The sequence below is a fragment of the Halobacillus litoralis genome, from assembly GCF_009856445.1.
Classification (GTDB): Bacteria; Bacillota; Bacilli; order Bacillales; family Halobacillaceae; genus Halobacillus; species Halobacillus litoralis.
The window spans coordinates 1-50,396 of record NZ_WMFA01000015.1; the positions used below are offsets into that span (position 1 = coordinate 1).

At 44.4% G+C, this 50,396-nt stretch carries 50 protein-coding genes, 2 tRNA genes and 3 rRNA genes; 3 read left to right on the forward strand and 52 right to left on the reverse strand.

Translation table 11 applies throughout. The annotated features are described in order from the left end of the window. From GLW00_RS19185 to spoIIE, 14 genes are all read right to left on the reverse strand, one after another. Nucleotides 1–68, reverse strand: a 16S ribosomal RNA gene (locus tag GLW00_RS19185); the annotation flags it as partial. Between the two features lie 373 nt (nucleotides 69–441). Next, nucleotides 442–1,932 carry a lysine--tRNA ligase gene (gene lysS, locus GLW00_RS19190; protein WP_160916767.1) on the reverse strand — a complete coding sequence of 497 codons (1,491 nt, stop codon included), beginning with the start codon at nucleotides 1,930–1,932 and terminating at the stop codon, nucleotides 442–444. Nucleotides 1,933–2,152: 220 nt separating this feature from the next. Then, nucleotides 2,153–2,650, reverse strand: a complete 498-nt coding sequence (gene folK / locus GLW00_RS19195) for a 2-amino-4-hydroxy-6-hydroxymethyldihydropteridine diphosphokinase (protein WP_160916769.1) — start codon at nucleotides 2,648–2,650, stop codon at nucleotides 2,153–2,155. After that, the gene (folB, locus tag GLW00_RS19200) at nucleotides 2,647–3,012 is read right to left on the reverse strand and encodes a dihydroneopterin aldolase (protein WP_160916771.1); all 366 of its coding nucleotides are present in this window, start codon (nucleotides 3,010–3,012) and stop codon (nucleotides 2,647–2,649) included. The genes folK and folB overlap by 4 nt, the downstream gene beginning before the upstream one ends. Further along, on the reverse strand, nucleotides 3,005–3,838 hold the full coding sequence (gene folP, locus GLW00_RS19205; protein ID WP_160916773.1) for a dihydropteroate synthase: 834 nt from the start codon (nucleotides 3,836–3,838) through the stop codon (nucleotides 3,005–3,007). The genes folB and folP overlap by 8 nt, the downstream gene beginning before the upstream one ends. A 124-nt stretch (nucleotides 3,839–3,962) precedes the next feature. Beyond that, nucleotides 3,963–4,889, reverse strand: a complete 927-nt coding sequence (cysK, locus tag GLW00_RS19210) for a cysteine synthase A (RefSeq protein WP_160916775.1) — start codon at nucleotides 4,887–4,889, stop codon at nucleotides 3,963–3,965. Between the two features lie 157 nt (nucleotides 4,890–5,046). Beyond that, complete coding sequence (gene hslO, locus GLW00_RS19215; RefSeq protein ID WP_160916777.1) at nucleotides 5,047–5,937, reverse strand: Hsp33 family molecular chaperone HslO; 891 nt, start codon at nucleotides 5,935–5,937, stop codon at nucleotides 5,047–5,049. 5 nt (nucleotides 5,938–5,942) lie between these two features. Continuing rightward, on the reverse strand, nucleotides 5,943–6,734 hold the full coding sequence (locus GLW00_RS19220; protein WP_160916779.1) for a type III pantothenate kinase: 792 nt from the start codon (nucleotides 6,732–6,734) through the stop codon (nucleotides 5,943–5,945). Nucleotides 6,735–6,863: 129 nt separating this feature from the next. After that, nucleotides 6,864–8,888: an ATP-dependent zinc metalloprotease FtsH gene (gene ftsH / locus GLW00_RS19225; RefSeq protein ID WP_160916780.1), complete on the reverse strand. Its 2,025-nt coding sequence runs from the start codon at nucleotides 8,886–8,888 to the stop codon at nucleotides 6,864–6,866. A gap of 117 nt (nucleotides 8,889–9,005) precedes the next feature. Beyond that, nucleotides 9,006–9,545, reverse strand: coding sequence for a hypoxanthine phosphoribosyltransferase (gene hpt, locus GLW00_RS19230; protein ID WP_115824762.1), 540 nt, complete (start codon nucleotides 9,543–9,545; stop codon nucleotides 9,006–9,008). 11 nt (nucleotides 9,546–9,556) lie between these two features. After that, nucleotides 9,557–10,951 (reverse strand): tRNA lysidine(34) synthetase TilS, encoded by a 1,395-nt coding sequence (tilS, locus tag GLW00_RS19235; RefSeq protein WP_160916782.1) that lies wholly within the window; start codon nucleotides 10,949–10,951, stop codon nucleotides 9,557–9,559. A gap of 147 nt (nucleotides 10,952–11,098) precedes the next feature. Then, the gene (gene prkT / locus GLW00_RS19240) at nucleotides 11,099–12,019 is read right to left on the reverse strand and encodes a serine/threonine protein kinase PrkT (protein ID WP_160916784.1); all 921 of its coding nucleotides are present in this window, start codon (nucleotides 12,017–12,019) and stop codon (nucleotides 11,099–11,101) included. Further along, on the reverse strand, nucleotides 12,000–12,737 hold the full coding sequence (locus tag GLW00_RS19245) for a vWA domain-containing protein (RefSeq protein WP_160916786.1): 738 nt from the start codon (nucleotides 12,735–12,737) through the stop codon (nucleotides 12,000–12,002). Before GLW00_RS19245 ends, prkT begins: the two co-directional genes overlap by 20 nt. 63 nt (nucleotides 12,738–12,800) lie before the next feature. Next, complete coding sequence (gene spoIIE, locus GLW00_RS19250) at nucleotides 12,801–15,248, reverse strand: stage II sporulation protein E (protein WP_160916788.1); 2,448 nt, start codon at nucleotides 15,246–15,248, stop codon at nucleotides 12,801–12,803. 276 nt (nucleotides 15,249–15,524) lie between these two features. Here spoIIE and GLW00_RS19255 point away from each other — a divergent pair. Both GLW00_RS19255 and GLW00_RS19260 read left to right on the forward strand, forming a co-directional pair. Further along, nucleotides 15,525–15,601 (forward strand) — tRNA-Met (locus tag GLW00_RS19255). A 21-nt stretch (nucleotides 15,602–15,622) separates the two neighbouring features. Then, nucleotides 15,623–15,694: transfer RNA gene (locus GLW00_RS19260), tRNA-Glu, on the forward strand. Nucleotides 15,695–16,424: 730 nt separating this feature from the next. Here the strand turns inward: GLW00_RS19260 and GLW00_RS19265 are convergent. The 25 genes from GLW00_RS19265 to metG all read right to left on the reverse strand — a co-directional run bounded on the left by GLW00_RS19265 (nucleotide 16,425) and on the right by metG (nucleotide 41,427). Then, nucleotides 16,425–16,811, reverse strand: coding sequence for a S1 domain-containing RNA-binding protein (locus GLW00_RS19265; RefSeq protein WP_089654586.1), 387 nt, complete (start codon nucleotides 16,809–16,811; stop codon nucleotides 16,425–16,427). A gap of 78 nt (nucleotides 16,812–16,889) precedes the next feature. Further along, on the reverse strand, nucleotides 16,890–17,273 hold the full coding sequence (locus GLW00_RS19270; RefSeq protein WP_160916790.1) for an FtsB family cell division protein: 384 nt from the start codon (nucleotides 17,271–17,273) through the stop codon (nucleotides 16,890–16,892). A gap of 15 nt (nucleotides 17,274–17,288) precedes the next feature. Then, nucleotides 17,289–17,876 (reverse strand): spore cortex biosynthesis protein YabQ, encoded by a 588-nt coding sequence (yabQ, locus tag GLW00_RS19275; RefSeq protein WP_160916792.1) that lies wholly within the window; start codon nucleotides 17,874–17,876, stop codon nucleotides 17,289–17,291. Next, complete coding sequence (gene yabP / locus GLW00_RS19280; protein ID WP_160916794.1) at nucleotides 17,873–18,178, reverse strand: sporulation protein YabP; 306 nt, start codon at nucleotides 18,176–18,178, stop codon at nucleotides 17,873–17,875. The genes yabQ and yabP overlap by 4 nt, the downstream gene beginning before the upstream one ends. 228 nt (nucleotides 18,179–18,406) lie before the next feature. Next, nucleotides 18,407–18,670, reverse strand: coding sequence for an RNA-binding S4 domain-containing protein (locus GLW00_RS19285; RefSeq protein WP_146818725.1), 264 nt, complete (start codon nucleotides 18,668–18,670; stop codon nucleotides 18,407–18,409). A 3-nt stretch (nucleotides 18,671–18,673) separates the two neighbouring features. Further along, the gene (gene yabN / locus GLW00_RS19290; RefSeq protein WP_160916796.1) at nucleotides 18,674–20,140 is read right to left on the reverse strand and encodes a bifunctional methyltransferase/pyrophosphohydrolase YabN; all 1,467 of its coding nucleotides are present in this window, start codon (nucleotides 20,138–20,140) and stop codon (nucleotides 18,674–18,676) included. Then, complete coding sequence (locus tag GLW00_RS19295) at nucleotides 20,137–21,723, reverse strand: putative polysaccharide biosynthesis protein (RefSeq protein ID WP_160916797.1); 1,587 nt, start codon at nucleotides 21,721–21,723, stop codon at nucleotides 20,137–20,139. The genes yabN and GLW00_RS19295 overlap by 4 nt, the downstream gene beginning before the upstream one ends. 93 nt (nucleotides 21,724–21,816) lie before the next feature. Then, the gene (spoVT, locus tag GLW00_RS19300) at nucleotides 21,817–22,353 is read right to left on the reverse strand and encodes a stage V sporulation protein T (protein WP_089654593.1); all 537 of its coding nucleotides are present in this window, start codon (nucleotides 22,351–22,353) and stop codon (nucleotides 21,817–21,819) included. 583 nt (nucleotides 22,354–22,936) lie between these two features. Next, nucleotides 22,937–26,473, reverse strand: coding sequence for a transcription-repair coupling factor (gene mfd / locus GLW00_RS19305; protein ID WP_160916799.1), 3,537 nt, complete (start codon nucleotides 26,471–26,473; stop codon nucleotides 22,937–22,939). 49 nt (nucleotides 26,474–26,522) lie between these two features. Then, nucleotides 26,523–26,753 (reverse strand): anti-sigma-F factor Fin, encoded by a 231-nt coding sequence (gene fin, locus GLW00_RS19310; RefSeq protein ID WP_160916801.1) that lies wholly within the window; start codon nucleotides 26,751–26,753, stop codon nucleotides 26,523–26,525. A gap of 76 nt (nucleotides 26,754–26,829) precedes the next feature. Next, nucleotides 26,830–27,393 (reverse strand): aminoacyl-tRNA hydrolase, encoded by a 564-nt coding sequence (gene pth, locus GLW00_RS19315; protein ID WP_160916803.1) that lies wholly within the window; start codon nucleotides 27,391–27,393, stop codon nucleotides 26,830–26,832. A 297-nt stretch (nucleotides 27,394–27,690) separates the two neighbouring features. Further along, nucleotides 27,691–28,344, reverse strand: coding sequence for a 50S ribosomal protein L25/general stress protein Ctc (locus GLW00_RS19320; protein ID WP_160916805.1), 654 nt, complete (start codon nucleotides 28,342–28,344; stop codon nucleotides 27,691–27,693). 79 nt (nucleotides 28,345–28,423) lie between these two features. Beyond that, a complete protein-coding gene (locus GLW00_RS19325) occupies nucleotides 28,424–29,377 on the reverse strand; it encodes a ribose-phosphate diphosphokinase (RefSeq protein WP_146818732.1) in 954 nt (317 codons plus the stop codon). Nucleotides 29,378–29,392: 15 nt separating this feature from the next. Then, nucleotides 29,393–30,772, reverse strand: a complete 1,380-nt coding sequence (glmU, locus tag GLW00_RS19330) for a bifunctional UDP-N-acetylglucosamine diphosphorylase/glucosamine-1-phosphate N-acetyltransferase GlmU (RefSeq protein WP_160916807.1) — start codon at nucleotides 30,770–30,772, stop codon at nucleotides 29,393–29,395. Nucleotides 30,773–30,929: 157 nt separating this feature from the next. Continuing rightward, nucleotides 30,930–31,229 carry a septation regulator SpoVG gene (gene spoVG / locus GLW00_RS19335; protein ID WP_075038302.1) on the reverse strand — a complete coding sequence of 100 codons (300 nt, stop codon included), beginning with the start codon at nucleotides 31,227–31,229 and terminating at the stop codon, nucleotides 30,930–30,932. A gap of 170 nt (nucleotides 31,230–31,399) precedes the next feature. Continuing rightward, complete coding sequence (gene purR / locus GLW00_RS19340) at nucleotides 31,400–32,218, reverse strand: pur operon repressor (RefSeq protein WP_160916809.1); 819 nt, start codon at nucleotides 32,216–32,218, stop codon at nucleotides 31,400–31,402. Between the two features lie 53 nt (nucleotides 32,219–32,271). Beyond that, nucleotides 32,272–33,144 carry a 4-(cytidine 5'-diphospho)-2-C-methyl-D-erythritol kinase gene (ispE, locus tag GLW00_RS19345; RefSeq protein WP_160916811.1) on the reverse strand — a complete coding sequence of 291 codons (873 nt, stop codon included), beginning with the start codon at nucleotides 33,142–33,144 and terminating at the stop codon, nucleotides 32,272–32,274. Between the two features lie 114 nt (nucleotides 33,145–33,258). Next, complete coding sequence (locus GLW00_RS19350; RefSeq protein ID WP_160916812.1) at nucleotides 33,259–33,438, reverse strand: small, acid-soluble spore protein, alpha/beta type; 180 nt, start codon at nucleotides 33,436–33,438, stop codon at nucleotides 33,259–33,261. Nucleotides 33,439–33,607: 169 nt separating this feature from the next. Continuing rightward, nucleotides 33,608–33,868: a biofilm formation stimulator Veg gene (gene veg / locus GLW00_RS19355; protein ID WP_035511778.1), complete on the reverse strand. Its 261-nt coding sequence runs from the start codon at nucleotides 33,866–33,868 to the stop codon at nucleotides 33,608–33,610. 793 nt (nucleotides 33,869–34,661) lie between these two features. Beyond that, entirely contained in the window at nucleotides 34,662–35,546 is an 885-nt protein-coding gene (gene yabG / locus GLW00_RS19360) for a sporulation peptidase YabG (protein WP_202412580.1), read from the reverse strand. 69 nt (nucleotides 35,547–35,615) lie between these two features. Further along, the gene (gene rsmA / locus GLW00_RS19365) at nucleotides 35,616–36,485 is read right to left on the reverse strand and encodes a 16S rRNA (adenine(1518)-N(6)/adenine(1519)-N(6))-dimethyltransferase RsmA (RefSeq protein ID WP_160916816.1); all 870 of its coding nucleotides are present in this window, start codon (nucleotides 36,483–36,485) and stop codon (nucleotides 35,616–35,618) included. Beyond that, nucleotides 36,475–37,038: a ribonuclease M5 gene (gene rnmV / locus GLW00_RS19370; protein WP_160916818.1), complete on the reverse strand. Its 564-nt coding sequence runs from the start codon at nucleotides 37,036–37,038 to the stop codon at nucleotides 36,475–36,477. Before rnmV ends, rsmA begins: the two co-directional genes overlap by 11 nt. Before the next feature lie 99 nt (nucleotides 37,039–37,137). Further along, nucleotides 37,138–38,406, reverse strand: a complete 1,269-nt coding sequence (locus GLW00_RS19375; protein ID WP_160916820.1) for a G5 and 3D domain-containing protein — start codon at nucleotides 38,404–38,406, stop codon at nucleotides 37,138–37,140. Between the two features lie 210 nt (nucleotides 38,407–38,616). Continuing rightward, nucleotides 38,617–39,390 carry a TatD family hydrolase gene (locus GLW00_RS19380; RefSeq protein WP_160916822.1) on the reverse strand — a complete coding sequence of 258 codons (774 nt, stop codon included), beginning with the start codon at nucleotides 39,388–39,390 and terminating at the stop codon, nucleotides 38,617–38,619. 81 nt (nucleotides 39,391–39,471) lie between these two features. Then, the gene (metG, locus tag GLW00_RS19385) at nucleotides 39,472–41,427 is read right to left on the reverse strand and encodes a methionine--tRNA ligase (RefSeq protein ID WP_160916824.1); all 1,956 of its coding nucleotides are present in this window, start codon (nucleotides 41,425–41,427) and stop codon (nucleotides 39,472–39,474) included. 415 nt (nucleotides 41,428–41,842) lie between these two features. Here metG and abrB point away from each other — a divergent pair, with 415 nt between their 5' ends. Beyond that, the gene (gene abrB, locus GLW00_RS19390) at nucleotides 41,843–42,118 is read left to right on the forward strand and encodes a transition state genes transcriptional regulator AbrB (RefSeq protein ID WP_075038313.1); all 276 of its coding nucleotides are present in this window, start codon (nucleotides 41,843–41,845) and stop codon (nucleotides 42,116–42,118) included. A 122-nt stretch (nucleotides 42,119–42,240) separates the two neighbouring features. Here the strand turns inward: abrB and rsmI are convergent, their stop codons facing one another. From rsmI to GLW00_RS19455, 13 genes are all read right to left on the reverse strand, one after another. Further along, on the reverse strand, nucleotides 42,241–43,119 hold the full coding sequence (rsmI, locus tag GLW00_RS19395; RefSeq protein ID WP_160916826.1) for a 16S rRNA (cytidine(1402)-2'-O)-methyltransferase: 879 nt from the start codon (nucleotides 43,117–43,119) through the stop codon (nucleotides 42,241–42,243). Next, nucleotides 43,088–43,387, reverse strand: coding sequence for a GIY-YIG nuclease family protein (locus GLW00_RS19400; protein WP_160916828.1), 300 nt, complete (start codon nucleotides 43,385–43,387; stop codon nucleotides 43,088–43,090). Before GLW00_RS19400 ends, rsmI begins: the two co-directional genes overlap by 32 nt. Next, on the reverse strand, nucleotides 43,377–44,120 hold the full coding sequence (locus tag GLW00_RS19405; protein ID WP_160916829.1) for a tRNA1(Val) (adenine(37)-N6)-methyltransferase: 744 nt from the start codon (nucleotides 44,118–44,120) through the stop codon (nucleotides 43,377–43,379). The genes GLW00_RS19400 and GLW00_RS19405 overlap by 11 nt, the downstream gene beginning before the upstream one ends. Nucleotides 44,121–44,378: 258 nt before the next feature. Then, nucleotides 44,379–44,723: a DNA replication initiation control protein YabA gene (gene yabA, locus GLW00_RS19410; RefSeq protein ID WP_160916831.1), complete on the reverse strand. Its 345-nt coding sequence runs from the start codon at nucleotides 44,721–44,723 to the stop codon at nucleotides 44,379–44,381. A gap of 15 nt (nucleotides 44,724–44,738) precedes the next feature. Next, nucleotides 44,739–45,566 (reverse strand): PSP1 domain-containing protein, encoded by an 828-nt coding sequence (locus GLW00_RS19415; RefSeq protein ID WP_160916833.1) that lies wholly within the window; start codon nucleotides 45,564–45,566, stop codon nucleotides 44,739–44,741. Between the two features lie 7 nt (nucleotides 45,567–45,573). After that, nucleotides 45,574–46,560, reverse strand: coding sequence for a DNA polymerase III subunit delta' (gene holB, locus GLW00_RS19420; RefSeq protein ID WP_160916835.1), 987 nt, complete (start codon nucleotides 46,558–46,560; stop codon nucleotides 45,574–45,576). A 13-nt stretch (nucleotides 46,561–46,573) separates the two neighbouring features. After that, entirely contained in the window at nucleotides 46,574–47,014 is a 441-nt protein-coding gene (locus GLW00_RS19425) for a YaaR family protein (RefSeq protein WP_160916837.1), read from the reverse strand. An 18-nt stretch (nucleotides 47,015–47,032) separates the two neighbouring features. Then, nucleotides 47,033–47,362, reverse strand: coding sequence for a cyclic di-AMP receptor DarA (gene darA, locus GLW00_RS19430; RefSeq protein WP_160916839.1), 330 nt, complete (start codon nucleotides 47,360–47,362; stop codon nucleotides 47,033–47,035). Between the two features lie 54 nt (nucleotides 47,363–47,416). Next, nucleotides 47,417–48,046, reverse strand: coding sequence for a dTMP kinase (gene tmk, locus GLW00_RS19435; protein WP_160916841.1), 630 nt, complete (start codon nucleotides 48,044–48,046; stop codon nucleotides 47,417–47,419). 2 nt (nucleotides 48,047–48,048) lie between these two features. Continuing rightward, nucleotides 48,049–49,464, reverse strand: a complete 1,416-nt coding sequence (locus tag GLW00_RS19440) for an aminotransferase class I/II-fold pyridoxal phosphate-dependent enzyme (protein ID WP_160916843.1) — start codon at nucleotides 49,462–49,464, stop codon at nucleotides 48,049–48,051. A 258-nt stretch (nucleotides 49,465–49,722) separates the two neighbouring features. After that, nucleotides 49,723–49,905 carry a sigma factor G inhibitor Gin gene (locus GLW00_RS20755; RefSeq protein WP_160916845.1) on the reverse strand — a complete coding sequence of 61 codons (183 nt, stop codon included), beginning with the start codon at nucleotides 49,903–49,905 and terminating at the stop codon, nucleotides 49,723–49,725. A gap of 167 nt (nucleotides 49,906–50,072) precedes the next feature. Beyond that, nucleotides 50,073–50,186, reverse strand: a 5S ribosomal RNA gene (gene rrf, locus GLW00_RS19450). 89 nt (nucleotides 50,187–50,275) lie between these two features. Then, a 23S ribosomal RNA gene (locus GLW00_RS19455) occupies nucleotides 50,276–50,396 on the reverse strand; the annotation flags it as partial.

Here is a 50,396-nt window from a genome sequence, read left to right on the forward strand (position 1 = left end):
CGCTCGACTTGCATGTATTAGGCACGCCGCCAGCGTTCGTCCTGAGCCAGGATCAAACTCTCCATAAAAGTTAAGTTTGACTTGCTCATTTGCACACCGAATGTGCTTTGTTTCAAATCTCTTCTATAAAGAAGAAATGTTTTGACGTACTGGTTGGTTCGTTCAGTTTTCAAAGATCAAATGTTTTGTTTGCCACTTCAAAACAGCGACTTAATTAATATATCATGTGTAGTTGTTTTCGTCAACAACTTTTAATGATTTATTTTGTTAAGCCGTTGCGGCTTGCCGCTCTCTTAATGCGACAAGTAATAATATATCACGGCATCTAAAACCACGCAATAGGTTTTTCGTAAAAAGATAATTCAGATTATTATCCTTCACAGTAAGTAAGATTTCAAATAAAACACAATCCCTCTGGAAGAATCCAGAGGGATTGAAAACTTATGATTCACGATTTCTCATTTGCGGGAACAGCAGGACGTCACGAATAGAAGGCGAGTCTGTCAGCAACATGACTAGACGATCGATTCCAATTCCCAAACCACCCGTTGGAGGCATTCCATATTCAAGTGCTTCCAGGAAGTCTTCATCCATCATATGAGCTTCATCATTTCCTTCTTCTCGTTCTTTCAACTGAGATTCGAATCGTTCTCTTTGATCAATCGGGTCATTCAACTCAGAGAAAGCATTCGCATGTTCACGACCAACGATGAACAACTCAAATCGGTCTGTGAATCTTCCATCCTCTGGATTCTTCTTCGCGAGAGGAGAGATCTCTGTTGGATGGCCATAAATAAAGGTAGGCTGGATTAACTTTTCTTCCACGCGCTGTTCGAAGAATTCATTTACAATATGACCAAATGTCATCGTATCTTTAATATCAATACCATGTTCTTTAGCAAGCTCTTTCGCTTGGTCATCTGACATCTGCTCCCAGAAGTCTACACCTGTGTGTTCTTTGATAGCATCTACCATATGGAGACGTGTCCACTCTGGTTCCAGATCAATTTCCTGTTCATTGTAGGAGACTTTCGTTGTACCGAGAACCTCTTTAGCGATATGTGCAACCATGTTTTCGGTAAGGTTCATGATGTCATGATAATCCGCATAGGCTTCATACAGTTCAATCATCGTAAACTCAGGGTTGTGACGAGTAGAGATTCCTTCGTTACGGAATACACGGCCGATTTCATATACTTTTTCCAATCCACCTACAATCAAACGCTTCAAGTGGAGCTCAATAGCAATACGCATATACAACTGCATGTCCAGCGCATTATGGTGTGTGATGAACGGGCGGGCGGAAGCTCCACCTGCAATCCCGTGCATCAATGGAGTTTCTACTTCTAAGAAACCTAAACCATCCAGATAACGGCGCATAGACTGAATAATCTTACTGCGCAGTACAAACGTATCTCTGCTATCAGGGTTCGTAATAAGGTCTAAATAACGTTGACGATAACGTTGTTCGACATCCTGCAAACCATGGAATTTTTCAGGAAGTGGACGGAGAGACTTCGTAAGCAATTGATATTCCGCTGCTTTCACGGAAAGTTCTCCTACGTTCGTTTTGAACATCACCCCGGAAACTCCTACGATATCTCCCAAGTCAGCAGATTTGAAAAGATTGTCGTAAGCTTCTTCTCCAATTTCATCTTTACGAACATACAGTTGAATTTGGCCAGTCAGGTCCTGAATATGTGCAAAACCCGCTTTTCCTTTTCCACGCTTTGTCATGATTCGTCCAGCAATGGTTGTTGGGAACTGTTTTTCCTCCAGCTCCTCTTTCGTATATTGATCGTACTTCTCTATTAAATCTTGGGCGTAATCCGTGCGGTCGAATTTGTCACCAAAAGGGTCGATGCCCTGTTCGCGGTGATTATTCATCTTATCGCGACGCACCCGCATATGTTCATTCAGTTCTTCTGTCATTGCTCTCACTCCATTCCCTGTTCTTTTTGGGTACTTACCGTTACAATAACAAAAACTGCCAGCATGGGACTGGCAGCATCTAACTATCGTTTAGTATAAAAAAGTACTATGTGCGTGTCAATGTTGAAAGGGGAACGATTCCTGCATTTACACTTCTGGTTTCAACAGCCCCTCAATACAAATGTCTTGGCAATCGTCTATTTGACCTTGGACGAGTCCACTAAATTCTTCCCCACTTGTTCATGCTTCTCACTTCTTCTGATGGAAGCAGTCCTAGAACTTCTCCCGCTGTTTGTTTTAAATGAGGGAGGAAAGCTTGAGCATCCACGTCCGCTAAAGGGACCATCACAAATGCCCGTTCATGCATATGGGGATGTGGAATCGTTAATTGCTCTGTTTTCATTTTCTCCTGATTATAAAGCAATATATCGAGGTCAATTGTTCGCGGCCCCCATTTTATTACCCGTTTCCTTCCCAGTTCCTGTTCAATACCCTGGCAGTACTCCAATAATAAGGAAGGGGACAAATCCGTTTCCACTTGAATAGCCATATTTAAAAAGTCGTTTTGCTCAGTGTAACCGACTGGGGCCGTTTCATAGACCGCTGACATTTTTCGGACAGTTATATTCTCGTGCTCCTCCAGCAGAGAGATGGCATCTTTCAGAAATACTTCCCTTGGTGATATATTCGACCCTAAGGCTATATAGGCGCTATTCATGTTTCCCGTCTCCGGTAGATCTCTATCGCCACCGATTTGTAATGCCCCGGGATCGGAGGATCGGGTTTATATACTTTTACGAGACACCCTTCTAACAGCGGAAATTTACTGAAGAGTTCATTGGCGAGCTTTTCTGCCACTGTTTCGACGAGTTTGTGGTGTTTTCCTTCCACGGCTTCTTTTGTAACCTCATAGATCGCACCATAATCAATCGATTTTGTCATGTCGTCGGATTCAGCTGCAGGCTTCAAGTCCAACTCAAGCTCAAGGTCCACATAGAACCGTTGCCCCAGTTTATTTTCTTCTGGAAAAAGACCATGATATCCCCAGAACTCCATTTGATTTACATATATCTTATCCAATTCCTTCACCCTTTCCGAGCATAGCATCCATCATTTTCGTCATACGTACAATGGGCTTCACATCATGAACCCTCACTACATCCACGCCTTGCGCGACTCCATAACAGACGGTTGCCCCTGTTCCTTCCATCCTTTCATCTTTCGGGAGGTCCAGGGCTGTACCTATGAATGATTTCCTGGATGTTCCTAGTAAAAGGGGGTAGCCGAGTTCTTTCAAATCTGCCAAGTTTCGCATGACCTCCAAGTTTTGTGCTTGCGTTTTCGCAAACCCGATGCCTGGATCGAGAATGATATGCTCGTCTTTAACTCCCGCCTCCCTGGCTGTCTTAATACTTCTTCGGAGGTCATTTTTCATGTCATCCAACAAAGACTTATAATTTCTATCTGACCGGTTATGGGTCAGGATGATCGGTACACCATACTGCGCAGCGACGTCAGCTATAGCAGGCTCTTTGATCGCTCCCCATACATCATTGATTATCGATGCCCCTGCTGCAACCGCCTTTTCAGCCACTTCTGCTTTATAAGTATCAATGGATATAGGAAGCGAAACCGCCTTCTTGACTGCCTGGATTGCAGGGATTACCCGAGCCAGTTCTTCCTCAACCGTTACAGGACGATGACCGGGCCGAGTGGATTCGCCTCCGATATCAATGATATGTGCGCCTTCTTCCTCCATCATCTTCGCTTGTTTTACAGCGTGATCGAGATCAAAATAGAGCCCTCCATCAGAAAAAGAATCAGGTGTAATATTAAGAATCCCCATCACAAGAGTTTCCTTTGTTAAATCGAACGTTTTTTCAGAAGTACTTAATTTGGTGTTCATAGGTTTCCCTCGTTTCCATCATTCTCTTCCCCTATCTTACATCATTTCAAAATTTCTATCACACGTACACAATTGGAAACATAAATAAAAAAACTGCACCCCATAGAGGTGCAGTCGTTTCATATTATTCTTCGTCAAACTGATAAAGGGGAGTAGATAGATAACGCTCACCGTTACTAGGGATGATTGCCACAACTTTCTTACCTTTGCCTAGCTTTTTGGCCACCTGCTTCGCCACATGGATTGCGGATCCGGAAGAGATTCCTCCAAGAATACCATCTTTTCTCGCGGCTTCCCTTGCGGCTTCGAATGAATCTTCCTTCGTCACCTTAATTACTTCATCATAGATTTCTGTATTCAAAATACCAGGCACAAAACCTGCCCCGATTCCCTGGATCTTATGTGGACCAGGGTCTCCACCAGATAAGACTGGTGACTCTTCCGGCTCGATTGCATAAATTTTAATGTCCGGGTACTTCTCTTTCAACACTTTACCGGCACCCGTGATGGTTCCACCTGTTCCGATACCTGCAACAAATGCATCCAGTTGATCACCCATCTGCTCGACAATTTCCGGCCCGGTCGTTTTTTCGTGAATGAGTGGATTGGCTTCATTGTTGAACTGTTGAGGCATAAAATAACCCTTCTGATCTTGAAGTTCAGCAGCCTTTTTAATGGCACCTTTCATCCCTTCACTGCCTGGAGTGAGAACGAGTTCTGCTCCATAAGCGCGCAGAAGGTTACGGCGTTCCTGACTCATCGTATCCGGCATAACAAGTATGGCTTTATAACCTTTGGCAGCTGCGATCATCGCCAAACCAATTCCCGTATTCCCGCTGGTTGGTTCTACAATGGTATCGCCCTCTTTGAGACTTCCATCTTTCTCAGCTTCTTCAATCATGGAAAGAGCAATGCGGTCTTTAACGGAACTACCCGGGTTCATGTATTCCAGTTTAAGATAAACATCTGCACTGTCTTCATCCGCGCTTCCGTTCAGTTTGACCATTGGAGTTTGACCAACTAATTCGCTTACGTTATTTACGATTCTCAATACATTCACTCCCAAAACCAAGTATTTTAATAGGATTTAAACCTAATGTACTTAATAACCGTACAATTGTCAAACATTTCAATCATGTATTCGTTACCGTTAAAGGAAAAGGCGAAACCACGGTTTCGCCTTTTATTATATCAGTTTTCGTATTCATTTATGAGGTGGGATCCGTGCCTTCAGATTTCAGTTCCTTAAGGTCTTCCACACTGAACTGGTAATCTTCGTTACAGAAGTGGCATTTCGCTTCGGCTCCCTGGTCCTCGTTAATCATTCGCTCGATTTCTTCATTCCCAAGACTGGCAATGGCCATTTCCACACGTTCCCGTGAGCAGTGGCACTGGAACTTGACTGGCATCGTGTCCAGGATACGCACATTTTCCTTTCCAAGAACTGTGTGCAAAATTTCTTCCGGGGTTTTGCCGTCGCGTACAAGTGAAGAAATCGCAGGCATTTCTGATAGTCTCTTTTCAATCTGGCTCGTCGTCTCTTCATCAGCTCCCGGCATCATTTGGACAATAAATCCACCGGCAGCAAGAATAGAGTAATCCGTATCTACAAGCACACCAGCCCCGACAGCTGAAGGCACTTGCTCAGAGTTTGCAAAATAATAGGTGAAATCTTCACTGATCTCACCGGACACAAGTGGGACTTGACCTGTAAAGTGATCTTTCATCCCCAGGTCCTTGACGATACTCAACGTCCCTGACGTCCCAACCGCTCGTGCCACATCCAGTTTTCCTTGAGCATTCGATTCAAAATCAACATGAGGGTGTTTGATATATCCACGCACTTCTCCTTTAGAGTTAGCATCGGCGATGATGGCGCCGGCAGGGCCGTCACCTTCCACCTTTACTGTGAGCTTATCATTCCCCTTGAGCATCGCACCCATCATGCCGCTGATGGTTAACGTCCGTCCTAGTGCTGCTGATGTCGTTGCCCATGTATCTTGTCTGCGTCTTGCTTCTTCGACTGTTTCTGTTGATTGAATGGCATAAGCTCTAACCTGGCCGTCGAAACCTATGGCACGCACTAAATAATCTGACATGCTATTCATTCTCCTTTAAACGCTTTTTTCTCTTTGTTCCTTTGATATATCTTATGAAGACCTTTCAACGTCAAGTAAGGATCGACATGGTCGATCGTCCTTGATTGACCGGCGATTAAATTGGCAAGACCACCGGTAGCAATCACTGTCGGTGTCTGCTCGGAAGTTTCTTTCATACGACGAACGACTTCATCGACCTGACCTACATATCCATAGTAAACGCCGGACTGCATGGCTTCCACTGTGCTTTGACCAATCACATGTTCCGGACTCTTAATTTCGATTTTTGGTAGTTTGGCTGCTTTTGCATAAAGAGCCTCCATCGAAATATTGACCCCCGGGGCAATGGCACCCCCAAGGTATTCCCCTTCAGCATTAATATAACAATAAGTGGTAGCTGTTCCAAAGTCGATGATCACTAAAGGAAGTGGATACTCATCGATGGCTCCTACCGCATTGACCACTCGATCAGCACCGATCTCATTGGGGTTTGGGTATTTCATCGGCAATCCGTGATCCACCATTCCTTCACCTATGATCATCGGCTGCTTTTTAAAATAATAACGAGACATACGATCAAGTGCAAACATGATCGGTGGTACAACGGACGAGATGATTACGCCGTCCATATCTTCAAAACGCAACCCTTCATGATCGAAGAGTGATTTAATCAACATTCCGAACTCGTCTTCTGTTTTATGACGATCGGTTTTAATCCTCCACTGATACTTTAAAGAATCATTTTCAAATACGCCTAACACAGTATTGGTATTTCCCACATCAAGGACAAAATTCATACATGAAGCCTCCCGTGTCATTTCCTTCGGCTACCATCATATCACAAGAACCTGCTGTTTCGCTCTTCTAGGACACAGAAAAAGCCACACCTCCCGTTTCAGGGTTGATGTGGCTTTGCTCATGAACCTTTAAGAACGACGATCCTCTGAATCAGATGGACCTTCATCTTTCTTTTCTTCCTTCGTTTCTTCATGAGTCTCTGTCTCTTCTGCTTGTTCATCTTCTTTGGACTGAATGGTCACACGGACATCTTCATTGTTGGAAGACGTGTTGTTCTTGATTTTCGCATTGTGTTCACGTGCGATTTCTTCAAGCTCTTCATCCGTCGGAAGACGACCTTTATCAAATAGAGAACGGATTTGAGTTGCATCAAGTGTTTCGACATCCAATAATGTCTTCGCAATTAACTCAAGCTTATCTTTATTTTCAGTGAGGATTGTTTTCGCACGGTCATAACAGTACTGAATGAAGTTCTTCACTTCCTGGTCGATTTCATAAGCAATCTGGTCACTGTAATTCTGTTCGTTCTGGATGTCACGTCCAAGGAAGACCTGACCACCAGAATTAGAGCCGAACTGTAGTGGACCGAGCTTTTCACTCATTCCATACTCTGTAACCATTTTGCGTGCGATACTGGTAGCACGCTGGAAGTCATTATGAGCTCCTGTACTTACTTCACCAAAGATGATCTCTTCAGCTACACGACCACCGAGTAATCCTGTAATCTTATCGAACAATTCTGGTTTCGTCATGAAGTAGCGATCTTCCTTAGGAAGCATGACGGCATATCCACCTGCCTGCCCACGAGGAACAATCGTAACTTTATGGACCATATCGGCATCATCCAGCACCATACCGATTACTGTGTGTCCACTTTCGTGGTGGGCAACAATATCGCGTTCTTTCTTAGAAATAACACGACTCTTCTTCGCTGGCCCTGCGATTACACGGTCAATCGCTTCATCTACGTCATCCATGTCGACTTTCTTCTTATCTCCACGCGCAGCTACTAGAGCAGCTTCGTTCAATAAGTTTTCCAAGTCGGCACCAGAGAAACCTGGTGTACGTAGTGCAATCGTCTTCAAGTCGACATTCTCAGACAACGGCTTGTTCTTCGCGTGTACAGCAAGTACCGCTTCACGGCCTTTGACATCTGGACGATCGACTGTGATTTGACGGTCGAAACGACCCGGGCGTAGAAGGGCTGGGTCCAGAATGTCCGGACGGTTGGTTGCAGCGATAATAATGATTCCTTCATTAACACCGAAACCATCCATTTCAACAAGCAACTGGTTCAATGTCTGCTCACGCTCATCATGGCCTCCGCCAAGACCAGCGCCACGTTGACGACCTACAGCATCAATTTCATCAATGAAGATGATGCCTGGCGCGTTCTTTTTCGCATTTTCAAACAAGTCACGGACACGGGATGCACCGACACCGACGAACATTTCAACGAAGTCAGAACCACTGATGGAGAAAAACGGTACTCCCGCTTCACCAGCTACCGCACGTGCAAGCAATGTTTTACCTGTACCTGGAGGTCCCACTAATAAGACACCTTTAGGAATACGGGCACCGACCGCAGAGAATTTACGAGGGTCTTTAAGGAAGTCAACGACCTCAACAAGCTCCTGCTTCTCTTCATCTGCTCCGGCAACATCTTTGAAACGCACTTTCTTCTTCTCTTCTGAATACATCTTCGCCTTACTCTTACCAAAGTTCATCACGCGACTTCCGCCGCCCTGTGCCTGGTTAAGCAAGAAGAAGAACAAAATAAAGATAATGACGAACGGGATGATGGACGTTAGAAAAGTCACCCATGCGCTGGGCTGCTCTTCTTGTTCAACAGTCAGATTACTCTGTTCTTGAGCGGTCTGTGTGATTTGAGCAATGACTTCATCATTAGCTGGAAGTTGTGCGACGAAAGTTTCGCCCTCTTCCGCTCCCTGTTCTTGACCAGTTACACGAATCACCCCATTGACAGGCTGAATCGTCATTTCCTGGATTTCACCATTATTCAATTTATTGTAGAATTCATTGACATTATATTCTGTTTGCGGATCACCTTGACCTCGGAATAGACCGACCACGCCGATAACCACGAGGAAGATAAGTAAGTAAAATATGGTATTACGAAAGATCCGGTTCATTGCCTACCTCCTCCCAAACGAGAAAAACTATAGTAAATACTACCATACCAAAAACGGCCGACACAACTAATTACCCTTGACATAGATACTTTCAAACTTCCCATCACAGGTTGATTTTCAGCCTCCATAGACCTCAGGCTTCAAGACCCCGACGTACGGAAGATTGCGATACTTTTCTTCATAGTCCAGACCATACCCGACAACAAATTCATCAGGGACTTCGAACCCGACCGTATCTGCTTTGATATCCGCGCTTCGTCCTGTCGGTTTATCAAGCAGGGTGACGATTTTAATCGACTTCGCTTTACGATATTTGAACAAGTCGACAAGGTAGGCAAGTGTTCGACCACTGTCGATAATATCTTCAATGATCAAAATGTCCCGACCCTCTACCTTCGTATCAAGGTCTTTAACAATCTTGACTTCTCCTGAAGATTCCATACCTCCGTGATAGCTGGAAACATCCATGAAATCCATTTCCAAATGAGTTTCCATGCGTTTCAGCAAATCAGTCATGAAAGGAAGGGCGCCTTTCAGTACCCCGATCGCCAAAGGGAAACGATCTTCATATTCTTTCGAAAGTTCCGCTCCCAGCTCTTTACACTTTGCCTGAATTTCTTCTTCGGAAATCAAGACCTTTTCAATTTCGTTATGCATGATTGCTCCTCCTACGTGTCTGCTTTGTTTTTATAATGTAACCGAAGCCATGGACCTGATGAAAGGCTGGTACGCTCCCCGCCTTTTTTTAAACCGACGACCCAAAGAATCTTTCCTGCTTGATCTGTAACGATCGGCCAGGTAGGGCGCAGACGGGCCGGGATCTTTTGGTCGATAAAAATATCTTTTACTTTTTTCGAGCCGTTCATCCCTCTCAGATGCATTCGATCTCCCTCCTGCCTTGTGCGAACGACAAGAGGGAGTTTTACGTGATGCGAATCACATAGATACGTATAGGCATCTTCGGTGCCGTCGCCACTGAACCAATCCGCCCTGATTTCAGATTCATCAGGTAGTTGAAGATCCTCTCCTATTTCGAGAATGTAGGAGTACTCTTTCCAATCTTGTTCTCCAGGAAAAGAAAAAGTGATTTCATCATAAGCACGGATAATTTTCAACCCTTCCGGAAAATCCAGGGAAGCATTCGGTTTTTCATCATTTAAAAGGTTCATGAACATTTCTTCATGCAAGTAAGAAATGTCTTCGTTTTGGTTCACATACAGATAGTTCAATATTAGATGAAAGGCTGTCCTTTGTAAAGCAAGCGGGAATGTTTTGAAAGTTTGTTTTGATAATTGTACGAATTTCTCCACATCTGAAGAAAAATGGACAGTTTCCAAGACTTTTTGGGCCTGCTCATTTATGTATGACCTTTCTTCTCTCGCTCTCTCACTCCACACCTGCATATGCTTATGAAATTGCGGATTGCTGCCTTTCATAAAAGGCAAAAGATGCTGCCTGATCGCATTCCGGGTGTATTCGGTATCCTCATTGGATGGATCCATCCTCACCTTTAAAGCATGATCTTGCAGGTAAGAGGCGATTTCATTTTTAGAGACCATAAGGAATGGACGAATAATCTTTCCGCAAGCAAAACGTCTTGTGGCGGGCATCCCCTGAACCGCTTCCGGGCGTGCACTACGCATAAGCTGCATTAAAATTGTTTCCGCCTGGTCGTCACCATGATGCCCCATAACAAGAGCATCCGCTTCATAGGCATACATCACCTCTTCAAAAAAAGCATACCTCAACTCCCTGGCCGCTTCCTGTGTGCCTGTTCCCTTATCTTTCTTATACGAAAGAACATCCACAGAAGTTCCGACAAATTCGACTCCCCATTCTTCGCACATGTTTTCAACAAAACGAAGATCTGCTTGAGATTCCTCTCCTCTTAATTGATGATCGACAGAAAGGGCGATCAAACGAAGGGACAGCTTTTCTTTCATGGTACACAGAAAGTGCAAAAGTGCGACAGAATCCGGCCCACCGGACACAGCAACCAACAGCGTCTGTTTCGGCTGGATCATTTGGTGTTTCGAGATAAAGGTATGAACAGCATGATCCATCAGGTGTTTTCCCCCTGTCTCTGTCTGTATATCTCTACCTATCGTATCACTATTCGTAAGTACATCAAAAGATAAGCATCCATTTCCCCATTATTTTTGTAAAGGAAACGATCCCTTCTCTGTTATCCCCCTCATAAGGAGGACGGATTAGAAAAAGAAACTCACAATCGATACCACGAAAAACACGCCGGAACCCACCGTTAACGCAGCAAGTTCACCATTCTCGACTCTTTTGTTATGCCCCCGCCTCTGACGGGTTGAATCAGGAGGGCTTTTGCGTTTCATCAGCACACCGGAAAGGTGGTCTTTCATTTGTGTCGCATTTCGTATATTCCCTTTCCAACATTGTTGAATCACCCGTTTATAGGGTTTCAGGAGAGATGAGGAAGCTAGCTTATTTTCCAATGTTTTTTGAGGATGATTCCCTTTTTCAAACCTCTTCGGGTGCCCCATTTCCAACATGATCATCGTGACGGCAAATAAATCATACGTCGGCTCTGCTTTACGGGAGCCCATGTTCCAATAGCCGCGATCATAAAATTCCGTGTACTCTTTAATAGCACGCCCTGTAGCCGTTACTCCACCCACATCGATCCAGCGGACTTTTGAACCGGATACCAACAAGTTATCCGTCTTCAAGTCACCAAATACAAACCCCGCGTTGTGAAGGTTCTCAAGGTCCGTGAGTAATTGGATAGCCAGAATGGCAATCCAGTCCTTCGTCTTTCCTTTCAAAAATTCTGTCACAGGTTTTCCTTCTACATATTCCATGACATAAAAAGGGTATGTGCGCCCTGACCGATCCACCCAATCGTCAACATCAACAAAAGAAGGCCCAAGTTTCACCCCTTGGACCTTACTGAATTTTTTGAGCATATTCACTTCCAACATCATCCGTGAACTATCTTCCCCGAGTTTGAGGGCATACGTATCCCCTTGATGGGAACGGCATAAAAAAACAGTTCCGCAGGCTCCAGCACCTACTTTTTTGATGATGGTATAAGTACGACCGCTCCATTTACCGGTTACTCGACCTCCAGGGGGTAAGTCAAAAACCTGTTTCTTCATATGGATCTTCCTCATTTCTCAACCGCTCATCGAGAGGTTTCCCTGCAAACGCATAAAGCGCCTCTTTCAAGGCAGGTCCCGTCGGCGTGTATCCTCCACTATTCAACTTGGAGAAGATCCCATGTATTTCTCCCAATTCCGGTGTCCACCCCACCATTTTCGTAATGGTTTTTTTTGGATCCGGGAATGCAAAAACACTGAATTGGTTTGAACCTGATCGCGCATTTAAGCTAAGAGACAAATCGAAAAGAGCATCCTTCACGGTCGGCAGTTTATGGTGCATGCTTGCACTTGTATCCACCAGCACAAGGACTTCAAGATCGCAGCTCTCTCCGAGTTCATCTACCACTTCCACTACTTCTCCCCGCTGCTCCGGGGGAAGTTCTTCAATGGTTTGTTTTTTGCCGAGAATCTCTTGTAATTCTTTATTAACGACCCCTTGAATCGTTTGGGTCATGGCTTGTCTCGTCACCATTTGCACGGTTTGGGACAAACTTTTCTGATATACAATTTGACTGACGCCTCCACCTGCTTCGGCAATCGCTTCTACTTCTTCAAGCCCTTGTGGCCTGCCACTTTGCCGGTCGTCAAGAACGCCAATCACATTGACCGTTATCCCCTGATTCCTCGCGAGCGCTGCGACGACGACAGGGTCTTCTCCATGGTTCGAGCATCCATCTGTCAATAAAAGAATCTGCTTTAATCGGCCTGGTTTCATGTGCATATCCCTCCTGATTCGTTGCTTCCATCATCGCCGAAAAGGAGGAATTCTATACTTTACTCAGGCCTCTTTTTTCACCGAAGGAATCGATGTCCACTCCGGCAAATAACGATCAATCCGCGCTACGATAATCGTCATATCATCTACGATCGATCCAGATTGTGTACGTATCACCTCTTCTAGTAAAAGATCAGCCATTGCTTGCGGATCTTCATCGGATATTTCCCTGATTTTACGTTTGAGCCACATGTCCACATTCCCGATTTGCTTTGGCCCGTCCAGAATACCGTCACTCATCATAATCAGGAAATCTCCTGCTTTTAATTGTTCACTCCTCATATCCACGTCGACATCCGGGATGATTCCCATCGGCAGGTTTCCGGCCTCGACGGTGAAAATTTTATCTCCTCGTTTTATATAGCTCGGCGTGCTGCCGACCTTAATGAACTTGGACGTCGCCTGGTGCAGGTCAATCACCGCTAAGTCCAACGTTGAAAAAATTTCATCATTTGTCCGTAAAGACAATATGGAATTGATCGACTGAATGGCTACAGATTCCTGGATACCTGATTGTAGAATCTGTTTCAACAGCCTCAGCGTTTCCATACTTTCCTCATGAGCACGTTCCCCGTTACCCATTCCATCACTGATTGCTAATGCATATTTCCCCCTTCCAAGCTCCATCATTGTAAAGCTGTCCCCTGAAACGAACCCTCCCCCCTTAGCGGCATGCGCCACTCCTGATTCAATCGAATAATGTTTCGCTGATCCAAATGATAAATAACACCTTCCATTTGGATATGGAGAGATTTCTTCCATCGTGACAACAATGGTTTCTCCCAGAATATCCGAAAGGACAGGTGCAATGATTTTCGCTCCTTCCCCTCTATAATTATCAATCTCTACAATTAATTCGAGATCCATATTTCCTGCATCCAAGGAATAGATTTCTAATTTTTGAATGACCATCCCCATCCGTTCAAGCGCATGGTAGATCACCTGTTCTTTATGTTCATGATGCTCCCGCTCTTTTACAATTTCTTTTGCAAAATTATTCATAACATCAGAGACGCCCTGAAGCTGCTCAGCTACAAACTTACGGCTTTCGTGCACCTGGCGCTTCAATTCTTTATTCGCATGATAAAAAGATAGCTCATGATTCATTGTGTCAATCAACTTTTGCGGTTTCACACAATGCTGATCGACATTCTTTCGCATGACACGGCTCGGTTCTCCTCTTTCATCCAACTCATGCATAAGATCGGTCATTAAGTTATGGGTGTCGTCGAATTGATTGACCCAACATTTTTCTTTCTTAAAACATGATTGGCAGGTTTTTTCCGTGACATGACTTAAAAAATAGTCTACTTCCTCTGCTTCCCCGCTATCCTCCTTCGGTGACTCTAAATGAGTAAAACTTTTCGATAAAGCCTGAAAAACGTCCGAAAACTTCCCGACCCTGACAGCCGTGACGTCTCGCACTTTTTGTAAGTATTTTTGCTGTTCCGAATGATGTTCATCCGTCCCCGGAACGTACCTGGATAATTGCTTGACCCAGGAATTTGGAGTCAACATAAATAAAGCCACTGCCCAGGCCGAAGCCCATAACGAAGATGGAAGATCAGCCCCGCTGCTCACGTAGAAACCGATCAGTAAAGTACCGACAATGAGCCCAGCGCTCACTCCGGCTTTTTTCCCTTCTTTTAGCAACCCCCCTAATAAGCCTGAAAAAGCGAGCAGGCTCATTTGATAAATGTGATCCATATTGGATAAGCTTAAAACCAGCCCGGTTACAACACCGACGGTTGATCCAATGGCTGCCCCGGCAATATAAGCCATCAAAATAACTAAATAGCGAGCAAAAATGTCGACGACGGCAACGCCCTGTACCTGCCAGCCGATCATTCCAGTTAATACAGAAGCTAATAATATGATTAAACAAACAATCTCTTCATTTGTTAATGACGGTTGATATCTTTGTGGTGTTAAAAGCGGGATGCTTTGCATAAAGATGAGTACAAGGATAAAAGCCAGTACTCCTTCTGCCACCATCAAAGTAAGTTCGTAGAGCTGCCAACGATCCAGTAAAGCGAGACTCACTGTTCTCGGAATCAAGCTTGCCATCAACGCAATCATCGGCAGCCATTTCTGGGGGTGACTTGTTTTGCGCAATGCCAGACTTAAGAGCAAAAAAGTCATCGACACCCCTGCAATAAAACCCGCGTGACCGTAGCTGTATGTAGAAGCCCCGGCGGCCATCATGATTGTGACGGGTATGACAAGCGGACGCTTTAACCACCAGATTACCGCTAAAAAAGCTACGCCAAAAGGGGCCATGGACGAAAGAATGATAGCTCGTCCTAATAATAAAGCCAGCACCATGTGGAAGACTCCTTTGTTCGCCATAAAAGAAAACGTACCGAATGAAGCCTTTTGTAACCCTCTCACGATCCCGGATCCCCGGACGGCTGATTGACGACTTTCTCGTTTTGATACAGTACCTAACATTTTCATCACTCCTTCTTTGTGAAACCTATTAAACCACACCCAGAACAAGCATTTTGTCAAAACAACAGGAGAGCAGAAACAAAAACTTCGATGGTTTTCACAGGAAGAAAGGTCGTTTCTACAAAATCTCCCCACCACCATCCCTCTCCCTTCCAAAAATCTTCCTCATTCCCTAGCGAAATAGACAGAGTTATCTGATATTTTTTTTCTTGTTGACAGTTTATTTATCATGGTGTAATATATTTTTTGTGCTTCCGAGAGAGCATTCAACTAAATGGCGGTGTAGCTCAGCTGGCTAGAGCGTACGGTTCATACCCGTGAGGTCGGGGGTTCGATCCCCTCCGCCGCTACCATTATTTTTTAAGATACATATTGGCCCGTTGGTCAAGTGGTTAAGACACCGCCCTTTCACGGCGGTAACACGGGTTCGAATCCCGTACGGGTCATCAGAAACATTCTTGTCCTAAAAAAGTCGCGTCTCTATATAGAGACGCGACTTTTTTCTTTATTTATTCTTATTAAACAATATGGCAGGTTTCTTGAAGACTCAGTTTCGAGATGTTTTCGGGTTTCGTTACCTTATTGGGCGTCGGGGATGGCTGGGAAGCTACTCGCTTTCCTGTGGGGGAGTGGCGAGCTTCCTCGGGCTACGCCCTGCGGGATCTCGCCGATCTCCTTTCTCCCACGGGAGTCTCGCAGCTTCCCAACCACCCCATTCGATAAAAGGGATAACGAACCCCTTTGCCAAGTTGGAAGGTCTCCCTCTATCCCGATTGTTGTAGCCATGAAACGCTCTGTATCAAGCTTTTAGGGTTCAATCACCCCGGCATGGGAGCTTCATCCTTATACTCTCATCAAACTGAAAAGCTGAAGGTTGGAAAGTGGTTTCGAGATAGTTATATAGCAAAGGGGCGGAGGGGAATGGCGAGACTCCTGCGGGAAAAAAGTGCTTGGTGAGACCCCACAGGACGCAGTCCGAGGAGGCTCACCGCGCTCCCGCGGAAAGCGAGCTATTCCCCGCAGCCCGATCCACCCAACAAAAGTCTCGAAACTGAGTCTTCCACTAAAGGGAGCTTTAGTGGAGGAAATGATGGCATACAAAAAAGCAGATCCGTTATGGATCTGCTTTTTATTTATGAAGACGTGCACCTTTTACTCATTGTCCTAGACAGCAAGCTATCCTCTTTTAGCACCTCGACCTCCACGTTTGGATTCCGTGTGCTTCTTCAGTGATGCTAGTCGCTCGTCACTATCCTTGATAAAACGGTTCATTTTCTGTTCGAATGATTCAGCCGGCTTACGAGGTTTCTGTGGGCGACGACCGTAGTTCTCTTTTGCTTTCTTAATGGAAAGACCAATCTTCCCATCATCTCCGACATTAATGACTTTCACATCCACCTGGTCTCCCTGGCTTAAATGCTCATTAATATCTTTTACGTAGTTATCGGCAACTTCACTAATGTGAACTAGCCCCGTCTTACCATCTGGAAGCTCGACGAACGCTCCGAAATTAGTGATACCCGTTACCTTACCCTGCAGCTTGCTGCCTACTTCAATTGACATAAAAAAAATGCTCCTCCTTAAGTTTTCGATAAAAAAATTATCCTTCTTATATATTATATATAAGCTTTGAAAAGAGTGTCAATATGACGGGTCCTCATTAGGCATTTTAAATATAATTTCTCCTTCTTTTGAGAAGAAATAGTTCGTCCGCGCAATCTGCAGCACATACTCTTCATCTTTAAGAAGTTCAATTTCCTGCTCTAAACCTTTTTCCTCTTTTTTCAAAGCGGTCATCTCTTGCTGCAACTGGTCGTATTTCTCCTGCTTATCTGCATACAAGGACTGTTGTTTCATAGAATAAAACACCATGGAGCCAGCAACGATCGACACTAACAGGGCAAACATTACGAGACGGCGGACTAATCGCTTTTTCTTACGTTGGTGTCTGTCCATATAGGCATCGTAGTGCTTCATGTATGTAGAATCCATACGTGCCACAGACTCCGTTTGTCTCTTTGCCATGAAAGTAGGCCTCCTTTACTTCTTGATTCGTTTCATCCAATTGTTCATTGTATTCTTCATTTTATCCAGAAACCCTGCTAAATCCCTTAAGTATTTTTTCATGTTTTTCGGCAGAAGTCGCCAAATGATTCGAAAAATTAGCCGGATCGGATAAAATACGACAAGAAACAATATAATAGTACCCTTTAAAAGTATCTTATAAACGCCAAGAAGTAAAGAAATTATAAGGAAAATGATGGATTTCGCGGGGATGAAAATCAAATAATAGACTGTCTTCTTCAAGAAACGGAAAACAGCCATGCTGATTCGGATCCACATTTCAAGTGTTCTTAAGTAAAGGTTCTGAAACAATGCACGATACGCAGCAAATCCACAAACAATCGCCACGAAAACATACACCCTCAACTCTCCATAATTGGCGAGGTATAATAAATAAAAGAGAAAAGCGGCTTGAAAGAGCCAAAAGCTCAACTGATAAATGATTTCAAGCCATCCCTTTTTTCTTTTTCCGAAAAAGCGTTCAAATGTATCCAACGATGCGGCGACGAACATCCCTCCCCCGATCATGGCAACGATCGTAATGAACTGAGTGGTGAGGGTCATTTGAACAGCTTGCTAAACAGACCTTTAGCTTTCTCCCCTTGATGCTCGTCCAAGTAGGTCATTTCATACATTTTTCCTTTAATGGAGACGACTCCAGAATCCAGGTCGAGGTTTTTCATTTGCAGGTTTTGACCGCGGATCACAAGATACCCCATCGATGTCTGCAGGAGGAATTCTTCACTATCGAAGCTATCCACCTCTTTCACCCCTGAGATTTCTATATTTCTTCTATTCCATACTTTCACATTATGCTCCACCGGTTGCTGACTGCGTATCCCTTGATTCTTTTCATAACCTTCCATCTCATCACAGCCCCCTTCTCTAGTACAAGCTATGAGAAAAAAGAGGAGATTAGAACTTTAGAATGGGGAAGCGCCTCGGACCGGCCCGACTAAAAGCTTTCCGGTGCCTGGCACCCTTATACACGCAGGCGATGCCTGGCACTAATGAGTTCTATGCCGGGGTCAGGCATATAAAAGAAGTATATAAATGCCAGAAAAGAACCACTGCCGTTTCCGGCAGTGGTTGTGTCAGGATTGATTGACGGGCTCTTCTTTTTTAATCTCATAAAGAGTCGTCGCTTCATTTTTCGTGACATTCTCTTTTAATGATTTCACTTCAATCGTCAGTACTTTCTGTCCGAATTGAATGGTCAGTTCATCTCCGACCGCTACGTTACTTGCTGCTTTACTTTGGGCACCATTGATGCTGATACGCCCTTGATCCGCTACTTCTTTCGCAAGTGTACGTCTTTTAATTAAACGGGAGATCTTCAAAAATTTATCCAAACGCATGTGTCATTCCGCTCCTTTATGTTTTTCTTTCGCTTTTACCCATAATTCCTCTAATGAATCTAAATCATAGTCTCTTAATTGGCGTCCTTCTGTATGAGCATCCTTTTCCATGGATGAAAGACGGGTTCTGAATTTACGGTTCGTCCGCTGCAAAGCATTTTCACTACTGATCTTGTAGTGCCTGGAAAGATTAGCAATGGCAAACAGCCAATCTCCGAATTCTTTTTCCATCTCTTCTCGGTCGTCCGAATCGCGTGCTTCCTTGAATTCCTTCCATTCTTCTTCAACTTTTTCAATGACAGGATCAACAGTATCCCAATCAAACCCTACTTTAGCTGCCTTCTTCTGCAACTCTTCCGCTTGAAGAAGGGCCGGAAAACTCTCGGGCACGGAATCAAGGATAGAATCAGGCTGCTGCCCTTTTTCCTCTGCTTTAATTGCCTCCCAGTTAGTGACCACTTCATCGGATGAATCCACTGTGATTTCACCAAAAACATGAGGGTGTCTGCGAATCATTTTTTCCGTTATGGATACTATTACGTCGTCGATTGTAAAATATCCTTCATCTTCCCCGATTTGGCTGTGCAGCATGACTTGAAGCAGCACATCCCCAAGCTCTTCAACCATATGGTCATCATCCATGCGGTTAACAGCATCAATAAACTCATAGGCTTCTTCAATCATATATTTCCTTAGTGATTCGTGCGTTTGTTTGCGATCCCAAGGACAGCCTTCCGGACTTCTCAGAATCTTGATGACTTCTCTCAGGCGGAAAAATTGGTGATTGAGATCATCTTTTTTAACAGGGGGGATATACACACTGGTTAAATTATTCACTTCGACGCGGCGGTCCAGCTCTTCAAGAAGAACCGTGGTAAGCTTTTCATGTTCACTTCCAGCGGCTGTCACTATGGTTACGGGGTAATCAGCCGGTAGATCTTCCAGCAATGTCAATTTCACTTCCGAAGCCACTAACGAATCATACACCTGACAGAGGATGATATGATTCAAAAACTGAAGCTCTTCCCGCTTCAAATCTGTAGCATCTACAAACTGAAACCCCTCGATTGGGTCGATTTCAAGCGCGGTGAACGTGGCATCAAGAAAACTTTGACCACCTTTAATATCGAGGAGGACTTCCCCTCTGTCTCTCGCTTGAATCAGTAATTGAACCGTCCGTTCAGCAAGCATAGGATGGCCAGGGACGACATAGGTTACGTCCTGTCCACCGGAAAAGGTAAGAAGACGGGAGGCGATTTCTGTGTACACATCTCCAAATTGATCATGGGATTCATAGACAGAATCAAAACTTTCAAATGTGATTCCTTCATTTTGCAGCGCTTGGATGACTGGGTGATCGAGGGTTCGTGCATAGAGATGGGATTGATTTTGGGTCAGTTCACGGTAAACCCCGAGCGGAAGCTGCTCTAAATCCGCAGCTCCAAGTCCGATGATTGTTATGGTATTCATTGGTTCATTCCTTTCGGCGAAAGCTTCCATACGACCTTACGAAAAGGTATGACATCTAATTCTTCATTTGTGAAGCTGCCCGTTCTGAGAAGAAGGACAGCATAAATCAAAGCACCAAATCCTGTAACAAACAATGTGTACAGGAATAAAGACAACCTTGTATCTAAATTAAAAACAAGGAAGGCGAGCATTTTAGCCAGCCATAGTCCGAACATCATTCCTCCAAGAGAAATCAGGATCCCTTTCCAGGGGAGGGTGGTCCATTTTCCCCAAGGAACTTCATGTCTTAAGGTTACGACATTTCCGATTAAAACAAAAGCGACAGCCATCACCGAGGCAATTGCTGCTCCTTCTAAATCCCAAAAAGGAATAAAGACCTTGTTTCCAACCCATTTAATAATCAGTCCCCCTGCGATCATCATGGCTGTTTGTTTCATATAACCTAATCCCTGCAATATGGAAGAGAGGGTAATGGAAAGAGAACTGCCAAGGATGACAAGCATCAGGATTCTTAAAGCTCCCGTTCCTTGATCATCCTGGAAAAAGGACTGGTTGATGGCCGGAAATAAGAAGATCAGCCCAGCCGTGGCTCCAACACAAAGGAAGACGGTCATCTTCACGGCGCTCACCACCGATTTTTTCACTTTCGCAGGATTCTGCTTCAACCTTGATCTCGTGACAGAAGGAATTAGAGCGAGAGCGAGCGATGATGCAAGCACCGTACCCAGTTGAATGAGAGGCTGCCCTCTATCGAACACCCCTTTCCACATACGCGCATCTTCAAGCGCTATCCCTGATTTCAGGAGGTTCGGGACCAATGTCAATGCATCAACGAGCTGTAAAGATAAGAGCAGCATGTAGTTTAAGCAAATCAGGGTGCCATGCAGGAAAATGGTCCGTTTATAGGAGATACCATGATCCCACCTTCTCCATGTCCACATGTCCCCCTTTTTCATCAACCAATAAAAAAGAAACAAAAACGCAGCTCCTGCGCCTGCCAATGAACCTAGCGACGCCCCTATTCCTATGGTGTAAACGTCCGTTCCCTTCATGATTAAAACAGCAGAACCAATGATGATTCCGACTCTGAGGACTTGTTCGATAATTTGTGATACAGCTGTAGGGCCCATATTATTCTGTCCTTGAAATGTACCTCGAACAACCGCTACAAAAGGAACAAGGAGAAAAACAGCAAACGCCGACTTTAAAGAAGTGGTTAGTTTTTCATCTCCCATTACAGAAGCAATCCACGGAGACGATAAAAATCCAGCCATAAAAATCAATCCAGATGCCATCATCACCCACAAGAAAACAGGGATATAAAACGATGGAACAGATAGAGGCGATGATTGATCATCGATGTCGGAAACGATTTTGGAAATGGCTGCTGGAAAACCATACAGGGCAAGGATCAGAGCAATGCCGAGAATGGGATACACTTGCTGATAGACATAGAAGCCAAGATCTCCTGTTAAGTTTTGAAGGGGGACACGATACCCCGCACTTATGACCTTACTGATCAATCCGGCTAGTGTTAGAATGAATGCTCCTTGTAAAACAGAGCGTGAACGTAATTTGGTCATATTGGACCCTTTCTAATATATATGTATTCAGAACATTCATTATATCATAGGAAAAGGTCAGACCCCGTACCCGCTTGGATCTGACCTTACTTGCTACTCCATTTGTTTGGCTAAAAAACTAGCGGCTGTCTGTACAGCTTTACTGACCCCGTCTTCTAATGGAGAACCTTCTTTATTGAAGGCGACGACGCAGCCGATGGGATCTCCTTGCGCAATGATAGGATAAATAAGATATGATATCACATCTTCTTCCTGACCCCGAGTCAATTCAACCGGCTCCGGATGCTTCTCAAATGACATTGTTCTCGAATCCATGACTTCTTCAATCTTAGATCCGATCGATCGGTTCATATAATCCTTTTTCGCACTTCCCGCCACCGCTATATACTCATCACGATCGCAAATCAACACAGGAGCTTCTAAAGACTCACTGAGCGCTTCTGCGTACTCTTTTGCAAAATCACCCAACTCGCTAATAGGTGAATATTTCTTAAGTATCACTTCACCTTCACGGTCTACAAAAATCTCCAAAGGATCACCTTCACGGATCCTCAGCGTACGGCGGATCTCTTTCGGGATAACAACACGTCCTAAATCATCAATACGGCGTACAATACCAGTTGCTTTCATTCTATATGCTGCCTCCTTTTCTGTGATGACTGCCTATCTATACCTGTTGAAGCGCAAGCAGAACAAGCGGGTGATTAAAGATAGTATGATACAGCAATAAAAACCTATACACCCTTTGGATGGATTTTTTCATAAAAAATGTAAACACCGGATGTGGAGGCGATCGTTTAGACACGACAAGCATAAGACAAGACACGCAATGGAGTGGTCTTTCTCCATGGAGGGGATTGACTTATGTCTCGAGTGTCTGGGAGCTGGAACTGGACGATTTGGAATGTGGAGGTGCCTTGGGCAGCTTCGACAAGCATATGCGAAGCATCTTTTGTGAGGTGCTTCTTCCTCACAAAGATGATTTGCATATGACCTCGAGAAGCTAGGCACCGGAACTGGATCTCACCGGATGTGGAGGCGACCGTTTAGACACGACAAGCATAAGACAAGACACGCAATAGAGTGGTCTTTCTCCATGGAGGGGATTGACTTATGTCTCGAGTGTCTGGGATCCGGACCTGGATTTCACCGGGTGCAGAGGAAGCGTGAATAGATAAGAAAAACCTCATCCCTGTTAAGGGATGAGGTGCAATTAGGCGGTTGATACTTCTCTCATCATCTCCGGAAGCTTGCTGATAAATTCTTCGACAAGCTCATACCGTTTGAATTCTGTCTTACGGTCCCATGTAAAGGTTACCTTCAATTGGGAATCTTCTGTCCCTAGTTGAACCATACGCCCGTATTTATTTGCAAATTCGAACAGTTTTGTTCCATCGATCTGCTGACTTTGCTCAGCTTCCATCAACATTTCGATTTTCCTTTTCTTCTCTGTCACGCTCTCAATCCTTGAACGTTTTGCTTGCAGACGAATAGAAGAAACGCGGAACAAGTTATCCACCTCTTGCGGGTAATCGCCGAACCGGTCGATCAATTCATCACGCAAGTCATGGATATCCTCGACTGTTTCAATCGCCTGGAACAATTTGTACATATCGATTTTCTGCTTTTCATCAGCGATGTATTCATCGGGAATATAAGCATCCAGCATCATATCAAGCTCCGGTTGGAACGGCTGAATACTTTCCGGCTCTTTCCCTTGTCTTTTCGCTTCTATGGCGTCTTTTAGCATCTGGGAATACATATCGAATCCGACAGAATCAATATACCCGTGCTGCTGGGCTCCTAAAAGGTTCCCCGCTCCACGAATAGACAAATCACGCATGGCGATTTTGAACCCGGAACCGAGCTCGGTAAATTCTTTTATCGCCTGCAACCGTTTCTCGGCCACTTCTGTCAGCACTTTGTCCTTTTGATAAGTGAAATACGCATAGGCCACCCGGTTCGACCTTCCGACACGTCCTCGCAATTGATAAAGCTGACTTAGTCCCATACGGTCCGCATCATAAACAATGAGGGTATTCACATTCGGAATATCGACCCCCGTTTCAATAATCGTCGTACTGACAAGCACATCAAATTCCCCTTCCAGGAAGGAAAACATGACATTCTCAAGTTCGGTCTCATTCATCTGTCCATGGGCAGAAGTGACCCTAGCCTCCGGGACAAGCTCAGCAATTTGCTGAGCCATCCGTTCGATGTTTTCCACACGATTGAAGAGGAAAAATACCTGACCGCCCCGGGCCATCTCCCGTTCCACCGCTTCCCGGAGGAAAATCGGATTATATTCAAGCACATACGTCTGAATAGGGAAACGGTTGGCCGGTGGTGTTTCAATGACAGACAAATCTCTGACACCAAGCATGGACATGTGCAAGGTTCTCGGGATCGGAGTCGCCGTCAACGTCAACACATCGACATTGTTTTTCAACTGTTTGATTTTCTCTTTGTGTTTCACTCCGAAACGTTGCTCTTCATCGACGATTAACAGCCCTAAGTCCTTGAACTGCATATCTTTGGATAAAATTCGATGGGTTCCTACCACCACATCGACAAGACCCTTCCTTAGACGATCGGTCGTTTCTTTCTGCTGCTTTTTCGTACGGAAACGGCTCATTAGTCCAATGTTAATCCCAAAGCCCTGGAAACGCTCTTGAAGAGTCTCATAGTGCTGCTGGGCAAGAATGGTTGTAGGCACCAGCAAGGCTACTTGTTTTCCATCGACAATCGCTTTAAAAGCTGCGCGAATCGCGACTTCTGTTTTTCCATAACCTACATCTCCGCAAAGCAGCCGGTCCATCGGACGCACGCGTTCCATATCCGATTTGATTTCTTCAATACAACGGATTTGATCTTCCGTTTCTTCATAAGGGAAGGCTGCGTCAAAGTCTTTCTGCATTTCTCCATCTTCACTGAAGGCAAATCCTTTGGAGGCTTCGCGTTCAGCATAAAGCTGAATTAAATCATCAGCGATATCTTCGACTGAAGATTGGACCCGGCTCTTGACCTTTTTCCACTCACTGCCGCCAAGCTTATAAACTTTCGGTTCTTTTCCTTCCGACCCCACATATTTTTGGATCAGATCAATTTGGTCAATTGGCACATACAGCTTGTCATTTCCAGAGTAATTGACCATCAGAAAATCTTTATGGTTCCCAGCCATTTTCAATGTTTCAATCCCTAGATACTTTCCAATCCCATGGCTGGCATGGACGACATAATCGCCGACCTTCAATTCCTGATAGTTCTTAATCCGCTCGGCGTTCGACATTTTCTGTTTCCGTTTCGGTTTGGCGGTTCTTTTCTTGAACAGTTCATTTTCAGTCATGACCGCAAGCTTATGCATCGGCCATTCGAACCCATGACTGATATTACCCGTGATAATGGTCGGCTTCACCAACGGAAGCTGGACGTCCCCTTCCGCAATGACCGCTTCCATATCATAGTCACGAAGGACACCTTCGATCTTGGACTTTCTGTTTTCATCGGGAGCGAGGATCACGACAGAGAAATCCTGCTTTTCCCAGCGATCCATTTCATTTTTCAATAAATTCATCTGGCCATGGAACTGCTGCATCTGACGACTCGAGATATTCACGATATTCTGCGGTTGCGTATTGGGTATGTGCCTCATAAAAACAGACAGATAAAGACGAGGATGTTCGATTTTCATCCAAGCATCCTGCCAGTCGAAAGAAAGGTTAAGTTCGCGCACGGTCTGGTTGGCTTCCAGCATACTGTTGTGCCATTCTGCTTCTTCCTGGTCGAGACGATTGGCCGTCTCCTGGATTCGGCTCATTTCATCCAGAATGACAAGACCTGTTTCAGGCAGGTAGTCTAGTAGACTGACAGGTTCTTCGTAGAAATATCCAATGTACTTATAAATTTCCTGGAAATGCTCTTTCGCCTTTAAAAGATCCAAGTCATGCTCGACTACTTGAGCGAGTGTCTCTTTCGCATCCTGTTTGGTTAGTTTCTTCAAAGAATGGCTCAAGGCGTTCTCCAGACGATCATGGGCTCTGGCAAAATCCTCGTCCTTGAGCAACAGTTCCGTAGCCGGCCCAATCTGGACAGCCTCCAATTTGTCATGGGACCGTTGTGTTTCGGAATCAAACGTCCGAATCGAGTCCACTTCTGTATCAAACAACTCAATCCGAAACGGAAACTCTGCGGTCAGTGGGTACACATCCATGATTCCCCCACGCAAAGAAAACTCCCCTGGTGTGGCCACCATCTCTGTACGGTCATACCCCATGTTCACTAAGCGTTCTAAGTACTTGTCGAGATTAATTTCTTCCCCAACACGAAAAGGGAGCTGACTTTGCTCCCAGTAAGATTTCGGTGGCATCATTCGTTTTAGTGCAGCCACAGGTGCAATTAAAATCCCTTTTTCCTGAGACAGCCACTGACTTAACGCGTCGATTCGCTGGCTCCTTAGTTCAGGACTCGCAACGGCGATTTCTGATGCAATCAGTTCATTGACCGGATACAGGTGAACCTGGTCTGCATCGGTCAATTCTTGCATATCCTCATACAATTGTTGTGCTTGAATCAGTTGATGAGTCACGATGATGACTGGTCGTTCCAAAGACTCTTGAAGCATGGAAACCATTAGACTTCGTGAAGCCCCGGACAAACCAGCCACCATTTGTTCCTTCATCCCCGATTTAAAACCTTCGACAACAGAATGAATGTCATCCTGTGGAAATAAATAATCCTTAATACCTTGCATAACGAATTCCTCCACCACCCAGATTTCCGATCCCATCAGAAATCAAGATTTACTGTATAAAAAAGTCAAGCTCATGGTAATGTGGATTGTCGTCTAATGATTCTTTGCACGAGTCACAAATGGTTCGAATGTTCATATCACCGCTCGCTGTCATATGAACCATCTGCTCCTGGTCCTGATCATTTAATATATCAAAGCCCAACTGGGACACATCCACATGTTTCGCATCTAATTCTCCGACCTGGTTTTCACAATGACGGCAAAAATAACGTATTTTCATTTCCATCCTCCTTGAAGGGTTGATGGTAGATAGTTTTACCGTCATTCGGGACTGTTATACGAACTCGATGATCCCGTCACTTCACATTGAAATCATTCATCACTTCGTTAAACGGTCGCTCTATCCAAGCTTCACAAGCTTTTACAGAATCATCAATGCTTTCTTTCACTGATATTTGTTCTTCTTTGGAGAAGCCACCTAACACATGATCAATCACGGTTTTTGAACCTTCCGGACGCCCTACACCGACGCGCAGTCGTTTGAACTCTTTTGTTCCCAGCTGATCGATGATATTGCGAATGCCATTGTGACCGCCATGGCCGCCTTTTTTCCGCAAACGAATTTTTCCTGGTGGCAGATCCAAATCATCATAAACCACTAATACATCTTCGATATCAATATCGTAGAAGTCCATCAAAGGCCGAAGGGCTTCCCCTGACAAATTCATGTACGTTTGAGGTTTCAAAAGGATTACTTTCTCTCCGTTGAAACGCTCCATTGTGAATAAACCATTGAATTTTTTCTGGTTCAAAGCCCACTGATTTCGTGAAGCCAATTCATCTATAATCATAAACCCGATATTGTGTCGGGTGTCTTCATACTTCTTCCCTGGATTTCCAAGTCCTACAATACACTTCATACATAACTTCCTTTTCTGTCTTTATACTATTGATTCATTATATCAAAAGGAAACGCGGAAAGATGTCAAAATGCGTTCCATCCTTACAAAAACTTGCGCCTAACCTGTCGTGTGTTTATACAATCCCCTTAACCCTGGTTCTTAAACCGGACAATGATGAAATTTGGGTACACCAAGAGCATAAGCCCATCAACAGTTATAATACTTGTTTAAAACCATTGATTGACTTATGACTGTAGGAAGTTGAACGATTAAAAAGGGCGCGGCTTCTTGGCCACGCCCTTCGAATGTTTCCAATTACTCTTCTTTTTCTTCAGAATCTTCTTCTGCGTCCTCTGATTTCTCATTAATGACTTCAGGTTCAGCATCAGTATCTGTTTCCGGCTCTTCTTCCGGCATTTCTTCCGGAGGAGTTACGGATACGATCGTCGTATTTTCATCTTCGGTAATCTCATAGTTTTTGGACTCTTTCAAGTCACCGACCATGATGCTGTCACCGATATTCAGTTCAGAAATGTCAACAACGATTTCCTCAGGGATATCGCGTGGCTTGGCACGAACCGCCAAATCGTAAAGTGGCTGCTGAACGACGCCGCCTTCTTTACTTCCTGCCGCTTCACCTTCTAAGTGTACAGGAACTTCGACATCCATTTCCTCAGACATGTTTACAACGTAGAAGTCTGCGTGGATTAATTCATCTTTCAATGGATCGACTTGATATTCATGGAGCATGACATCCACGGTCTCTTTTCCTTCAATATCAAGAGAGATAATCGCGTTCTTACCTTCATCACGAACGGTTTTAAGTAACTCTATGCTGTTAACAGCAACCGTGATCGGTTCTTTATCCTTCCCGTATACGACACTAGGAATGTTTCCTTCCAAGCGGATTTCACGGGTTACAGATTGCTTGAGATTTTGTCTTTGATTTGCTTTTAATGTAATAGCCAAATTAATCAACCTCCAGTAATTTACCAATCATTATTTCAGTTTCCCGTTAAAAACAAGAGTTAAACCTAATTACGTAAAATTAGTCAAATAAAATACTAATGGATTGACGTTCATGGACACGGACAATAGCTTCACTGATTAAGCCGGCTACAGAAAGCTCGGTGATTTTCTCGCTCGATTTTTCTTCACCTAGTGGAATCGTGTTGGTAACCACAAGCTCTTTAATTTTCGAATTATCGATACGCTCGATCGCAGGTCCTGAAAGAACCGGATGCGTACAGCAAGCAAACACTTCTTTGGCACCGTTCTCGACAAGAGCGTTGGCCGCCAGTGTAATCGTACCAGCTGTATCAATAATGTCATCAATTAAAATGGCCGTCTTGCCTTCGATGTTACCGACGATGTTCATGACTTCCGCAACGTTTGGACGCGGACGACGCTTATCGATGATGGCAATAGGAGCTTTCAAACGATCCGCCATTTTACGGGCACGTGTTACTCCCCCATGGTCTGGAGATACGATGACAACATCCTCAAAATTCTTCTCCTCAAAATAGTCGGATAGAATCGGAACCCCGACCAGGTGATCAATCGGCAGGTTGAAGAATCCTTGGATTTGCGGTGCGTGCAGATCAAGCATTAAGACGCGGGAAGCTCCTGCCGTTTCAAGAAGATCAGCAATCAATTTAGCTGTAATCGGCTCACGGGCACGGGCTTTTCTGTCTTGTCTAGCATAACCGTAATAAGGCATGACAATATTGATGGATCTTGCTGACGCACGTTTTAGAGCATCGATCATGATCAGGAGTTCCATGATGTGCTGGTTGACGGGCTCACATGTAGATTGAACTACATACACATCACACCCACGGATACTTTCTTCAATATTGATTTGAATCTCTCCGTCACTAAAGCTCGTGACTGTACATTTACCTAGTTCGACTCCGATGTTATCAGCAATCTCTTTCGCTAACTCAGGATTTGAGTTGAGTGAGAATACTTTCAGTTTTGAATCCTTATATCCAGTTGCCATGGATGGAACCCTCCGTTAATCTTTTTTGATCGATTTCATTTTACTTGCATAGCCTTCTTTGTTCGTCTGGCGGGAACGGGCAATCGACAAAGCTTCGGACGGGACATCCTGGTTAATCGTGGAGCCCGCAGCTACATAAGCTCCTTTTCCTACGGTGACAGGAGCAATTAAGTTTGAATTGCATCCGATGAATGCATCATCTTCAATCGTCGTCAAATGCTTGTTCTCACCATCGTAGTTCACCGTAATGGTTCCACAACCGATGTTGACACCACTTCCAACCTCAGCATCCCCGATATAGCTTAGGTGAGAAGCTTTGCTTCCATCGCCGAAGGAAGCCTTTTTCACTTCCACAAAGTTTCCGACTTTCACATCATCACCTAGAGAGGATTGCGGGCGGATGTGGGCAAAAGGTCCAATTTGGACACGGGAGCCGATCTTACTATCGGCAGCGACACTCTGCTTAATAATCGTTGCACTGCCCACATAACAGTTTGTAATGGTAGAATGAGGGCCTATTACCGCATCGTCTTCAATGCTCGTTGCACCTTCAAGAACGCTTCCAGGATAGATGACGACATCTCTTCCTATGATCACATCTGGACCGATATACGTTTGTTCAGGATCGACAAGCGTAACCCCGTTTCTCATATGTTGCTCGTTAATTCGTTGTTTCATTAGCTTTTCTGCTTTTGACAAGGCCACACGATCATTAACACCTAGAGATTCCGAAAACTCCGGTGTTTGATAGGCACTGATGGTTTCCCCTTGACCCTTCAGGATTTCAACGACGTCCGGCAGGTAATATTCACCTTGAACATTATCATTAGAGACGTTCTTAAGTGCATCAAACAGCATAGCATTATCAAAACAATACGTACCTGTATTGATTTCCTGAATCGCCTGTTCTTCATCAGACGCATCTTTTTGCTCCACGATTCGTTCAACCTGGCCATTTCCGCCACGGATGACGCGGCCGTACCCGTGTGGGTCTTCAGCATGCGCCGTAAGGACTGTAGCCTTCGCCCCTTCTGCATCATGATGATCCAGAAGTTTTTGAAGCGTCTCCCCTGTCAACAATGGCGTATCACCACAAACAACAACGGTCGTCCCTTCTTTATCAGCCAGAATGTCATCCGCCTGTAAAACAGCGTGGCCTGTTCCCAACTGTTCCTCCTGAATGACATAATGACTATCTTCACCCAGCTGATCCTGGACTTTTTCAGCACCAAAACCTACAACGGTGATCAATTCTTGCAAATCTAATGTATTCAATTGGTCGACAACGTGCTGAACCATCGGCTTTCCACATACAGGATGCAAAACCTTATAAAGTTTTGACTTCATACGTGTACCTTGGCCAGCGGCTAGAACGACTGCATATCGATTAGTCATGAACGTACCTCCATCCTAAATATCCACTTTGAATCATATCTCAATACAACATGTATTTCAACATTTAGAGGAGGAACATAAACGGAAATCCGTCCAGGGTCTTTGACCAAAAAAAGAGTCTAACCTGGTTCGGTTAGACTCTTGTTGTGCGTAAGTATTAGGAAGCGCCGGCTTCTTCGAATTCCACCTCAGCTTCTTCCTCATCACCAGCACGGTGATAAGCTTCAAGTACAGCGTCCTGGATCTTTCCACGAGTACCTGAATTAATCGGGTGTGCAATGTCACGAAACTCCCCATCCGGAGTGCGTTTGCTCGGCATCGCCACGAACAGTCCATTGTTGCCATCAATCACCCGTATGTCATGGACAACAAACTCCTGGTCCAAGGTAATAGAAGCAATTGCTCGCATTCTTCCATCAGTATTCACGCGTCGCAGTCTTACGTCAGTTACTTCCATTAGATTCACCACCTTTTATACAAAAGAACTTATGTAAGACAAATTCCACAAAACGGGAAAAAATCCTGCTAATTTTTCTAAAAAATTTTTATGATTCTGTATATTTAGGTGTTCAACCATGAAGAAAGCCCTCATACAAAAGGATGAGGGCTCTTTTCACAAAGTATATTTTATATGTTTTCTAACAGGTTCCCTGGTCGGACTTCAATGGAGGATTTGCGTTCATCCGCATTGATAATCTGTACTACAGATAAATAATCATCCACGACGCGGTCCTCTTCTTCATCTTCCGCCTCAGCAAGAACTCCGATTCCTGCTAATTCAGCATCAAATTCCATTAATAAATTCCGCATTCCATTAATGGTTCCGCCAGCTTTCATGAAATCATCAATGATACAGACTCTTGATCCTTGAGGAAGAGATCTCTTCGTTAGAACCATAGTTTGTATCTTCCTGGTCGAACCAGAAACGTAGTTAATGCTCACCGTTGACCCTTCAGAAATTTTCGGATCCCTTCTGGCAATCACTACGGGTACGTTCAAGTAGGAAGCGACAGCGTAGGCGAGGGGGATTCCTTTCGTCGCAACTGTCATGACCACATCGATGTCTTTATCGCGAAAAGCAGAAGCGAACAGCTTGCCGATGTTACGTGTCGTTTCCGGATCACCTAACAAGTCACTCATAAACAAATAGCCACCCGGCAGGAGCCGCACGGGGTCCTCCAACTTTTCACATAATTCTTCAACAAAACGATGGCTTTCTTCTTTTGAGAAAGCAGGGATATATTTCACTCCACCAGCTGCTCCAGAAACTGTTTCTAAATAGCCGATCCCCTCATGTTGGAACATTTTGTTGATTATTCCTAAATCTTCACTAATGGATGATTTCGCAGCATCGTACTTTTCTGAGAAAAAAGGGAGGGATATAAGCTCACGTGGTCGATCGAGAATATAATGAGTCATGGCGACAAGTCTTTCGCTTCTTTTCATACAAAGACACCTCTAAATCCGAATGTTTTCATTAAATATAACAAATTCGTACGTTATTTATCAAGTGGTTCTTTGTATCCGAGCATACGAACCATAAAAACTTCCGTACAAAAGCCCTTTAGACTGTTATAAATTCTCTGGGCTCGCGCATCATGTTCAACGAGCGAAAAAACGGTCGGACCACTTCCACTCATAAGCACAGCGTCAGCCCCTGCCTGCTTCATCTGCTCTTTAATTTGACCGACTTCTTCATGCATTTGTAGCGTCACACCCTCAAGTGTATTGCCGACGTTCTCACAAATGCCCGAGTAGTCTCCATCTTTCAGAGCATTCACCATGGCTTCGGTATCAGGGTGGTGAGCCGCACTTAAATCAAGATTCTTATAGACGGACTGGGTCGATACACCAAGCGTAGGTTTAGAAAGGACTACCCAACACGGAGGAGGGGCAGGAAGGTGTTGAATCTTTTCTCCCCGGCCGGTCGCAAGCGCCGTTCCTCCGTGTACACAGAAAGAAACATCCGAACCAATTTCTGAACCAAGTTCCGCCAATTCATCCATGCTCAAACCCAGCCCCCACATCCGGTTCACACCTCGAAGAACAGCTGCGGCATCACTGCTTCCTCCAGCAAGCCCGGCCGCTACAGGGATGTTCTTTTCAATAAAGATCTTAACTCCTTGAGTTACATGAAAACGATCTTTCAACAGTTGTGCCGCACGGTAAGCTAAATTACGTTCATCATTCGGGACAAAACGGCTTTCCGATTCCACTTTGATTTCATCTTCAGAGAGGAGGGTCAGTTCAATGCGATCGGCAAGATCGACAGTTGTCATGACCATCTCTACTTCATGAAACCCGTCCGCTCGTTTATGTAAAACATCAAGAGACAAATTAATTTTCGCAGGAGCTTTTTCAAGTATTTGCATGCAAGCACCTCATCTTCCATATGATTCTGAAAGCATTGTACCATATTTGTTGGGCTGGTGAGGGGCACGAGAAAGGAAAAAAGCCCCTGGAGCATCAAGCGCCAGGGGAAAAGCTTACTGTTGGTTGTTCACCATTTGTTCTTCTGCCATTTGAATTGCTCGTTTTACCATATTGCCGGCATCACGCCCAGAAATGCCGCCCCATCCGTCTTTTTCTACCTTGTCGTAAAACCCAAGTTCTTTCGCGATTTCTTCTTTCAACGAGTTGGACATCATGCTGCGCTTACGTCCCATCGTCTTCAGCTCCTTTCGCTTTCACTAAAGCTACGACAAAGTTAGTATGTGCGAAACATGCAACGGATAAGCAAGGGAGTTGTATGTAAGGATGGTAATGATTCCTTCTTTATCTTTTTGAATGATATTCCGTTTTGCAGACAAAATAAAAAAGCAGCAAACGGTTGGTTCACTGCTCAAGTGCCATAGTCTGTAGGTCGTCGAAGTTCAATTCGACTGTCTCTGTAAGTACATCTGCATAGCTGTAAGATACACGTTCAAAAGCATTTTCTTCTTGATCCAGCTCTACAATGAAAACAGCAGGATATGTCTCTGCCAGTACACCGGATCGTTCGATTGTTTTACGACGTCCGCCGTTTGCTTTCAAAGTTAGGCGTTTACCAATTTGCCCTTCAAGGGATTGCTTGATTTCTACTAACGTTTTAGCCACTGCACTCCACCTCACTGTAAATTAGTTTATCACAGACTTAGGACAAAGTCAAATAAAATTATTAATTATACCAACTGCGCATTCACAATGCAACAGAATGATATAAATAATCGGTCCTGGTTAGCTTATCCATTTCAAGGAAAAGTATGTAAGCTTTTTTTATTTCCTTAAAATCCGTACATATTCCTCTTCCGCTAACGCTCCCTTTAGTTGAAGACTCAGTTTCGAGATGTTTCTGGGTTCGTTGCCTGGGTTGAGGTCAGGGGTGGCTGGGAAGCTACTCGCTTTCCTGTGGGGGAGCGCCGAGCTTCCTCGGACTGCGTCCTGCGGGATCTCGCCTATCTCCTTCTCCCACGGGAGTCTCGCAGCTTCCCAACCACCCATTTCATATGAGGGAGAAACGAACCCCCTATACCGAGATGGAGTGCCCACCACTCTCCCATCTAGAGTGGGATAAGCTTCTGTATCAAGCTTTCACTTTCTGAATGCCACTGGGCAGAATTAATATTATCCTTTTCCCAAAACCATACAAGCTGATTTTTAAGTAGTGGTTTCGAGAACCTTCCTTGGTTAAGGGGCGGAGGGGAATGGCGAGACTCCTGCGGGAAAAGAGTGCTAGGTGAGACCCCGCAAGGATTCAGCATGAGGAGGCTCACCGCGCTCCCGCGGAAAGCGAGTTATTCCCCTCCGCCCCATCCACTCAACAAAAGTCTCGAAATTGAGCCTTACACAATCCTGCCATTTAGCTGAAGGTGAATAAGAAAAAGCCGTCATCACGTGATGACGGCTTTTTTTATGGTTCCTGGATTTCTTCTGTTTGATTTTCAGTGTAGGGCATGCCGATGCGGAGCAATCCTTTGGTTTCTATTCCGCCTAGGCCATCTTCTCCACTTATAGTATTACGAATGACTTCCCAAATGTTGATATGGTCCATAAACGAAGTATACGCCACACGGGCAGCCACGTAGACCGGGTCAATGGCGTGAATGTTAACCCGGGCAGGTGAGCTCGCAAAGTTGGCTCCAGCCCTGATAATGGATTCAAAATGAGATTGGCAGGCACCAGCAAAGACGACCATTTGATCGAAATTGGGATATTTTCTTCTTATGTTCCTGACAGCTTCTACAAAGTACTTGGAATGACGATAAGACTCCAACTCCCTGACAGTTCCTTTCGCTTTGGAGTAGGAGTCGTGTCCCGTCAAAACGACAATTTCCGGGTGCACTTTTTCTATTAGAGACAGGACTTGGTTCGGCATTTCTTTTTCGTGAAGGTATTGTCCATGAACTTGCAACCCTAGTTGTTCATATAAAGCAATACACTTTTTCAAAAACAATGGATCTCCATCTATATGAAGAATTCGGGGAGGGATTTGAAAATAGTTCGTTTCTTTTTGATTGGCATACCCACTCCCTGCTTCTGCTTCCCTTTTTTCTTTTAGGAGTCTGTAATCTTGCCGAAATAAACGGTAGGAATAGGCTTCCTTCTCATCGACTTCACTTTTTCTACGGTGATACTCAGCTCCGGTTACTTTTTCAAGATCATCGAGAGGGGCGTCGGCCTCAAGTCTTATATATTCGCCCATCAATTTTAAGAGTGGTCCCTTCTCTGACTTCACTCGAAAAATGATGTCGTGCTGATAGGATTTCCGTGTTACAAGGTCTCCACTTGATATCATCACTTCCCCACCTCACTCTATACACTACTGTAGTGTATGTGTGAACATGGGCTTTGTGTCTATTTACAGTCACTTATATAAAACGTTGGCTAGATCTGCGAATTCCTGCATGGATAAAGATTCCCCGCGTCGAGATGGATCGATATTGACCTTTTCAAGTCGATTTCTAAGCTCTTCCTTATCCATTTCCCCTTTGAAATGACGGGCTAAGTTGTTCATCAAAGTTTTTCTACGTTGCCCGAACGTTGCTTTCACAACGTCGAAGAAGAATTCTTCATCTTCCACCTCAACAGGTGGCTTCTCTCTCATTTCCAAATGTAGTACAGAAGAATCCACATTCGGTTGAGGCATAAAGACGGTCTTAGGGACATTCAAGACGACATTTGCTTCTGTATAATACTGAACGGCAATGGAAAGAGAACCGTAACTTTTCGTATTTGGTTCAGCAGCCATGCGATCCGCCACTTCTTTCTGAATCATGACCGTTATGCTGTCAATGGGCAGTCGATCCATCAGAAGTTTCATCAGAATAGGTGTCGTAATATAATAAGGAAGGTTAGCTACGACACGGACGGGTTGATCAGGGTTGAAATGATCAGCGATTACACGGGCAACATCCGCTTTGAGAATATCCTGGTTAATGACTTCGACATTGTCATAGGCCCCAAGAGTTTCTTTCAAAATCGGAAGGAGGCGCTGGTCGATTTCAAAGGCTACGACACGGTCGGCGTGCTGGGCCAGCTGTTCTGTTAAAGCCCCGATGCCAGGTCCGATCTCTATCGCACTCGCTGAACGGTCAATTCCAGCTTCTGCAATGATATTTTTTAAAATGTTAACATCAATGAGAAAGTTTTGCCCCAGGCTTTTCTTAAATGAGAATCCATAATTCTGCAAAATTTCTTTCGTTCTTGTTGGTGTGGCTACTGCTTTACTGTTCATTTCTTTCCTCCTGTATGATCTGATCCATCGCTTCATTTAGCTGGTGGGACGTAATGTGGAACATATTCAATCGTTTTAACAACTGTTTTCCATTCGTTTTGCCAATTTTGAGGGAGACCCCCAATTTCTCCCGGCGCTTGGAGGCTTTCGGACCTCCGATGAGTCCGTAGTCGACGAGATCGGCTTTTTCAATTTCACCTTCCCGGATATCCACTAGTTCATATACCGCAGACAGGGCTTCCTGAATATCAGCAATCGATGCATGTTCGATGCCAATGCCTTTGTCATGTTTGGCACGTGCACGATGTTTCGGTAAAAAAGCATGCTTACATGAAGGTACATGCTGGCTTACGATATGCCTGATCCGCTCTCCAGGATAATCGGGATCTGTAAAGATAATGACCCCTCTTTTATCCTGTGCATGTTTGATTTGTTCAAGAACGTGCTCATCAATCGCTGATCCATTCGTTTCAATGGTATCTGCGTCCACGGCAGATTTAATTCGGGCGGTATCATCTTTCCCTTCCACCACAATCACTTCTTTAATTTTCACGTACTTTCCTCCTGTTGCGTTCCCTTCTTCATCTTTCCATAGCATACCATGACTCTATACACGGAAAAAAGCAGAGGAACGATTCCTCTGCTATCTCCATTAATCCAATATTTTCACTTTTACATTACGGGAGCCGAAATTAAGAGCCTCGCTCCTGGAAGGAACGAATAAATCGATACGATTTCCATTAATAGCTCCACCTGTGTCTCCAGCAATGGCATAGCCGTACCCTTCTACCCAGACGCGGCTCCCAAGCGGAATGACACTAGGATCGACCGCTACGACTTTTTTGTTCGGATTCGCTTTCAAGTTGATGCCTGTAGCCGTAATGCCCGAACATCCTGCACAGTTTGCGGTGTAGGCCGTTGCATGCATATATAAGGTCTTCGCTCCACTTGTATCGTTTCGCGATACCGTCGTAGATGCTTGACTTGAGGAAGAGCGGGAAGAGCTTGATGCATTTGAAGAACTTGACGGGCTTGAAGCAGCAACTGTCGCTTTCTTCTCCACTTTCGTACCAAGAGCAACCACTTTTGTCTTACTCTCTTCTTCCACCGTTTCCTTAATTAGTTCACGGCTGGCTTCCTCACCGTTTTTCAAGATTACTTCATATTCCTTCGTAATCAACCCTTTTTCTCCACTGGAAACGACTTTCTTTTCCCCTTTTGGAAGAGAGTTGTCTTTCTTTGTTTCCACTGTAAAGTCAACTTCTTCTTCGACAACGTCGGTCACTTTCTCGACTCTGGTAATCATGACCTTTTTATCAGAGGATAGCTCTTCTTCCTCATTGAGGTTCAACTCATCCAATTCGCTCAGAGTAATCCCCTCTTCTTGAAACAACTCGTCGACCGTGGATGCGGTCGTCCAGATTTTTTTGGAGTCTCCTCCATCATTGACGTTCACTTGGAAGGCCTGTTGGACTTTAATGTCCATGCCATCTTCAATGAGAGCATCCGGATCATGGGATAATTCATCCCGCTCTTTGAAATCAAGATCCTCCTGCTCAAAGAATTCCTCCACTGTCGAGGCTGTTGTAAAGTATTCTTCTGTATGGTTTCGATCGATGGCTAGATTGATAGACTTAGATGCTATGTATGAGACATCCATTCCATACTCAACCGGATCGGATAAGTTATGTGATAATTCATCGTGTTGTTGGACAGTGACATCGAGCTCTGATAATAATTCATCAATAGTATCAGCATGAGTGCGTATCAGTTCTTTCTGCCCATTTTGTGTCACTTGCACAGAAGCTTTAGTAGCTTCATACGAAACGGTTACTAAAAAGGCGATGCATAGGACGGCAATCACAGTTGCCCATACCATCATGTGACTAATGGCTGATTTTAACAATTTTCCTATTTTCATCCTTTGGCCTCCTTTCTAAAGCACGCGTTTTATTGTAGTCAAGTGACAAACTCATGTCAAATGGATCCTCTTTACAAAAAAATAGAGGAGCCAGCATGACCATCACTGACTCCTCTATTATGCTATTATACCTAGTCAATTAACATAACAAACGTGTTACAGTTCCCATACAATTGGGCGAATTTTGTAATATACCCTCCAAGGTCCCCTTTATTGCGACTGGATTCCAAAGAATTCGAGAGCATTCGAAGTTGTGGTTTCACTCACCTCTTCATACGAAATTCCCTTCAACTCTGCAATTTGTTCCGCAACAAGCTTCACATAGGCAGGTTCATTTCGCTTCCCGCGGTTCGGATGCGGAGCCAGGAACGGGCAGTCCGTTTCTACTAACAAATGCTTAAGATCCACCGCTTTGGCCACCTCTTTCGGTAATTTTGCATTCTTAAAGGTGACAGGACCGCCTAAGGAAATCATGAAGTTCATATCAATGCATTCCTGCGCAATTTCTACAGGCCCACTGTAACAATGCATGATGCCGCCGACTTCAGCTGCATTCTCTTCCTTTAGGACTTCAACGATATCATCTGTCGCCTCACGATTGTGGATGATGATCGGCATCTTCACCTTCTTTGCGAGACGGATCTGTTTACGAAACACTTCTTTTTGCACGTCTTTCGGTGATTTATCCCAATGGTAATCCAATCCCATTTCCCCTATCGCGACGACTTTAGGGTGCTGAGACAATTCCTCAATCCATTGAAGGTCCTCATCCGTCATATCAATAGCATCAACCGGATGCCAGCCTACAGCGGCATAGATGTTTTCATACCGCTCGGCGATTTCCATCGCTTTCGGGATCGTTTTCCTATCGAAGCCTACAACGGTCATATACTGAACACCAGCTTCTTGAGCTCTTTCAATCGTTTCTTCCAAGTCCTCTTCGAACTGATCTGCATTCAAGTGGACGTGCGTATCAAACAACATTCATTTTCCCACCTTCATCAATTAATCGTCATGTAAAAAAAGGGAAAGCACTATGGAGAGCTTTCCCTTTTTATTGGCGTGTTATTTCACTTTCGTCCCATTCTTCAACGACTGATCCACAGATGCCAAAGATAAACCATTGTCGTCTTCACCAGCAAGAATCATCCCTTCAGACAATTCCCCGCGGAGTTTGACCGGTTTCAAATTGGCGACGCAAATGACTTTCCTTCCAACAAGATCTTCCGGAGTGTAGTGTTCAGCGATACCGGAAACGACTTGGCGCTGCTCATAACCGAGGTCCAATTGAATTTTAAGCAGCTTGTCTGCTTTCTTCACCTTGTCGACTTTCGTTACTTCCGCAACCCGGAAATCAAGCTTCATGAAATCATCGATGGTCACTTCTTCCACTTGCTCCGTTTTCTCCTCTTTTTTCTCTTCTTTTGGAGGAGCTGACTTCTTCATCATGTCTTTGATGATTTGCGTCTCCTCTTCCGCATCGAGACGAGGGAAAATCGGCTGGTCTTTTTGTACCTTCGTTCCAGCTGGAAGAATTCCAAATTCGCTGAGGCTTTCCCATGCTTTATGCTCATCTGCTGTTACTCCGAGCTGCTGGAAGATTCGCTCAGGCGTCTGCGTCAAGAACGGCTGAAGCATCACAGCTATTTGACGAAGCGATTCAGCCAGGTGGGCCATGACATTACCCAGTCGGTCTTTTTGGTTTTCATCTTTAGCCAGAACCCACGGCTGTGTTTCATCGATATATTTATTCGTACGACTGACGAATTTCCAAAGATCTGCAAGAGCCACAGAAAACTCCATGTTCTCAAGAGAATCTTCTACAGAGATTCTCGTCTCCTGGGCCAGTTTTTCAAGGCTTTCATCAAACTCATCTTCCCTTAGTTTCAGAGCTGGAATTTCACCCTCGAAATACTTACTGATCATCGCGACTGTACGGTTCAGTAGGTTCCCAAGGTCATTCGCAAGGTCATAGTTCGTACGTTCAACGAATGCTTCTGGTGTAAACACCCCATCAGAACCGAATGGTACTTCGCGAAGCAAGTAGTAGCGTAGAGCATCCAGACCATAACGATCACTCAACTGGACCGGATCCACAACGTTCCCCTTGGACTTGGACATTTTTCCATCTTTCATTAAGATCCAGCCATGGGCAAATACCTGCTTCGGCAAAGGCAGATCAAGAGCCATCAGCATGATTGGCCAATAGATGGTATGGAAACGGACAATTTCCTTCCCTACAAGCTGAACATCTGCCGGCCAGTATTTTTGATATTTGGAATCATCATCACTCTCATAGCCAAGCGCGGTAATGTAGTTGCTCAACGCATCAATCCATACGTAAATGACGTGCTTCTCATTTCCGGGTACTCCAATTCCCCAATCGAATGTCGTCCGGGATACAGCCAAGTCTTCAAGACCTGGTTTAATGAAGTTATTGATCATTTCATTTTTACGGCTTTCCGGTTGGATGAATTTCGGATTCTTCTCATAGAACTCAAGCAATTGATCCACATAGTTGCTCATCTTGAAGAAGTAGGATTCTTCTTTTACTTTTTCTACTTCACCGCCACAATCCGGACAGCGGCCGTCTTCAAGCTGACGTTCTGTGAAAAAGGACTCGCACGGGGTACAATACCATCCTTCATACTCATCCAAATAAATGTCGCCTTTTTTCATTAAGTAATCAAAAATTTTCTCTACGACTACTTTGTGACGATCCTGTGTGGTACGAATAAAGTCATCATAGGAAATATCGAGTTTATCCCATAATTGCTTAATCCCGCTCACAATATCATCCACGTATGCTTGTGGAGAGACCCCTTTTTCTTCTGCCTTCCGCTGGATCTTCTGTCCATGCTCATCCGTTCCGGTCAAATACATGACATCATATCCCCGTAAACGTTTGTAGCGTGCCATCGCATCACCCGCTACGGTCGTATAGGCATGTCCAATATGCAAATTACCACTAGGGTAATAAATAGGTGTCGTTATATAAAACGTCTTATTTTCCTCAGGCATTCTTTTCCCTCCTCAAAATCTTCCTACCATGTGTCATAAAAGGTCATGGTATCATTCTATCGATTTATCTTCTTTATTTCCATTCCTAACATTAAAATATACCGAATTTTACGTAAAACTGTCAAAAGAACCAAACATTATAATTTCACATATGTAAATACTCTGGTAAAATAAAATGTATATAGATAGGTTGGATAAACCAACCAGATATGGGATGAAAGGGATGGGTAGAGATGGAAAGAGGCCTGGATGAATCGCTCCACTCACCCATTTTCAATACCTGCACCAGTATGTGGAATTGGAAATTCTAATCCCTTTTTAAGTAATTGACACGTCTGGGAATGGTTGGTACTATATTGTCGAGACATATGTCGAAACATGACAGCTAAACTTTTGATTGAGGGGAGACAGAAATATGAAATCTACAGGTATTGTACGTAAAGTCGACGAGCTCGGTCGCGTGGTTATTCCGATCGAACTCCGCCGCACACTAGGCATTAACGAAAAGGACGCGTTGGAGATTTATGTGGACGATGACCGTATCGTTCTAAAGAAATATAAGCCCAACATGACTTGCCATGTCACAGGGGAAGTTTCTGATGAAAATATGAAACTGGCAAACGGCAACCTAGTCCTGAGCAAGGAAGGCGCACAAATGCTGCTTTCAGAACTACAAGACAACCTTAAATAAATCAGATTTAGAGATAAATAGAAAAGAGACGATTTACTGGTTATAGAGAGAAAAAAGACATATGTTAAAGCAACCCCTTACTGTTCACAGGCCTGGCAGTAAGGGGTTTTCTCTTGCTGGTTTTATTTTTCTTCTACATGATAGGCCTGATAGACTTCCCGTTTCGGGAGCTTTCGGTCTAGAGCCGTCTGTTTTATCGCTTCTTTATTCCTCATTCCATCGTTTTCAATATAGTGCTGGACGTGATCGACGAGGGATAAGTGTGCCCACCACTGGTGGCTATCCTCAGATTCTACATCACCCGCTCCTTCAATCACTACACAAAATTCCCCACGAATTTGTTCAGAATGAGCCCAATCCACTAATTCTCCCAAACCCCCACGAATGTATTCTTCGTAACGTTTCGTCAGTTCGCGTACTAATGAGGCCTTTCTATCTCCAAGTATTTCATGAACATGGCTTAACATCTCCTTCAATCGGTGAGGAGATTCATAAAAAATCAGAGTGGCTTGAATGGATTGAAGCTTCTCTAAAACGGCTGCGCGGTCTTTCTTTTTCCTTGGAAGAAATCCATGAAAGTAAAACTCTTCTGTGGATAGCCCTGATCCGGCGAGAGCAGGCAACGCGGCATTCGCACCTGGCAGAACAACGACGGGGATATCTGCCTCAATCGCTCTTTGGACAAGATCTGTTCCAGGATCTGAAACCCCGGGCATACCCGCATCACTGACGATGGCGATGTCTTTTCCACCACTCAGCCTCTCAATCAACTCCGGACCTTTTGTGTGTTTGTTATGTTCATGGTAACTGACAAGTGTCGTAGAGATTTCAAAATGATTGAGCAATTTTCTGGAATTCCTCGTATCCTCGGCACCAATCATATCCACTTCTTTTAAAGTATTAACAGCACGAAAAGTCATATCTTCCAGGTTTCCTATGGGAGTAGGGACAATATAAAGCGTCCCTTGATCATGATCCATGAAACTTTTTTGTACGTTCATCCATGCTCACCCCTTCCTTTCTTTGTTCAATCCAATATTCTTTCTCTTTCCTTGTCATTCGTTTCAGCCGGTATTCTTGTTGTAAGGCTTCTGACTTCGTCTCATACACTTCATAAGCCTCAAGTACGAGAGGCCCTCTACCTCTTGTGTACTTGGCCCCTTTGCCGCTCTGATGCTTTTCTAACCTAGCCCCCAGATTGTTGGTGTATCCGGTATAAAGGGTGCCATCTTTACATTTGAGCATATAGACGTAATGACTATTCTCCATAAAGAATTTCCCTTAGCTCTTGAGTATATTCGTCATCATTCGTAAGAGCGTACAGCGGAGGTAGAATTTTCAACCCGGGCTTCCCGTCTCTGACTCCTTCAATCAGAAGAATGTTCGCCTCTTTTCCCTCTTTTGGATATACGAGTCGCATTCTTTTAGGCTCCAACTTGTACTTTTTGAATAACTGAATAATTTCCACCATGCGCTCAGGGCGATGAACCATGGATACTTTTCCTCCTGACTTCGCCAGCCTGCTGCATGACTCTACTACGTCTTCTAAGCTGCAGTGGATTTCGTGCCTGGCAATAGCCAAATGCTCATTCAAGTTCTGCTCATCCGCTTTAGGAGTAGGAAAATATGGAGGATTACATGTAACCAGATCGAATTTGTCATTTCCGTAATGTCCGGGCATATCTTTCAAATCCCCATGGATCATATTCAGTTGATCGCCTAAATCATTCAGTTCCATGTTACGGAGGGCCATGTCATAGAGCCGCTCCTGAATTTCCACCCCTGTTATCGGAACTCTCGATCGTGTGGAGAGAAAAAGAGGGACGACACCGTTCCCTGTACATAAATCGATGATTTTCCCCCGTGTTTTTGGTACATAAGTAAAGTCAGCGAGTAAAACCGCATCTAATGAAAAAGCGAATACGCTCGGGCTTTGAATAATCCGCATGTTTTCTTTCGCTAATAAAAAATCAATTCGTTCATCTTCATATAATTGAACCATTTCCGCTTTCCTTTCTTTACTTGAATTCCTATAACAGCTCCCTTTTCTGGAACGGTTTCATTGCTTTTTTTCAGGGGCGAACGGATTCTGGGAAACTAAACGTTTCCCATCGCCTCCTATCTGCACATAAAAACATGGAATCAAGTATTCCGTAATACTGACAAATCATCTTTCCCTAACATAACTATAAATTTAAACCCATCTATGATATAAAGAGAGCCCTTCCTCGAACGAGCAAGGAAAGGCTTGGACCTGGAATTATTTCTTTTTGTTTAAGAAAGATAAGCAAAACAGACAATCCTCATCTCTCGGGCTGCCAAAATGAAGATTACAAATATGAAAGCCTTCTTCGTAAAGCCTCGCGAGATTATCATAGCCTTCCCCGACGACTGCCCCTTTGTCCTGTTTGGAACTTGAGGAAGATTGTTCTTTTTCATTCTCTTTCTCTAACCGTTGTCGCAAGTGATGATTTTCAAGCGATAAATGCTGGTTTTCTTCTAAGAGATAGGCCAGCTGTTTTTTTAAATCGCCGAGCTGTTCATAGAGCTCACCGATTTGACTTTCAAAATGGGATACTTGTTCAAATATGGCTTTCTTCTTCACGCTCGACTCCACCCTTTATTCTGAGGCTTCGGTTTGAAGAACTCCTTCATCGATCAGCTCTTGCAGAGAGTATTCAAGGACGCGCTCTTTGTCGCGGAATTCAATCTGCACCATACGTTCGAGCATATTCAGTCCGACGACTTTTCCTTTACCAAAGGAGGTCGCAATGCTTTCACCGAGGTCAGGAAGCTCTTTCTTCGCATTTTCGTAATCATCATTTTCGTACTTGAGACAACACATTAAGCGGCCGCAAAGGCCAGAAATTTTCGCTGGGTTCAAGGATAAGTTCTGGTCCTTGGCCATTTTTATAGAAACAGGTTCGAAATCACCTAAAAACGTTGAGCAACAAAGCATCCGTCCACATGGACCGATCCCCCCGAGCATTTTCGCTTCATCTCTGACACCGATTTGGCGCAGTTCGATCCTCGTCTTGAAAACAGACGCAAGATCTTTGACTAATGTACGGAAGTCCACACGGCCATCAGCCGTAAAGTAGAAGATCACTTTATTACGATCAAACGTGTATTCGACATCCACAAGATTCATGTCCAATTTATGTTCACGGATTTTCTTTTCGCAAACCCGGTAAGCTTCTGCGGCGTTGTCTTTGTTTTCATCCACCGTCACTTTATCTTTATCATCTGCCATACGGATGACTTTTTTAAGAGGTAAAACAACGTCTTCTTCATCTATGGATTTATTAGCAATGACAACTTTTCCGAATTCGATTCCGCGTACGGTTTCAACGATGACATAATCGTCCGTCGTCATCCGCAATTCCCCCGGATCGAAATAATATACCTTACCCGCCTGCTTAAATCGGACACCTACAACTTCGATCATTCGATCATCACCTCTGTAGTTGAAGGGTAAGTTGTTCCATCACTAAATTAGGATGGACATTTTGATTTATCTTTCGTTTCGCCTCAAGAATATCCGTTAAGCTTCGTGCTGCTGACTGACGTGACCAACGCATCGCTGCCTGGTTCAAATTCTCTCTCTCTGTCGTGAAAATGATCGATTCTTCCCGGTCCAAAAGTTGGTTGATCACATCTTGGAACCAGAGCATCAATACATCCAGACCACGCTGCAGCTGCGTTCGCTCTTTGAAATGAGGCATCCACTGATGGTTGATAAACAAAAGTCCTTCATTTGGTTTATTTTGAAGCACTTCAATTAATTGTATCACTAGTTTTCGCACATTCGCAAACCACTCATCTTCATTCATCTCGAGGGCTTCTGTCAAATTATTCGTTAAGGATGACAAAAGTCTCGCATTCGATTCTGAGACTCCTTCTTCCACCAATTTTTCCTGCACACGCCTTGGATTCAGCGGCTGAAAGGCAAGCAATTGACAACGCGACCTGATGGTATCCAGTATGGTCGGACCACTTTCGGTCAGTAACATCGCGGTCGTCTGCTGACTCGGTTCCTCCAGAAATTTTAATAATCGGTTCGAAGCGTTGACTGTCATCTTTTCTGCATCGACGATGATATAGACTTTTCGGTTTGACTCCATTCCTGTATACGTAAATTCTTTTTGTAAATGGAGGATTTGTTCTTTTTTGATGGATTGTCCCTCAGGTTCTATCCAGTGCAAGTCTGGATGATTCCCTGAATCAATCCGGTGACAATCCCTGCAGCTTTGGCAGGGCTCCGCGCCTTCTCTGTTTTTGCAGAAAATACTTTTCGCAAAAAGAATACTCATTTCCCTTTTACCGGTCCCGCGATTCCCCTGGAACAAATAAGCGTGGGAAATCCGGTCCTTTTTGAAGCTGTTCATCAGCATTTGGGCAGCTAGAGGCTGGATGTCTTTCATTTGTGTCCAAGTCTGCATACTACTTCCGTCCTTACGTATATAAATTAATAAGCAAACCTTTGATTTCACCAATCAGCCCAAGCAGATCAACCGTTCGCTTTTCCTGATCCATCACTGCCTCTGTCAGTTCAGACAGCTTCTCATCAACCGATTCCACTATCGTCAACTTTCGAGTCTGTCCATGTGCATTCCAACTATGCGAATGCTTCAGGTTCATTCCATATTGGACGGACTCTTTCATGAAGTCTTTGATAAGACGTTTATATTTAGCCAGATCACGGAAAGACCGAGCTCTTGCCACCCGCTCCCCCTGTGCCGTGATACTACTCATCAGCCTGCTCAATTGGGCTTCTTGCAGCTGCCGGGATTGGGACTGCACCATCGCATCAAAACCAGGCTTCCCGTTCGTCTGGAGGGAAGAGTGTCTTTTTGCTGCCTCCATCTGTGTCCGTATTTCTTGATTGATTTTCATACTTGAACCCCTTCTAAGTTAAAACTGAAAAAAGGAATCAACCGGCAATATAAATACAGTCGCTCCCCCTACCTCGACCTTTACGGGTTTGGGAATGTAAGAGTCCGCATTTCCCCCCATCGGCGAAATGGGAGCAACCATCTGTTCACGCTGGCTGCAATTATCTTTAATAATATCTAAAGCATCGTCCACTTGATCATCATCACAACCAATCATGAACGTTGTATTTCCTTCTCGTAAGAATCCACCTGTCGTTGATAGTTTGGTCGTTTTAAAATTATTTTCTGCTAAGGCATCCGTCAAACGACTGCTATCTTTATCCTGAACGACCGCAATGATCATCTTCATGCAATCATACCCTCCTGTTGGGTGTTTTCTCCTATTATAACAAATGGATGGAAATTATGATGGCAAGTGACCGCTTAAAACGCGATACGCATCTTTTTTCACAGATTCGAACTCCTGATCGGCATCAATAACACAGATGCGGTCCTTATTTTGCTCAGCCAATCGTTGGTAGGCATCATAAACTTTTTCATGAAAATCGATATGTTCAAGGTCGAGACGATTCTTCTCTCTTCCCTGATTCGCAGCAATCCTCTTCAACCCTCGTTCAGGTTTGATGTCAAACAACAACGTCAAATCCGGCATATGATCATCAATGGCGAATTGGTTGATTTTAAAAACTTCCTCCATACCAAGACCACGTGCTGCTCCCTGATAGGCAAGGCTGGAATCTACAAACCGGTCGCAAAGCACGATTTTTCCTTCTTTCAATGCAGGGATGACTTTCTCTACGAGATGCTGCCTGCGTGCCGCGGCATAAAGCAGAGCTTCAGTACGGCCATCCATTTCTGTATGTGAAGGATCAAGGATCACTTCTCTTATTTTTTCTGCGATGCGTATTCCTCCCGGCTCTCTCGTTACTAGAACGGAATACCCTTCCTCTATCAAATCTTTTCCGATCTCTTGCAGGATGGAAGATTTACCAGCTCCATCGCCACCTTCGAACGTTACAAACAATCCTTTCACATCTATTCTCCTTTAAAAACAAGGACACCTTGTTCCATGCCTGTATTTTGAAAGCGTGCCCCCTGACTGGACAGGGCACGCACCTGAGCTATATGTTGATCATCCCAGCGCTCCCCCTTCAAGACTAATGGAATGCCTGGTGGATAGGGGATGATCGCTTCTGCTGCGACGTACCCTGCAGCTTCTTGCCAATCCACTCTCTCCACGTCCATTCTCTGCATGAGCGAATAGCTGAATTCCAGCTTTTGAACCGCTGGAAATTGGATTTGATCCTCTATTATTGTAGCACGGTTTGTTTGCTTTTTTAATTGGGAATCCAAGGTCTTCAACCGGTCCTCCAATAACTGTACATCCAAACTCGGGGCGAGTCCAAATACGAGTAGAACTTGATCTGTCGTTGCAAGCTCCGGTACGATTCCCACCGCATCCAGAGCCTCCGCCCATTCAAACCCGGTTCCGCTTAGAACCTCGAGCGTAAGCTTCAACGGATCATCCGTAGTTTTCACAGTCCAATAATTATAAGACTGGAACAAGGCCTTTACTTGATCCAAGAATGAAAACAAGTCCTCCTTTTCCGAGGGCTTCCATGCAGCTAAATAAGCTCTAGCCACGTCTAAACTCGCCATCAGTGGATAGGAAGGGCTGCTCGACTGGAGCATTTGTAAATAATGACGAATTCGGTTCAGATCGATCCTGTCACCTTGGACATGAAGGAACGAAGCCATCGTCATCGCAGGTGCCATTTTATGGGCAGACTGAGCCACACCATCTGCGCCTGCAGCTAAGGCAGCCTTTGGGAATGGGGATCCGAGCTGAAAATGGACGCCATGAGCCTCATCAACCAACAGCGGAATACGGGACCTATGAACAACTTCTGCAATTTTCTCCAGATCATACGTCCTTCCAAAGTAATCCGGGTAGGTCAAAAAGACAGCTTTACTGTCAGGGTAGTCCTTCAAAGCTCTTTCGACGTCTTCGGCAGAAACGTGGCTATGCCGGCCAGTTTCCTTTTCATATCTTGGAGAGATGAATACAGGGGATGCACCCGAAAGTTCGAGTGCATTCAGTACAGACTTGTGACAATTCCTCTGCACTATAATCTCTTCCCCTGGAAGACAAACGGATAAAATCATAGCTATATTGCCGACCGTTGTCCCATTTATCAAGAAAAAGGTATGGTCACATTGGAAAAATTCGCTCGCTAACTTTTGAGCTTCCCAAATCACACCTTCTGGAGCATGCAGATCATCCAGTCCATCCACTTCTGTAGCATCCAATTGTAAAATGGATTGAAACGTTTCAGAGGCCTGCTTTTCAAACACCTTTCCATACTTATGACCAGGGACATGAAAAGATAAAGGATCTCGTTCTATATTCCGTTTAAGCGCTTCGTAAAGCGGCATATATGTAGAGTTCATATCAATCACCTTCTTCCATGTTCAAGCTTACATAAATAGCCACAGACAAGCAATACACACATCGCCCTTGAACAAAGGCTCCGTCTCTGATGGACTCAAAGCATATAAATAAAATAGTTAGAGTAACGTTCCCAGTCCGTTACGCAGTACACATGGGTTTAGCTCAAGTGGACGTTCCCTTTTTAGTCAATAAAAAAATCCACCCTGCAAACAAGGGTGGATGTGTATTCTTCTTCATAGCTGCTACGCTCATTTATATTAAGACGGAATCATAGAACGATGGGCTTTGGCCATACGTTTAACAAAGTATTCATATTTCGGGTCATCAGCAGGTGTGTCAATCATCTCTTCCTCACAATCTTCACAAATAAAAACTCGTAATAGATAAATTCCCTTTTCTGTTTCTCTCTCGCAAATACTGCAATGATCTTTACGGCTCACTCGTTCTCCTCCTCTCTTTAATCATGAAGCCTTTACACTTAGTATCTCCGAATCTATCAACCTTATACATTAAATTTAAAGAAAATAGATTTCAAATAGAAGAGGTGAAGAGAGTTTTAATACAAAACAAAAAATCTTCAGGAATAAGTCCTGAAGATTTCAAAATGACGTGGCGGCGTCCTACTCTCACGGGGGTAAACCCGACTACCATCGGCGCTGAAGAGCTTAACTGCTGTGTTCGGCATGGGAACAGGTGTGACCTCTTCGCCTTCACCACCACATCAATATAAAGTTTGAGGTGAACCCTCAAAACTGGATAAGGAAACATCTTGTTTGAAAAGCAACGTTCTTCACGAATGATTAAAATCAGATAGATAAGTCATCGATCCATTAGTATCCGTCAGCTCCACGTGTCACCACGCTTCCACCTCGGACCTATCAACCTCATCGTCTCTGAGGGATCTTATTTGCTTAAAGCAAAGGGAAATCTC

Bases quoted from the DNA above. Each gene is read 5' to 3' on its own strand.
- lysS (WP_160916767.1), bottom strand. From the start codon at position 1,932: ATGACAGAAGAACTGAATGAACATATGCGGGTGCGTCGCGATAAGATG.
- folK (WP_160916769.1), bottom strand. From the start codon at position 2,650: ATGAATAGCGCCTATATAGCCTTAGGGTCGAATATATCACCAAGGGAA.
- folP (WP_160916773.1), bottom strand. From the start codon at position 3,838: ATGAACACCAAATTAAGTACTTCTGAAAAAACGTTCGATTTAACAAAG.
- hslO (WP_160916777.1), bottom strand. From the start codon at position 5,937: ATGTCAGATTATTTAGTGCGTGCCATAGGTTTCGACGGCCAGGTTAGA.
- GLW00_RS19220 (WP_160916779.1), bottom strand. From the start codon at position 6,734: ATGAATTTTGTCCTTGATGTGGGAAATACCAATACTGTGTTAGGCGTA.
- ftsH (WP_160916780.1), bottom strand. From the start codon at position 8,888: ATGAACCGGATCTTTCGTAATACCATATTTTACTTACTTATCTTCCTC.
- hpt (WP_115824762.1), bottom strand. From the start codon at position 9,545: ATGCATAACGAAATTGAAAAGGTCTTGATTTCCGAAGAAGAAATTCAG.
- tilS (WP_160916782.1), bottom strand. From the start codon at position 10,951: ATGGATCATGCTGTTCATACCTTTATCTCGAAACACCAAATGATCCAG.
- prkT (WP_160916784.1), bottom strand. From the start codon at position 12,019: ATGAAGAAACAGGTTTTTGACTTACCCCCTGGAGGTCGAGTAACCGGT.
- GLW00_RS19245 (WP_160916786.1), bottom strand. From the start codon at position 12,737: ATGAAACCAGGCCGATTAAAGCAGATTCTTTTATTGACAGATGGATGC.
- spoIIE (WP_160916788.1), bottom strand. From the start codon at position 15,248: ATGTTAGGTACTGTATCAAAACGAGAAAGTCGTCAATCAGCCGTCCGG.
- GLW00_RS19265 (WP_089654586.1), bottom strand. From the start codon at position 16,811: ATGTCAATTGAAGTAGGCAGCAAGCTGCAGGGTAAGGTAACGGGTATC.
- GLW00_RS19270 (WP_160916790.1), bottom strand. From the start codon at position 17,273: ATGGCAAAGAGACAAACGGAGTCTGTGGCACGTATGGATTCTACATAC.
- yabQ (WP_160916792.1), bottom strand. From the start codon at position 17,876: ATGACCCTCACCACTCAGTTCATTACGATCGTTGCCATGATCGGGGGA.
- yabP (WP_160916794.1), bottom strand. From the start codon at position 18,178: ATGGAAGGTTATGAAAAGAATCAAGGGATACGCAGTCAGCAACCGGTG.
- GLW00_RS19285 (WP_146818725.1), bottom strand. From the start codon at position 18,670: ATGCGTTTGGATAAATTTTTGAAGATCTCCCGTTTAATTAAAAGACGT.
- yabN (WP_160916796.1), bottom strand. From the start codon at position 20,140: ATGAATACCATAACAATCATCGGACTTGGAGCTGCGGATTTAGAGCAG.
- GLW00_RS19295 (WP_160916797.1), bottom strand. From the start codon at position 21,723: ATGACCAAATTACGTTCACGCTCTGTTTTACAAGGAGCATTCATTCTA.
- spoVT (WP_089654593.1), bottom strand. From the start codon at position 22,353: ATGAAAGCAACTGGTATTGTACGCCGTATTGATGATTTAGGACGTGTT.
- mfd (WP_160916799.1), bottom strand. From the start codon at position 26,473: ATGCAAGGTATTAAGGATTATTTATTTCCACAGGATGACATTCATTCT.
- fin (WP_160916801.1), bottom strand. From the start codon at position 26,753: ATGAAAATACGTTATTTTTGCCGTCATTGTGAAAACCAGGTCGGAGAA.
- pth (WP_160916803.1), bottom strand. From the start codon at position 27,393: ATGAAGTGTATTGTAGGACTTGGAAATCCAGGGAAGAAGTATGAAGAC.
- GLW00_RS19325 (WP_146818732.1), bottom strand. From the start codon at position 29,377: ATGGCAACTGGATATAAGGATTCAAAACTGAAAGTATTCTCACTCAAC.
- glmU (WP_160916807.1), bottom strand. From the start codon at position 30,772: ATGACTAATCGATATGCAGTCGTTCTAGCCGCTGGCCAAGGTACACGT.
- spoVG (WP_075038302.1), bottom strand. From the start codon at position 31,229: ATGGAAGTAACTGACGTAAGACTGCGACGCGTGAATACTGATGGAAGA.
- purR (WP_160916809.1), bottom strand. From the start codon at position 32,218: ATGAAAAGAAGCGAAAGACTTGTCGCCATGACTCATTATATTCTCGAT.
- ispE (WP_160916811.1), bottom strand. From the start codon at position 33,144: ATGCAAATACTTGAAAAAGCTCCTGCGAAAATTAATTTGTCTCTTGAT.
- GLW00_RS19350 (WP_160916812.1), bottom strand. From the start codon at position 33,438: ATGGGACGTAAGCGCAGCATGATGTCCAACTCGTTGAAAGAAGAAATC.
- yabG (WP_202412580.1), bottom strand. From the start codon at position 35,546: ATGATATCAAGTGGAGACCTTGTAACACGGAAATCCTATCAGCACGAC.
- rsmA (WP_160916816.1), bottom strand. From the start codon at position 36,485: ATGAACAGTAAAGCAGTAGCCACACCAACAAGAACGAAAGAAATTTTG.
- GLW00_RS19375 (WP_160916820.1), bottom strand. From the start codon at position 38,406: ATGAAAATAGGAAAATTGTTAAAATCAGCCATTAGTCACATGATGGTA.
- GLW00_RS19380 (WP_160916822.1), bottom strand. From the start codon at position 39,390: ATGTTGTTTGATACGCACGTCCACTTGAATGCAGATCAGTTCGAAGAG.
- metG (WP_160916824.1), bottom strand. From the start codon at position 41,427: ATGCCTGAGGAAAATAAGACGTTTTATATAACGACACCTATTTATTAC.
- abrB (WP_075038313.1), top strand. From the start codon at position 41,843: ATGAAATCTACAGGTATTGTACGTAAAGTCGACGAGCTCGGTCGCGTG.
- rsmI (WP_160916826.1), bottom strand. From the start codon at position 43,119: ATGAACGTACAAAAAAGTTTCATGGATCATGATCAAGGGACGCTTTAT.
- GLW00_RS19400 (WP_160916828.1), bottom strand. From the start codon at position 43,387: ATGGAGAATAGTCATTACGTCTATATGCTCAAATGTAAAGATGGCACC.
- GLW00_RS19405 (WP_160916829.1), bottom strand. From the start codon at position 44,120: ATGGTTCAATTATATGAAGATGAACGAATTGATTTTTTATTAGCGAAA.
- GLW00_RS19415 (WP_160916833.1), bottom strand. From the start codon at position 45,566: ATGATCGAAGTTGTAGGTGTCCGATTTAAGCAGGCGGGTAAGGTATAT.
- holB (WP_160916835.1), bottom strand. From the start codon at position 46,560: ATGCAGACTTGGACACAAATGAAAGACATCCAGCCTCTAGCTGCCCAA.
- GLW00_RS19425 (WP_160916837.1), bottom strand. From the start codon at position 47,014: ATGAAAATCAATCAAGAAATACGGACACAGATGGAGGCAGCAAAAAGA.
- darA (WP_160916839.1), bottom strand. From the start codon at position 47,362: ATGAAGATGATCATTGCGGTCGTTCAGGATAAAGATAGCAGTCGTTTG.
- GLW00_RS19440 (WP_160916843.1), bottom strand. From the start codon at position 49,464: ATGAACTCTACATATATGCCGCTTTACGAAGCGCTTAAACGGAATATA.